45 protein-coding genes and 1 other annotated feature (1 of these 46 only partly in view) are annotated in these 45295 nt (G+C 57.9%); of the genes, 42 read left to right on the forward strand and 3 right to left on the reverse strand.

Annotated features, from left to right (window positions below):
* The 38 genes from DLM86_RS22435 to DLM86_RS22620 form a co-directional block, all read left to right on the forward strand.
* Window positions 1-243, forward strand: partial view of a sensor domain-containing diguanylate cyclase gene (locus DLM86_RS22435; RefSeq protein ID WP_110842301.1) — the final stretch only. Its footprint begins 1347 nt before the window's first position; the window shows 243 of its 1590 coding nt (coding positions 1348-1590); its start codon lies beyond the left edge, outside the window; the stop codon is at window positions 241-243.
* 432 nt (window positions 244-675) lie between these two features.
* On the forward strand, window positions 676-2121 hold the full coding sequence (locus DLM86_RS22440) for a spore germination protein (RefSeq protein WP_425453994.1): 1446 nt from the start codon (window positions 676-678) through the stop codon (window positions 2119-2121).
* 4 nt (window positions 2122-2125) lie between these two features.
* On the forward strand, window positions 2126-3226 hold the full coding sequence (locus DLM86_RS22445; protein WP_110842303.1) for a GerAB/ArcD/ProY family transporter: 1101 nt from the start codon (window positions 2126-2128) through the stop codon (window positions 3224-3226).
* A complete protein-coding gene (locus tag DLM86_RS22450) occupies window positions 3213-3962 on the forward strand; it encodes a Ger(x)C family spore germination protein (RefSeq protein WP_146250272.1) in 750 nt (249 codons plus the stop codon). The genes DLM86_RS22445 and DLM86_RS22450 overlap by 14 nt, the downstream gene beginning before the upstream one ends.
* Before the next feature lie 14 nt (window positions 3963-3976).
* On the forward strand, window positions 3977-4363 hold the full coding sequence (locus DLM86_RS22455) for a Ger(x)C family spore germination C-terminal domain-containing protein (protein WP_158289619.1): 387 nt from the start codon (window positions 3977-3979) through the stop codon (window positions 4361-4363).
* A gap of 146 nt (window positions 4364-4509) precedes the next feature.
* Window positions 4510-5865, forward strand: coding sequence for an ABC transporter substrate-binding protein (locus DLM86_RS22460; protein WP_110842306.1), 1356 nt, complete (start codon window positions 4510-4512; stop codon window positions 5863-5865).
* An 80-nt stretch (window positions 5866-5945) separates the two neighbouring features.
* Window positions 5946-6827: a carbohydrate ABC transporter permease gene (locus tag DLM86_RS22465; RefSeq protein WP_110842307.1), complete on the forward strand. Its 882-nt coding sequence runs from the start codon at window positions 5946-5948 to the stop codon at window positions 6825-6827.
* Window positions 6827-7651 carry a carbohydrate ABC transporter permease gene (locus DLM86_RS22470; protein WP_110842308.1) on the forward strand — a complete coding sequence of 275 codons (825 nt, stop codon included), beginning with the start codon at window positions 6827-6829 and terminating at the stop codon, window positions 7649-7651. The genes DLM86_RS22465 and DLM86_RS22470 overlap by 1 nt, the downstream gene beginning before the upstream one ends.
* Before the next feature lie 71 nt (window positions 7652-7722).
* Window positions 7723-8712, forward strand: a complete 990-nt coding sequence (locus tag DLM86_RS22475; RefSeq protein ID WP_110842309.1) for a LacI family DNA-binding transcriptional regulator — start codon at window positions 7723-7725, stop codon at window positions 8710-8712.
* 62 nt (window positions 8713-8774) lie between these two features.
* Window positions 8775-9707: an alpha/beta hydrolase gene (locus DLM86_RS22480; protein WP_425453992.1), complete on the forward strand. Its 933-nt coding sequence runs from the start codon at window positions 8775-8777 to the stop codon at window positions 9705-9707.
* A 113-nt stretch (window positions 9708-9820) separates the two neighbouring features.
* Window positions 9821-10777, forward strand: coding sequence for a carbohydrate kinase family protein (locus tag DLM86_RS22485; RefSeq protein WP_110842310.1), 957 nt, complete (start codon window positions 9821-9823; stop codon window positions 10775-10777).
* A gap of 19 nt (window positions 10778-10796) precedes the next feature.
* A complete protein-coding gene (gtfA, locus tag DLM86_RS22490; RefSeq protein WP_110842311.1) occupies window positions 10797-12266 on the forward strand; it encodes a sucrose phosphorylase in 1470 nt (489 codons plus the stop codon).
* A 27-nt stretch (window positions 12267-12293) separates the two neighbouring features.
* Window positions 12294-13100, forward strand: coding sequence for an alpha/beta hydrolase (locus DLM86_RS22495; RefSeq protein ID WP_110842312.1), 807 nt, complete (start codon window positions 12294-12296; stop codon window positions 13098-13100).
* 113 nt (window positions 13101-13213) lie between these two features.
* Window positions 13214-14953 (forward strand): sensor histidine kinase, encoded by a 1740-nt coding sequence (locus DLM86_RS22500; protein WP_245954829.1) that lies wholly within the window; start codon window positions 13214-13216, stop codon window positions 14951-14953.
* Window positions 14934-16520, forward strand: coding sequence for a response regulator transcription factor (locus DLM86_RS22505; protein ID WP_110842314.1), 1587 nt, complete (start codon window positions 14934-14936; stop codon window positions 16518-16520). Before DLM86_RS22500 ends, DLM86_RS22505 begins: the two co-directional genes overlap by 20 nt.
* A 190-nt stretch (window positions 16521-16710) precedes the next feature.
* The gene (locus DLM86_RS22510) at window positions 16711-18261 is read left to right on the forward strand and encodes an ABC transporter substrate-binding protein (protein WP_110842315.1); all 1551 of its coding nucleotides are present in this window, start codon (window positions 16711-16713) and stop codon (window positions 18259-18261) included.
* Window positions 18262-18330: 69 nt separating this feature from the next.
* Window positions 18331-19263 carry an ABC transporter permease gene (locus tag DLM86_RS22515; RefSeq protein ID WP_110842316.1) on the forward strand — a complete coding sequence of 311 codons (933 nt, stop codon included), beginning with the start codon at window positions 18331-18333 and terminating at the stop codon, window positions 19261-19263.
* Between the two features lie 11 nt (window positions 19264-19274).
* Complete coding sequence (locus DLM86_RS22520) at window positions 19275-20168, forward strand: carbohydrate ABC transporter permease (RefSeq protein ID WP_110842317.1); 894 nt, start codon at window positions 19275-19277, stop codon at window positions 20166-20168.
* 23 nt (window positions 20169-20191) lie between these two features.
* Window positions 20192-20998 (forward strand): Nif3-like dinuclear metal center hexameric protein, encoded by an 807-nt coding sequence (locus DLM86_RS22525; protein ID WP_110842318.1) that lies wholly within the window; start codon window positions 20192-20194, stop codon window positions 20996-20998.
* 194 nt (window positions 20999-21192) lie between these two features.
* Entirely contained in the window at window positions 21193-21882 is a 690-nt protein-coding gene (gene radC, locus DLM86_RS22530; protein WP_110842319.1) for a RadC family protein, read from the forward strand.
* 76 nt (window positions 21883-21958) lie between these two features.
* Entirely contained in the window at window positions 21959-22993 is a 1035-nt protein-coding gene (locus tag DLM86_RS22535; protein WP_110842320.1) for a rod shape-determining protein, read from the forward strand.
* Between the two features lie 87 nt (window positions 22994-23080).
* The gene (mreC, locus tag DLM86_RS22540) at window positions 23081-23935 is read left to right on the forward strand and encodes a rod shape-determining protein MreC (RefSeq protein WP_281272181.1); all 855 of its coding nucleotides are present in this window, start codon (window positions 23081-23083) and stop codon (window positions 23933-23935) included.
* 8 nt (window positions 23936-23943) lie between these two features.
* Complete coding sequence (mreD, locus tag DLM86_RS22545; protein WP_110842321.1) at window positions 23944-24474, forward strand: rod shape-determining protein MreD; 531 nt, start codon at window positions 23944-23946, stop codon at window positions 24472-24474.
* A gap of 63 nt (window positions 24475-24537) precedes the next feature.
* Complete coding sequence (locus tag DLM86_RS22550; RefSeq protein ID WP_110842322.1) at window positions 24538-25209, forward strand: septum site-determining protein MinC; 672 nt, start codon at window positions 24538-24540, stop codon at window positions 25207-25209.
* Between the two features lie 15 nt (window positions 25210-25224).
* The gene (minD, locus tag DLM86_RS22555; protein WP_110842323.1) at window positions 25225-26019 is read left to right on the forward strand and encodes a septum site-determining protein MinD; all 795 of its coding nucleotides are present in this window, start codon (window positions 25225-25227) and stop codon (window positions 26017-26019) included.
* A 7-nt stretch (window positions 26020-26026) separates the two neighbouring features.
* Complete coding sequence (locus DLM86_RS22560) at window positions 26027-27181, forward strand: FtsW/RodA/SpoVE family cell cycle protein (protein ID WP_110842324.1); 1155 nt, start codon at window positions 26027-26029, stop codon at window positions 27179-27181.
* Window positions 27182-27336: 155 nt separating this feature from the next.
* A complete protein-coding gene (locus DLM86_RS31790; RefSeq protein WP_146250273.1) occupies window positions 27337-28338 on the forward strand; it encodes a M23 family metallopeptidase in 1002 nt (333 codons plus the stop codon).
* Window positions 28331-29212 carry a M50 family metallopeptidase gene (locus DLM86_RS22570; RefSeq protein ID WP_245954831.1) on the forward strand — a complete coding sequence of 294 codons (882 nt, stop codon included), beginning with the start codon at window positions 28331-28333 and terminating at the stop codon, window positions 29210-29212. Before DLM86_RS31790 ends, DLM86_RS22570 begins: the two co-directional genes overlap by 8 nt.
* A 32-nt stretch (window positions 29213-29244) precedes the next feature.
* Window positions 29245-30519 carry an Rne/Rng family ribonuclease gene (locus tag DLM86_RS22575; protein WP_110842326.1) on the forward strand — a complete coding sequence of 425 codons (1275 nt, stop codon included), beginning with the start codon at window positions 29245-29247 and terminating at the stop codon, window positions 30517-30519.
* 70 nt (window positions 30520-30589) lie between these two features.
* Window positions 30590-30695, forward strand: a sequence feature (ribosomal protein L21 leader region).
* A gap of 14 nt (window positions 30696-30709) precedes the next feature.
* Complete coding sequence (gene rplU / locus DLM86_RS22580; RefSeq protein WP_110842327.1) at window positions 30710-31021, forward strand: 50S ribosomal protein L21; 312 nt, start codon at window positions 30710-30712, stop codon at window positions 31019-31021.
* Between the two features lie 13 nt (window positions 31022-31034).
* Window positions 31035-31364, forward strand: coding sequence for a ribosomal-processing cysteine protease Prp (locus DLM86_RS22585; protein ID WP_110842328.1), 330 nt, complete (start codon window positions 31035-31037; stop codon window positions 31362-31364).
* A gap of 26 nt (window positions 31365-31390) precedes the next feature.
* On the forward strand, window positions 31391-31702 hold the full coding sequence (rpmA, locus tag DLM86_RS22590) for a 50S ribosomal protein L27 (RefSeq protein ID WP_110842329.1): 312 nt from the start codon (window positions 31391-31393) through the stop codon (window positions 31700-31702).
* Window positions 31703-31794: 92 nt separating this feature from the next.
* The gene (locus DLM86_RS22595) at window positions 31795-32412 is read left to right on the forward strand and encodes a Spo0B domain-containing protein (RefSeq protein WP_110842330.1); all 618 of its coding nucleotides are present in this window, start codon (window positions 31795-31797) and stop codon (window positions 32410-32412) included.
* Window positions 32413-32427: 15 nt separating this feature from the next.
* Window positions 32428-33735: a GTPase ObgE gene (gene obgE / locus DLM86_RS22600; protein ID WP_110842331.1), complete on the forward strand. Its 1308-nt coding sequence runs from the start codon at window positions 32428-32430 to the stop codon at window positions 33733-33735.
* Between the two features lie 188 nt (window positions 33736-33923).
* Window positions 33924-35612 (forward strand): response regulator, encoded by a 1689-nt coding sequence (locus DLM86_RS22605; RefSeq protein WP_158289620.1) that lies wholly within the window; start codon window positions 33924-33926, stop codon window positions 35610-35612.
* Window positions 35609-36682 carry a HEAT repeat domain-containing protein gene (locus tag DLM86_RS22610; RefSeq protein ID WP_110842333.1) on the forward strand — a complete coding sequence of 358 codons (1074 nt, stop codon included), beginning with the start codon at window positions 35609-35611 and terminating at the stop codon, window positions 36680-36682. The genes DLM86_RS22605 and DLM86_RS22610 overlap by 4 nt, the downstream gene beginning before the upstream one ends.
* Complete coding sequence (locus DLM86_RS22615) at window positions 36672-38147, forward strand: glycosyltransferase family 2 protein (protein ID WP_211326573.1); 1476 nt, start codon at window positions 36672-36674, stop codon at window positions 38145-38147. Before DLM86_RS22610 ends, DLM86_RS22615 begins: the two co-directional genes overlap by 11 nt.
* 67 nt (window positions 38148-38214) lie before the next feature.
* Window positions 38215-39174 carry an alpha/beta fold hydrolase gene (locus DLM86_RS22620; protein ID WP_110842334.1) on the forward strand — a complete coding sequence of 320 codons (960 nt, stop codon included), beginning with the start codon at window positions 38215-38217 and terminating at the stop codon, window positions 39172-39174.
* A gap of 68 nt (window positions 39175-39242) precedes the next feature.
* Here DLM86_RS22620 and DLM86_RS22625 read toward each other — a convergent pair whose 3' ends face one another.
* The 3 genes from DLM86_RS22625 to DLM86_RS32185 form a co-directional block, all read right to left on the reverse strand.
* Window positions 39243-39593, reverse strand: coding sequence for a cupin domain-containing protein (locus DLM86_RS22625; RefSeq protein WP_110842335.1), 351 nt, complete (start codon window positions 39591-39593; stop codon window positions 39243-39245).
* A 30-nt stretch (window positions 39594-39623) separates the two neighbouring features.
* On the reverse strand, window positions 39624-40124 hold the full coding sequence (locus tag DLM86_RS22630) for an NUDIX domain-containing protein (protein ID WP_110842336.1): 501 nt from the start codon (window positions 40122-40124) through the stop codon (window positions 39624-39626).
* A 142-nt stretch (window positions 40125-40266) separates the two neighbouring features.
* The gene (locus DLM86_RS32185; protein ID WP_158289621.1) at window positions 40267-40875 is read right to left on the reverse strand and encodes a hypothetical protein; all 609 of its coding nucleotides are present in this window, start codon (window positions 40873-40875) and stop codon (window positions 40267-40269) included.
* A gap of 164 nt (window positions 40876-41039) precedes the next feature.
* On the opposite strand from DLM86_RS32185, the gene DLM86_RS22640 reads away from it, so the two are divergent.
* The 4 genes from DLM86_RS22640 to thrB all read left to right on the forward strand — a co-directional run bounded on the left by DLM86_RS22640 (window position 41040) and on the right by thrB (window position 45075).
* Window positions 41040-41522 carry an ACT domain-containing protein gene (locus DLM86_RS22640; RefSeq protein ID WP_110842337.1) on the forward strand — a complete coding sequence of 161 codons (483 nt, stop codon included), beginning with the start codon at window positions 41040-41042 and terminating at the stop codon, window positions 41520-41522.
* A gap of 85 nt (window positions 41523-41607) precedes the next feature.
* On the forward strand, window positions 41608-42894 hold the full coding sequence (locus DLM86_RS22645) for a homoserine dehydrogenase (protein ID WP_110842338.1): 1287 nt from the start codon (window positions 41608-41610) through the stop codon (window positions 42892-42894).
* Window positions 42895-43000: 106 nt separating this feature from the next.
* Window positions 43001-44071 (forward strand): threonine synthase, encoded by a 1071-nt coding sequence (gene thrC, locus DLM86_RS22650; protein ID WP_110842339.1) that lies wholly within the window; start codon window positions 43001-43003, stop codon window positions 44069-44071.
* Window positions 44068-45075 (forward strand): homoserine kinase, encoded by a 1008-nt coding sequence (gene thrB, locus DLM86_RS22655; RefSeq protein WP_110842340.1) that lies wholly within the window; start codon window positions 44068-44070, stop codon window positions 45073-45075. Before thrC ends, thrB begins: the two co-directional genes overlap by 4 nt.
* Window positions 45076-45295 lie beyond the last annotated feature (220 nt).

Raw genomic sequence — 45295 nt, forward strand, 5'->3', positions numbered from 1 at the left:
GGGGAAGAATTCGTCGCGCTGCTTCCGCTCGCTACCGTACCGGACGCTTGGAATATGGCGGAACGGGTTCGCACGGCCGTTGAAACTAGAGAAAATCCGCTCGGAATCCCGATCACGGTCTCCTTAGGAATCGCGCACTATCCTACGCATGCCCAATCGGCGGAAACGCTGTTTCAGCGGGCCGATCATGCGCTATATCAGGCGAAGGAATCCGGGAAAAACAAGTCCATCGTGGCCGGTTAGGGAATGTATTCCGCTCCGCGTCCATTAGACATAGGAATCCGATAACCGAGGCGTTGAGAATGTCCGCGTAAATCGCGGATTTTTTTATTCATCGGTACAAGCCCTATCCGGACGTATCTGCTGGAATAAAGCGGAAGCGGCAAGGAGACAATACCCCTGAATCGTGAAAGACGAAAACGTGGGGCGTAGCGAATGATGATACTAGAGGCGATGAGGAATATCCTGAAACCCGAAATATGGGTAGGCGCTGTTGTTTCTTTCGCGTTTCCTTTCGGGATCTCGAGACTATTCCGGAAGCTGCAGGCGGAAGGAGGGGACCGGTTCCGCCCGTCGCGACGGGTCGGACGGAGGAAATCGATCGACAAAGCGCGGGAACCGGCTCGGAAGGCTGCCGTTCCGGTGGCGGAGCGCCTGGAGATTAATATTCGCGCGATGCGGGAAGCGATCGGTCATAGTCCCGATGTCATGTTCCGCGATTTCGCGATCCGCCGAACCGATTCCCGTGCCGTCATTGTTTATATCGACGGTTTAATCGATTCGAACGCACTGGTCGAACAGGTGATGAAGCCGCTGATGCGGGAGGTCGACCGGACGTCGGAGGTTCCCCTCGACCCGGAAGCATGGAAGGACGAGTTAACGAATTCCGTTCTTCCCGCTGCCGACGTGAAAGCCGTTGCCTGCTTGGAGGCGTGCGTGCACGAGGTGTTGTCCGGCAATATCGCCCTATTTGCGGAAGGCATGGCGGAGGCGGTCATCGTCGGCGCTTCCGGCGGAGAAAGCCGCTCGGTCGAAGAGCCTCTTTCGGAGGCGGTCGTACGCGGTCCGAAGGACGGCTTCGTCGAAAGCCTTCGCAGCAATACGACGCTTCTTCGCCGCCGCATCAAGGACCCCGGCTTCACGACGGTCGGCTTTACGCTCGGACGCCGTTCGAGAACGAAGCTGTCCTTGTTCTACATCAAAGGATTGACCAATCCGGATTTGGTCGAAGAAGTGGAGAGCCGCTTGCGTCGGATCGATATCGACGACATCCTGGAGTCGGGGTATGTCGAGCAGCTGATCGAGGACCGGTATCTTTCCCCGTTCCCGCAAGTCCAAAATACGGAACGGCCCGATCGGGTCGCCGGCGCATTGATGGAAGGGCGCGTCGCCCTTCTGATGGAAGGAACGCCGATGGCCCTTCTCGTTCCCGTTACGTTTCCCATGCTGATGACTTCGCCGGAAGATTACTACGAAAGGTGGCTCCCGGCATCGCTGATCCGCATCTTGCGATACGGAGCGGCCTTCTTGGCTTTATTCCTCCCCGCGATCTATATCGCCTTGATTTCCTATAACCACGGTCTGATTCCGACGAAGCTCGTCATCTCGATAGCCGCCGGTAGAGAAGGGGTTCCGTTCCCGTCCATCGTGGAAGCTTTGATTATGGAGGTTACGCTCGAAATTTTGCGAGAAGCCGGGCTTCGTCTGCCGAAGCCGATCGGCCAAGCCGTCGGCATCGTCGGCGGTCTGGTCATCGGTCAAGCGGCCGTGCAGGCGGCGATCGTGAGCCCGATCATGGTCATCGTCGTCGCTTTGACGGCGATTTCTTCCTTCGCTTTCCCGCAGTACGGTGCGGGGATCGCGATACGGATGCTGCGCTTCGCGATGATGCTGGCCGCCGCGGTATTCGGGTTGTTCGGGATCATTATGTTTTTTATCCTGATCCTGGTTCATCTGGTCAGACTGAAAAGCTTCGGGACCGACTATTTGTCTCCGTTTGCGCCCATGCGTCCGGGAGACTGGAGGGACCTTGTGGTCCGATTGCCGCTTCAGGTCTTGACGGGTCGTCCGGAATCGAACGAGACGGAGGACCGCATACGCCAACCGCCGGAAGGGGGGTAATTTTTTGAACAAGGACTATGGGGACCGGATTACGGCAACGCAAGCCGCTTTTATCGTAGCCAAAAGCATGATCGGAACCGGCATTCTCGTCATGTCCCGCGGCATAGCGAGGGACGTCGGAACGCCGGACGGATGGATTTCCGTCATCGTCAGCGGATTTTTGGCCATACTGGCCGGTGTTATCATCGTCCGCTTGAGCCGGAGATTTCCGGGCGAAACGTTTTTCGAGTATAGTCAGTCGATCGTCGGCAAGCCGCTCGGGGTCGTGATCGGCGTTCTGGTCGCATTCGATTTCATCGCCCGATCGGGATACCTGCTGCGCCTCATGGGCGAAGTGGTCCGTGTATACTTGCTGGACAAAACCCCCATGGAAGTCGTGTTGATCTTGTTCCTGAGCTTGGCGGCTTACCTCACGACGGGGGGATTGAATCCGATCGCGCGGTTAATCGAAATCTGCCTTCCCATCGTCGTACTGATGCTAATGGTGCTCATCTTGTTCAGCCTGAGAGATTCGGAGCTGGTCAACATCCGTCCGGTGCTCGGAGAAGGGGTGCTTCCCGTGCTGCGGGGGATCAAGGCCTCCGTTTTTTCCTTTAGCGGCTTTGAAATCATGCTGTTCCTGCTCGCTTTCATGAAGGAGCCGGATAAAGCGATGAAATCGACGCTATGGGGCATTGCGGCGGTTATTCCTTTGTACGCCGCCGTCGTTGGTGTCACGATCGCGATGCTCACGGTGGACGAAGTGAAAACGTTGACCTGGCCGACGATGTCGGTCGCCAAAAATATCGAGCTGCCGGGCGGCTTCTTCGAGCGGTTCGAATCGGTATTCTCCGTTTTGTGGGTGATCTCGATGTATACGGCGTTTGTCCTTTACCAATACGTCGCGTCTCTCGGGTTCAGTCGTCTATTCCGAAAAAATCACGGGGCGATCACGTTCGCCATTCTGCCGATTATTTACATCGTATCGATGCTTCCCCGCGATTTGAACGAGGTATTTCGATTAGGAGATCATCTTGGCGTGTCCGCTCTGATCATCATCGCGGTCATCCCGCCGTTGTTTTGGCTGATCGCGAAGCTAAGGGGGAAAGGCATTGAGAACGCATAAACGGATGGTAACGGCCGCAATTCTACTTTTGTTTTTGCCTTTGACCGGCTGTTGGGATCGTCGGGAAATCGACGACGTCGGGATCGTACTCGGAATCGGCTTCGACGAGTCGAACGGGAAGCAGTCCGTTTCCATGGTCCACCAATTTGCCGTACCGAAACAATTTGCCGCCAAAGAATCGGGGTCGTCCCAAACGAACTATTTGAACCTCGTTAACGAAGGCGTTTCGGTCTTCTCCAACATTCGCGAGCTGTCGACACGGGCCGAGCGATCGCCCAGCTACGAGCATTTGCGGATGATCGTCATCAGCGAGAAGGTGGCGCGCAGCTTCGATTTGAACAACATTATCGATTTTTTGATGCGAAATACGGAAACAAGGCGGACGATCCGCGTGGCGATCACGCAGGGGAAAGCGAGGGACGTGTTCGAAAAGCGCGGAATCATCTCGAATCCGTCTTTGGCGATCCGGGAGCTTTCCGACAACTGGCGTACCACTTTGATGATGGCGCCGGAGCTCAAGCTGGGCGATATGTCGGAACAGCTGACGGGAAAAACGAGTTTTGTCGTACCGCAAATCGAACCTTTCGGCAAAGAAGCCAAATCGGCGGGAGCCGCCGTCGTCGACGGCCGGAAGGGGTCGATGATCGGCTGGCTGAGCGAGAACGAGGTTGCGGGCTTGAATTTGCTGCAAGGGCGCAAAAAAAGCTCGGGCGTTATCGCCGCAAAGATCCGGTAAGCGGGAAAACGGTCGTGTACGAAATCCGGTCGTTGCGAAGCGCAATCAAACCCCGCTTGAACAATGAAACCGTATCGTTCGAAGTCGAAATCGCTACGGAAGGCAAGCTGAGGGAGGATTGGGTTCATTCCGATAACGCGTTCGAATCCGACATGATCCGAAGAGCGGAACAGGCGACGGAGGCGTCCATTCGGGAAATAGTCGAAAAGACGCTCGCGAAAATGCAAAACGAATTGAAAGTGGACGTGGCGGGCTTCGGAAAACGACTGAACATCGCCTTTCCGATGGAGTGGAAAAAACGGAAAAACGAGTGGGACCGGCAATTCAGCGAAATAAAGGTCGAAGTCAAAGTGAACGCGACGATTCAGGAATTCGGAACGAAAGGCATGAAAAACGGATAAGGTGTTACATCGCTTGCGACAAATCCCCGAGCCTCCCTCGGCGATTGTTATGACAACCGGTTGACACAAAATATGCTAACCGGTTATCATAAAATTGCATTCGTCATGAATGCGCATTCATAAATAGTCGTAAGGGGGAAAACAAGATGAAAATGACCAAAGGTACCGCATTAGCCGTTTGCATCATGATGGTGCTCCTCGCATTGGCGGCATGCTCCAAGAGCAACACCCCGAGTGATTCGGCGGGACAATCTCCGGAGGCACAAACCAAACCATCGGCCAAAGACGTAAAGCTTACGTTTTTCAACACCTCCGCCGAAGTTAACGCTGTATTCGAAGAGCTTTTCAAAACGTATCACGCGCTTAATCCGAATGTGACGATCGAATTGATTCCGACTCCGATCGGCGGAGCGCAGCTTGAAAAATTCCAATCCTTATTGGCGTCGGGAAAGCCGGCTACGATTGCAAACCTGGATCCGGGAACCATTCTTCAGTACAAGGATAAGTTTATGGACCTGGAAGCCGAGAAAAACAAGTATGTTCAGCTGGCCAAGCCGGGCGCGATCGACGGCGCATTGCTGGACGGCAAATTTCTGGGCATTCCGTGGACCGCACAAGGTTACGGTCTGCTTTATAATAAACGGGTCGTCGAGGAAGCGATCGGGGGGAGCTTCGATCCGGCTTCGGTTAAAACGCGCAACGACTTGGAAACGTTGTTCAAGAAAATTGAGGCAGCCGGCAAGGCGCCCGTGATGATCCATGGGGCGGATTGGTCCTTGGGCGCTCACTACTTGGGTATGGCATACTCCTTGCAATCGAAAAGCGTGGAAGACAATCGCAAGTTTGTCGAAGACCTGAAGAACGGCAAAGCGACGTTGGCCGGCAACCCGCAATTTACCGGCCTGATGGATACTTTCGATCTGTTGAAGACGTACAATGCCCGAAAAAAAGACCCGCTTGTCGCGGACTACAATAAGGACAGCGCGGATTTTGCGAAGGGCAATGCGGCGTTCTATTTTATGGGAGACTGGACATGGGCCGTCATCGGGACGCTTGAAGGACGCGACAAAGAATTCGGCATCATTCCGGTGCCGATCAGCAACAATCCGGCCGATTACGGCAACGCTCAAGTTGCGTACAGCGAACCGAAGCTGTTCGCCATCGACCAATCGGGGTCTACGCCGGAGCAGCAAGCGGCCGCCAAAGCATTTCTCGAATGGCTCGTTACAAGCGATCAGGGGCAGCATGCAATCGTGACCCAAATGGGGCTTTCCCTGCCCTACAAGCATGTAAATGCGAAAGGTACAAATGTCATTTCCGATGCCATATCCAGCTATGTGGATCGAGGACAAGTGTTGAATATCGGCGTCATCAACTACTTCCCGCAAGATTATTGGTCCAAGACGGGGGCTTCGATGCAAAAATATATGGTGGGCAAGATCGATCGAAACGGGCTTGCCGAGGAAGTCCAAGCTTATTGGAAATCGTATGCGGGCAAGTAAGGCTTGAACGGACGATCCGACAAAGATGAGACTGGGGCCGCGCCTCAGTCCGTCTTGTTTCAAGAAAGGGGGCAAGAGACATGTACAAAAAGACATTTTTAAGGAATACGGGGACGTTTTTGCTTTTCGGAGGACCCTCCACCTTTGCGTTTGCCGCCGTCGTTCTCATGCCGTTCGTCGTCGGCTTGTATTTAACGTTCACGAATTGGGATGTTCGAACGGGCGACCGCACGCTTGTCGGGTTATCCCATTATGCGGCCGTATTCCGCGATACCGTATTCATCGGCCAGTTATGGTTTACGCTGAAATACGTATTGTTCACGGTATCGATTGCCAATGTGCTGGCCTTTTTCGTCGCGCTGGCGCTGACCAGAGGGGTGAAGGGGGAGCAATGGCTTCGGACGGGCTTTTTCACCCCCAACTTGATCGGCGGAATCGTGCTGGGTTATTTATGGCAGACGCTGTTCTCGCAAGTTTTGCCTTACTTGGGGGACAGGTACGGGTGGGCCTTGTTTCAAACGTCATGGCTGACGGATACGGATACCGCATTTTGGGCGCTCGTCTTGGCGACGGCTTGGCAGCTGGTCGGTTATCTGATGATTATTTATATAGCCGGATTCACGGGCGTTCCCCGAGACGTGCTGGAAGCCGCCGGCATCGACGGGGCGAGCGGCTATTCCCTTATTCGCCGAATCATCCTGCCGCTTGCGGTTCCGGCGATCGTCATCTGCATCTTCATTTCGGTTTCCCGTTCCTTTTTGACCTACGATATCAATCTTGCCTTGACCAAGGGAGGGCCCTTTAACTCCACCGAGCTGGCCACCTATCATATCGTGCAAAAAGCGTTTCTCTCCAATCAATACGGGGTCGGCCAGGCCGAAGCCATCGTTTTGTTCGCCGTCGTTGCGATCATTGCGCTTACCCAATCCTACTTGCTCAAGAGATTGGAGGTCGAATCGTGATGGAAGCTCGGCCGTTCCTCTCCCGGATGAAATCGGTGCCGCTGTTTATATCGCTGTTCTTGTTTTTAACGCCTTTTTTGCTCATCGTCATGAATTCCTTCAAAACGACGCAGCAATTTACGGAAAACCCGTTGTCACTGCCGAGAAGCTGGAAGCTTACCAATTACGTCACCGCCTTTACAAACATGGATTTCATGCAAGGATTTCTCAATTCCTTGACCATTACGATCGCTGCCGTGCTGCTCATTGTCTTTTTTTCGTCGATGACCGGATATTTGTTCGTCCGTTATAACTGGAAGCTGAACGCCGGCATTTTCTACATGATGCTGGCCTCCATGGCGCTTCCGTTCCAAGTTCTGATGATTCCTCTGGTTATGCTTTACGGGAATCTGGATCTATTGAATCTGAAGGGGACGCTGCTGTTTTTTTATTTGGGGTTTGGCGTTCCTTTCGGCGTGTTCACCTTCCATGGCTTCATCAAAGGGATTCCGTTCGAATTGGAAGAGTCGGCGTTTCTCGAGGGCAGCTCGAGACTCGGCACGTTTTTCCGGATCGTGCTGCCGCTTCTGAAGCCTGTTTTCGTAACGCTTATCGTTTTGGATGTGCTGTGGATCTGGAACGATTACTTGCTGCCCAGTCTGGTGCTGCTGTCGCCGGATCAGAGAACGCTGCCGCTCTCGACGTACACCTTCTTCTCCTCCTATTCCGTCGATTTTGCGCCCTTGATGGCCGGCTTGATCATGACGATTATCCCGGTGCTGGCGTTATACCTTTTTCTGCAGAAGCAGATCATCAAGGGGATAACGGAAGGGGCCTTAAAATAGGCTCGGGCGATCGTAGCTGAAAAAGTTGCGATATTGGCTTATAATGGTTACAAAAAACAAGGTGATCCAGGATGCCGAAAATCGAGGATGTAGCCGAAAGGGCCGGGGTTTCCGTAACCACCGTGTCCCGCGTGCTCAATAACCGGGGATATATCAGCCAGAAAACGCGGGATAAGGTATATCAGGTGATGAAGGAGCTCAATTACCAGCCGAACGAAATGGCTCGCGCCTTGTTCCGAAGAAAGTCGAATATGATCGGTCTCATTATACCGGCCATATCGCATCCTTTTTTCAGCGAGTTGGCTTATCATCTGGAGTACTACGCCGATCAAAGAGGATATAAATTGCTCTTGTGCAATTCCGATCGCGACGTGGTCAAAGAGCGCGGATATATCGACATGTTAAAGAAGAACCAAGTGGACGCGATTATTATGGGCAGCTCGGTGTTGGACGTTCAGCATTATCTTCATTTGAACCTGCCGATCGTTTCGTTCGACCGCCCCTTGTCGAACAATATTCCGTTCGTAACGTCCGACAACTTCATGGGAGGCAGGCTTGCCGCCCGGTTGTTGATCGAGAAGGGCTGCCGTCAACCGGCATTCGTCTATCGCGGAATCGGCGGACCGCATCATCATGCCTTATTGGCCAGCGGACGTGCGCAAGGATTCGATCGGGAGTGCAAAGAGGCCGGGCTCGAACCGTTACACTTGCAGCTGGAGCCGAACGATACCGATGAAAGCGGAAATAACAAGGAGCTGATTCGCTTCTTTCAAGAACATCCGGAAGTCGACGGGGTATTCGCCAGCAGCGATGTCATTGCCGCCGAGGTCATTCAAGCCTGCCGCGAGGGGAAGAAAGAAATCCCGGCGGATATAAAAATTGTCGGATACGATGACGTGAGAATCGCATCGCTTGTTTCGCCGCGCCTAAGCACGGTAAAGCAGCCGATCCGGCAAATGAGCGAACGCACGATCGAATTGATCGCCAAGCAGATCGAGGGGGAGGACGTTCCCATGACGAACACGTTTCCGGTTACGCTGATCGAACGGGGGACGACCTGATACCTTTTTCTTTTTTTTGACTTTCTGTCAACCGGTTGATATACAAATGGGAGGGACAAGCGTTGAACTTCATGAACAGAGTGGATCCGGAATTAATACAAGGGGCCAAGCTTTTGCCGCCGCTTCATCTGCCCGACGATCTTGCTATGGCGAGACGGCTCGCTTCGCCCCGATCGGAGACGTCCGAGTCGGTTCATATAACGGAACGAATCATTTTCGGCGGGGATTCCAATGAAATGCTGATCAAGATATACGAGCCGGTTCGGAGAGAGGGAGAAAAGCTCCCCGCTCTTCTGTGGATCCATGGCGGGGGATACGTTCTGGGTCATCCGAACGGCGAAGATGCGCTCTGCGAAAGCTTTGTCCAGACGGCGAACTGCGTCGTCCTTTCGCCGGATTATCGTCTAGCTCCCGAGCATCCGTTTCCGGCCGGCATCGAGGATTGCTATGCCGCTTTGGTATGGATGACCCGCGTGGCGGACGTGTGGAATATCGATTTGTCGCGGATTGCCATCGGCGGAGCGAGCGCCGGCGGAGGCTTGACCGCGGCGTTGGCGATGCTGGCCCGCGACCGTGGGGGCCCCGCCGTCTGCTTCCAGATGCCGTTGTACCCGATGATCGACGATCGGAATACGACTCCCTCCAGCTATGAAATAACGGATCCTGCGGTTTGGAACAGAGCCAACAACGAAGCGGCCTGGAAGATGTATCTTGGCGAGCACGCCCGGGGCGACGTTTCCCCCTATGCGGCTCCGAGCCGGGCGAGCAATTTGGCCGGCCTGCCTCCTGCCTATACGTGCGTGGGCCAGCTTGATCCGTTCCGTGACGAGACAATGGACTATGTGGCTCGACTCGCGCAGGCAGGCGTCGATGTTGAATTTCACCTTTACCCCGGATGCTTTCACGGCTTCGAACACGTCGTCCCGGCGGCGGAGATTAGCCGGCGTGCCAAAAACGGTTATGTGTACGCTCTGGCAAGAGCTTTCAACCGTTGATTTCACACGTTTGCCATCGGCCTGCTTTTTGAAAATTTAGCACGGATTTTTTGAAGCGTTCCCATTGCGGTCGCCGTACAATAGGTTTATTCGCGGGCAGAGGGGGTGAACGAGTGTTTGATCTGGACGACGCCATAAGGATGGAAGATAAACCGAACGACCTGCTGACGATCGGCGAATTGCTCGTTGACATGATTTCCGACGATTACGACGATGCTTTCGAATGCGACGGATATACCAAATTTTTTGGAGGCTCTCCCTCCAATATTGCCATCAACGTCAAAAGGCTCGGCATTCGCTCCCATATCGCCGCAGCCGTAGGCGAGGACGGGTTGGGGACCTTTCTGGTGAACCGGCTGCGAATGGCGGGTATGGGTACGGACGGGATACAGCGAATCGACGAACCGACCAGTATGGTCGTTGTAACGAAAAGCAAAGCAACGCCCATTCCCGTCTTTTATCGGGGGGCGGACTACCAGTTGGTTTACAACCAATCGCTGGACCGCGTCTTGAAGAACTCCAAGGCGGTTCACTTTTCGTGCTGGCCGATCTCGAGAGTCCCGTCCCGCCGCGCGGTCGAACGGGCGATCGAAGAAGCGAGGGAACACGGATTGCTGATCGGCTTCGACCCCAATTACCATCGCATGATTTGGCAGCGGGACGAAGATGGCGTTGCGTATGTCAAATCCGTAATCTCGAAGGTCGATATCGTCAAGCCGTCGGAGGACGACGCCGAACGGCTTTTCGGACCGGATTCGCCTATCCTTCAAGTCGAGAAGTTTCTGGAGCTGGGCGCCAAGCTGGTTATTATGACCTTGGGCAAGGATGGGGCCATCGTGTCCAACGGAAGGGAAACCGTTTCGTTCAGCTCGCTGGCAACGGAAATCGAAGATACGACAGGTGCCGGCGATGCGTTCTGGTCCGGCTTCTACGCCGCTCTCGTCAAAGGGTATACCATCAAGGAGGCGTTGCGGCTCGGCTTTGCCGTCAGCGCCTATAAATTGAAATATAGGGGCGCGGTAGTGAATTTGCCCGGCTTGGAGGCAATCCAAGAACAATTCGGCCTGTAAGGGGTCAGGAGGCTTACGAATGACGCTGAAAAATCAAGTGCAGCTGATCACCTACCCCGATTCCATGGGGGGAGATTTAAAAGCGCTGCACCGGGTTCTTCTGGACCATTTCTCGGATATATGTACAGGGGGCGTGCATATCCTTCCTCCGTTTCCGTCTTCCGGAGATCGCGGGTTCGCTCCGCTGACCTACCTGGAGGTCGATCCGGGGTTCGGCTCCTGGGACGATATCCGGGCGATCGGGGAACGTTTCGACATTTTGATCGATTTGATGGTCAATCATATTTCAAGGCAATCGCCCTACTTTGAGGATTTCCTCGCCAAGGGACGGTCGTCCGCTTATGCCGATTTGTTTTTGTCGCTGGATAAAATCTGGGAGGGCGGAGAGCCGGTTCAGGCGGATATCGACAACATGTTTTTGCGCCGTCCGCGGCCGTATTCCACCTATCCGACCGGCGAAGCCGGGGAGGAAATCAAAGTCTGGACGACGTTCGGCAAAACGGACCCTTCCGAGCAAATCGATTTGGATATCCGCTCGCAGCGGACGAAACAGCTGTTAACCGAGTTCTTTACTCATTTTAAAAAACAAAACATTAAGATCGTCAGGCTGGATGCAGTCGGCTATGTCATCAAAAAACGGGGGACAAGCTGCTTCTTCGTGGAGCCGGACATCTACGCGTTTCTCGATTGGGTGAAGGAAATGGCGGATTCTCTGGGGATCGAGCTGCTGCCGGAAGTGCACGCCCATCACAGCACCCAGTTCAAATTAGCGGAGCACGGGTATTGGATTTACGATTTCATCCTGCCGTACCGGGTGCTCGAAGCGCTGCTTCGCCGCTCCAGCCGAGAGCTGTACCGTTACTTGAACGTTCGTCCGCCCAAGCAGTTCACGATGCTGGATTGCCATGACGGCATTCCCGTCAAACCGGACCTGGACGGTCTCATCGACACCCGGGAAGCGAAGGAATTGGTCGATCTGTGCGTGGAAAGGGGCGCGAACCTCAGCTTCATCGTATCGGATAAGCATAAAGCGGAGGACGGTTTCGACGTTCATCAAATTCGCTGCTCTTATTACAGCATGCTTAATGGCGATGATGATGCGTATTTGGCGGCCAGAGCGATTCAATTTTTCGTGCCGGGCATTCCCCAGGTTTACTACGTAGGCTTGCTTGCCGGCGAGAACGACTTCGCGCGCGTAGAGGAGACCGGAGAAGGGCGTGAAATAAACCGCCACAATTACAGCTTGGCGGAAATCGAACAAGCTCTTGAAAAGAAGGTCGTCCAGCGGCTGCTCAAGCTGATTCGCTTTCGGAATACGTACGATGCCTTCAACGGCGAGTTCCGTATGCTTCCATCGGCGGACGACGAGGTGCGGCTCTCCTGGCATAAAGAGAAGACGAGCTGCGATTTGCGGGTAGACTTGAAAACGTATCGAGCGGTCATTCAATACGTTGACGAAAAAAACGGCACAATCGAGTATACGGTTTAATTATTCCTTTCAAAGGGGCATGAGCGCATGGCAACCCTGCAAGCGAGCTTTTTCTCGAAATCGATGAGAAGGGAAGTAACGTTTCACGCGCTGATTCCGGTGGACCGTCCGGAAATTCCGGGAATGCCGCCGGTGGAAGCCCGACCGATGAAGGCGTTGTACCTGCTGAACGGGTATTCGGGAAGCTGCTCGGATTGGATCACGTTCTCGCGTATCCGGGAGCTGTCGGACAGAGGCAACGTCGCCGTCTTCATGCCTTCCGGAGAAAATCATTTTTACGTGGACGATGAGGACAAAGGAGAGCTGCACGGAGAATATGTGGGCAATGAGCTGGTGTCGTTTACACGAAACCTGTTTCCGCTCAGCTCCGACAGAGAGGATACGATGATCGGCGGCTTGTCCATGGGCGGCTATGGCGCGATTCGGAACGGGCTGAAATATGCGCATCACTTCGGCCGGATCTTGGCCTTGTCGTCCGCGCTGCTTCCCTACAGGATCGCGAACGCCCCTCCGGATTATCAGGACGGCGTGGCCGGCTACAATTATTTTAAGAGAGTGTTTGGCGATTTGGACCGCCTCCTCGGGAGCGACAAAGATCCGGAGGCGCTTGTCATGCGCTTGAAGGAAACAAACGCCGACATGCCGCAGATTTATATGGCTTGCGGCACGGAGGACTTCTTGCTCGACGTGAACCGGCGGTTCCATGAATTTCTGAATCGGGAGAATATCGTCCACACGTACAAGGAAAGCGCGGGCGCCCATACCTGGGAGTTCTGGAACGGCTCCATCGGCCCGGCTTTGCAATGGGCTCTGGGAGACCGGGTCTCCGTATAAGCGGCGAAGGTCGCGACCGGCGTTTGCACCTTCCTTTATTTGGTATTATTCATCGGGTTTACTCGGAATTATAATGGAGGAGGACGCGTGATGGAAGGAGAGCGCACGATATCGTGAAGAATAGCATCGTTTACAAGTTTTCGGCTGCGCTGACCGTTATTCTTGGCATTCTGTTTACCGTCCTCCTCCTGAGCAACCTTTATTCGCTGGAGGTCGTTCGGAATCAATCGCTGAGCAATTCCCGGAATACGTTATCGATCTATGTCGGGAACATCCATAGCATGCTGAACATCTACTCCAAAGACTTGATGGAAGTGTTCGAAACGAATATCGATGCCGCAATGGACGATTGGACCGCCGGCGATAGCGGCCGGTATTTCAAATCGGTTCAGCTGAGGAATGCGTTAAAAACCAAAACGTCCGGCAGCTTTTCCAGCGACGGCATGTTTATTAAACTCCCTGATAACAGGGAGTTTATTGTGCAATTCGGAAGCCGCGTTTCTTCCAAAGAAAAATTGCCGCTCAACGATTTTATGATCAAGCACGATTTCAAACCGAAGCCGGACGGAAACACGGATGAATGGACCCATTTCGAAATTCATGGAGCGCATTACTTATTCAAATACATGACGTATTCGGACATCAGCTTCGGAACGTTCGTTAAAGCGGATACCTTGCTGTCCATCGTGAAGGGGGAGGGGGCCGATAACGACCGTTATGTCATAAGCGACAGATCCGGCGCCGTTCTTGCCTCAACGAATGACGACCTGAACAAGGGTACTGACGATTTAACGATGGACGGTTTAATGAAGCGGTACGAGAAGACCCATCTGTTTATCTCGCAGCCGATTGGCGAATTCGGTCAAATGACGAAAATAGTGGCCAAACAAAGCGTATTCTCGGGGCTGAAGCTGATCCAGTGGATCATTATTGCCCTCGGGATTGTTTCCGTCGTCGTCGTTCCACTCGTATTGCGAACACTGGCGAGAGGGATCGTCAGACCGGTTCTCGAGCTGGTGAAAGCGGCCAAAGAAGTCGAGAACGGCCAACGCGAGTTTCCCATTCCCCATGGGCGTTATTCCATGGAATTTACGAAATTATTTCATTCGTTTCACTCCATGGTACGCGAAATTACCGATTTGAAGATCCATACCTATGAAGAGAAAATCGAAAGAAGCCGCGCGGAATTGAAATATTTGCAAATGCAGATCCGGCCTCATTTTTTTCTGAACGCGATTTCGACCATCTCCAGCTTGACGTATCAGAACAAAAACGAGGAAATCCGGCAGCTCATTCTTCATTTGTCCGAGCATCTGAGATACAGGTTCAAAGGCGGATTGATCCTGGTCCCGATCCATGAGGAAATCAAGCATGTGGAGCATTATATTCGGATGCAGGAGATCCGTTATCCCGACCAAATCTTTTACATGACCGACATCGATTCCGACGCGGGGCAAGTCCCCATACCGCAATTTTTGCTCCAGACGTTCGTCGAAAACATTTTCAAGCATGCGATGATCTACGGGAAGATGCTTTCGATCTTTATAAGGGCGAGCAAGGACACGATGGAGGACAAGCCATGCGTCAAAATCGTCATTGAAGACAACGGGGAGGGCTTCCCGCCGCATGTCTGGAAGACCGCCGAAGCACCGGCACACGATCCGATCGAGAGAGGCGATCGGGTGGGGATCGCGAACATACGCAAAACGCTTCAACTGCTTTATAAAAGGGACGACCTGCTGACGTTATCGAACGCGGAGCCGTCCGGCGCCAAGATCGAACTTCGGGTGCCGGTCCCGGAAACGCGCGAACTCGCACCGAAGGGGGAGCGACATGCGCTGCATGTTGATTGACGACGATATACCGACCGTCGAGGTTCTTCGCGATATGCTGGACTGGCACAAACTCGGTATCGTGCAAGTCGTGACGGCCCACAATATCCAAGATGCGAAATCGGGGTTCGAATCGGGTGTGCCCGACCTGATCATTTGCGACATCGAAATGCCCCGTGGCTCCGGTTTGGAGATGATCCAGTGGGTCCGGGACAATCGATACGACTGCGCTTTCATTTTCTTCACCTGCCACGAAAGCTTCGAATTCGCTTCGACAGCCATTTCCTACAACGCCGATTCGTATGTGGTGAAGCCGTTCGACCAACAAAAGCTGGAGGCCGTATTGCTCAAAGCGGTCGAGACGATCAAGCAAAAGAGGCTGCTCGGCGAATACAGCAGGCTTGGCGAGGCCTGGCTGAAAAATAAAGATTTGGTGGAGAAGAGCTTCTGGAGAGACGTATTGTTCGCGATTATTCCGCCTAGGCCGGATTTGATTCAAGTGGAGATCCGCAAGAGGGAATTGTCGCTCGCCGCGGACGGCCGGTACGTATTATTTCTTGTCAGCGTCACGAAGACCGAAATCGAGACGGAATGGGAGGACAGCACGTTTCAGTACGCACTGAGCAATTTGAGCTCGGAAGCCTTGTTCAAGCGTCCGAATCATGACCGGGTGATGGCTTATCAAACGGACGATCATTATTATCATGCCGTTATTCTGGACGGAGACGCCGATCCCGACAGCTTGAAAGCCGATGGAGAGCGGCTTATCCGGCTGTGCAGGCAATATTTGAAATGCGTTGCTACCTGCTATATCAGCGAGGAAATGGCGATCTCCAAGCTGGCGAACGCCAAAACGGAATTGGAGCGGTTGGACGAATCGAATCTCATTTTCAGAGGGACCCTTCATTTCCGCAAGGACGCGTTCCGGTACGATACGAACGATCCCTATATGCTCGATATCGATCTGTTTACGACGTTATTTGTCCAGAAGGAGAACGTACAAATCGTAAACCGGTTGAAAAAGGAGCTGGAGGCGCTTGCGAACCAAAACAAACTGGACCCGCAAACCCTTTACTCGATTCGTCAAGATTTTCACCAGGTGGTGTACGCGCTTCTCGCCAGAAACAATATCCAGGCGCACCGGCTTTTCGAAGAGGAGGTCGCCAAGCGCCTCTTTCAAAAATCCGATAACAGCGTCTTCGACTTCATGAAGTGGGCGCATTTCATAACGGAGAAAACCATTGCCACCATCGACGAAACGAGGCAATCCGAAGGAGTCGTCGAACGAGTCAAACGGTTTATCCACGAGAACTACAATCGGGACCTGAACCGCGATGATGTTGCGGCTACCGTATTTTTGACGCCGGATTATTTGGCCAAGACGTTCAAGTCGGAAACGGGCCGCACCATCAAGGAATACTTGAACGAATATCGGATTAAGGTCGCCAAGCGGATGCTGGTCGAAAGTACGGCGAGCATCGGATATATCGCGATGGACACCGGTTTCGACTCGATCTCTTACTTCTCGACGGTGTTCAAGAAGGTGACGGGAGAAACGCCGAACGCCTACCGTGAAAAGCATAGCTGATTACGCCCTGTACGGCAGATCGCGAATGAAAACTCTACTTCCCGAACGGAGGTGGAGTTTTCGAGCGTTATCACGAAAACGAACGGGACGACCGCTTGTTTTTGAAAAATCATTTCGTTTTTTTAAAAGTCATGCCGGCTTTGAATAGGTAAACTGAAAGCGTATCAACAGACGAACAGGGGGCTTGAATATGGCAAGCAAAAAGAGGCTGATACCGCTTCTGTTATCGACGGTCGTATGCACCGCGATGTTGGCGGCTTGCGGCGACGATTCCGCGAAATCGCCGGGCCAATCGCAGGACGCTCCTGCCGGCACGAACGCCAAGGTCGAAACCATCGTATTCGCCATGCCGTCGTTTAACCGAATTCCGAACGATTGGAGCAAGGTAACGAGCGCCATCAATACACTTACAACGGAAAAAATCGGCGTGAAGGTGGATTTCAAAATGTACGGGCCGGCGGAATACGCACAGAAGGTCAACTTGGCGCTGCAGACCGGCGAGCAGATGGATTTGTTCACGACGCTCGGGCAATTTACGAATTACGTATCGAAAAATCAGCTGTATCCGTTGGACGAGCTGCTCCCCCAATACGGGAAGGAATTGATGGCGGTACTGGATAAGGATTTCGGTCCGGGGCTGCTGAAATCGACCACGATGAACGGACATATTTACGGGGTCCCCGTGAACAAAGGGATGTCTCTTCCGGTCAATTTCGTGTATAACGCGGACATGTTGAAAGAGGCGGGCTACAGCGCCGACAGCATTAAATCGATAGAGGATCTTCCCGCTGTCTTCGAAGCCGTCAAGAAGAAATATCCGGATGTCGTTCCTTTCGGTCCTCTCAATGTAAACCCGAGCGATACGATGCTGATGCTCCTGTTAAGAGGAGCGAATCAAGTCGATTTCTTGTCGGACACGACCGGGGTCGGGGCCGTGATCGGCAATGACGGCAAGGTCGTAAACTTCTACGAAACGGACATCTTCAAGAACGGCGTCAAAATCATGAGGGATTGGTTTGTCAAAGGATATTTGCAGAAGGATGCCGCGTCGTCCTCCATCGCTTTCCCGGAAATGATCGCTTCCGGACGCGGTTTCTCCTTTTTGGGAGGATACAGCGGCATGGAAGCGGGGAAAGCGCTCAGCGCCCAAACCGGGAAGCGCTTGGAGATGAAACGGATCGCCCCCTATTATTTCGAAACCGGCTCCGCCAATCTTGTCAGCTGGATGGTTTCAAGCAAAACGAAAGCGCCCGAGGCGACCGTCAAGTTTCTCAATATGCTGTACACCGATGCCGAGCTGATCAATACCATTCTTTACGGGATCGAAGGGGAAGATTACATCAAGGTGGACGAGCATCATGTCAAATTGCCGGACGGGAAAGATGCTTCCACCGTTCCTTACACGGCCATGCTGAGTACGGGGATCGTCGGCTCCGAATCGTTGCAGTATCAGCTTGAAGGCGTGAACTGGTCGGACGTCGAGCTGAAGCTGAAGGAAAATAAGAGCACCCGAAAATCTCCGTATTTCGGCTTTATTTTCGACCAGAGCAAGGTGAAATCGCAAATGAGCGCCGTGAGCAACGTAGTGAACCAATATTTGCCGGGACTCGTGTGCGGCGTACTGGATCCGGATACGACCATCCCCAAATTCGTGCAGGCGCTGAACGATGCGGGCGCCCAAACGATTATTCAGAACAAGCAGATGCAGCTGGACGAGTGGGTCGCTTCGCAGAACAAATAACATCGATTGATATCGTCTTGCCGAGGGTCTGCACCGGGCCCTCATGGCAGGATGGAGGTGATTGCAGCCATGACTGCCGAAAGGAAAAAATCGAAATCGACCGGTCTGAAGAAGACGCTGCCGCTCTTCCTGCTGGCCGCCCCGGGGTTGCTCTATTTTCTAGTAAACAACTACATTCCGATGTTCGGCCTATTCATTGCTTTTAAGGATGTGGACTACGCCAAAGGAATATTCCGGAGCGACTGGGTCGGTTTCGACAATTTTCATTTTCTGTTTCAAACGAGCGATGCTTGGATCATGACCCGAAACACGCTGCTTTATAATGCGGCCTTCATCGTATTCGGGACGCTTCTCTCGCTTCTAATCGCCATCCTCATGTCGGAGCTGCTGAACAAAGTCTACTCGAAGCTGTACCAGTCGGGCTTGGTGCTTCCGAACTTGATATCGATGGTCGTGCTGTCGTATCTTGTGTTCGCGTTTCTCAATGCGGACAGCGGATTCATCAATCGCTCCGTGCTTCGCCCCTTGGGCATTCCGGAGATCAATTGGTATTCGGAGGCGGCCTATTGGCCCTATCTGCTTGTGCTCATCCACCTGTGGAAAACGGCAGGCTACGGGTCCATCGTATACTTTGCGTTTATCGCCGGGATCGACAAGAGTATTTACGAAGCGGCGAAAATAGACGGCGCCGGCAAGCTCAAGCAAATTCGGATGATCACCCTGCCGCTTCTGAAGCCCACGATCGTCATCCTGGGCTTGATGTCGGTCGGCCGAATATTCAACTCGGACTTCGGCCTGTTCTATCAGGTTCCGATGAATGCGGGAGCCTTGTACAGCACGACGCAGACGATCGATACCTACGTGTACCGCGCGCTTATGCAGGTGAACGATATCGGAATGTCCGCCGCCGCGGGACTGTACCAGTCGGTGGTCGGTTTCATGCTTGTGATCCTTGCGAACGCCATTGTCAAAAAGGTGAACAAGGACAACGCCTTGTTCTAGGAGGACATGGAATGATACAAACCAGAGGGGAACGCGCATTTACCATTTTCTCTGCGGTCGTCATGGGCGTGTTGACCGTTGCAGCTTTTCTGCCTTTCATCTTAGTCCTGGCCGCTTCCTTTACCGACGAATCCGCTTTGATACGAGAAGGATACCGCTTTTTTCCGAGTGAGCCGAGTCTGGATGCCTATGTCTACATGGCGTCGTCATCGTCCACCTTCCTTCGGGCTTATGGCGTCTCCTTCTTGGTCACGATCTTGGGGACGGGGATCGGTTTGCTGATCACCAGCATGCTCGCCTACCCGATGTCCAGAAAAGACTTCAAATACCATAACGTACTTGCGTTTGCCGTCTTCTTTACCATGCTGTTCAGCGGAGGCGTCGTTCCCTCCTACATTCTTTGGACCAAATATTTGCATGTGAAGGATACGCTCGCCGCCTTGATCGTGCCCAATTTGTTGACCAACGGCTTCCATGTTCTATTGATCAGGAATTATTACAAAAACAATGTGCCTGTCGATCTCATTGAATCCGCCCAAATCGACGGGGCGTCGGAACTGCGGACGTTTTTCCGGATCATGCTGCCCTTGTCCGTGCCCGTCATGGCGACCGTCGGATTGTTTATGGGGCTGGCCTACTGGAACGATTGGATCAACGCGCTTTATTTCGTCACGAAGCCCCAGTATTATGGCATCCAAAACTTGCTGATCCGATTGATGAACAATATCCAATTTTTGAAATCCAGCCAGGCCAGCGGCATTCTCGGAGCAAACGCGACCGAGCTTCCGAGCACGGCCATTCGAATGGCTATGGCGGTCATCGGGATTGTACCCGTCTTGGTCGTCATGCCGTTCCTTCAGAAATATTTAATGAAAGGCGTCGTAATCGGGGCCGTTAAAGGATAAGCGAATGGAAAGGAGATTGCAGGATGAACGTTCAAGAAGTAATCGACCGGGTGCTGTTGGACTCCTGCGGCGGGCGAAAGCTGGAGAAAACTTGCGATGTGCTGATCAGCGGCGAACCGGACATGGAAGTAAAGGGGATCGTCACGAGCTTCATGGCGACCGTCGACGTGATCCGGGAAGCGATTGCGGTCGGAGCGAACATGATTATTACGCACGAACCTACTTACTACACGGGGTTTGACGAGTTGGAATGGCTGCGGAAGGATCCCGTCTACTTGGCCAAACAGAAGCTGATCGAAGATCACGGAATCGCCATTTGGAGATATCACGACCATATGCACCTCGCGAATACCGATCGGATCTATGATGGCCTGATTAAGGAACTCGGCTGGGAGAGCAATCGGATCGACCAAAGCTCGCCCTGGTGTTACGAAATCGAGAAGACGACGTTGGTGGATCTGGCATCTTTTTTCCTGCAGAAGCTGTCCATGAACGTGTTGAGGATCGTCGGCAATCCCGATATGACGTGTTCCCGAATCGGGATTCTGGTCGGCGGCGGCAGCTTGGGTCTGGGCAGGGAGCAAATGCCGATGGAACTTATGAGGGACAAGGAGCTGGACGTCATGATCTGCGGCGAAATTACGGAATGGACGTTATGTGCCTATATCAATGATGCCGCTATGCTCGGATTCCATAAAGGCATGCTGATCGTCGGTCATGAGCGCACCGAAGAATGGGGAATGAAGCATATGGCGGAGTGGCTGCGGAAGCTTGTAGACGGTATTCCGGTCACCTTCGTCGATGCGAAAGAGCCATTCCGCTACCTATAATCGTGAACTTCCCTTTCGATTGCCCCGTCTTATAGCCGGGGTCTTTTTTGCGTTCGGTGTCGACCTTATTTTGGAAAGGAGATCGGCGGACCTACCCCGATATTTTTTTTCGAACGTTTTCGTATAGAATAGAAGAAGATGATATAATGGATGGATAACGAATCGATCCATTTTTTGTCGAAAGAGGGGAAATGATGGAAGCATCCGTCTATACGCTTCGCGACGTTCCCGCGGAGGAGCGTCCCCGCGAACGCATGCTGCAAGTGGGGGCGCAAGCGCTCAGCAACGCCGAGCTTCTGGCGATACTGCTGCGAACCGGAACGATCAACGAATCGGCGGTCTCGCTCGCCCAGCGCCTGCTGGTCGAATCGGGCGGCCTGCGCCGGCTCGTCGAGATGAGCACGGAGCAACTGACCGCGCTGAAAGGCATCGGCGCCGTCAAGGCGCTGCAAATTCAGGCCGGCATCGAGCTCGGCCGAAGGCTCGCCCGCACGACCCGGCCCGAAACCGTTACGATCCGCTCCCCCCAGGATGTGTCACTCCTCTTGACGGAAGAACTCCGCTATTTGCAAAAAGAGCATTTCGTCTGTCTGTTCCTGAACACGAAAAACCATGTCATCGGACAAGAAACGTTGTCGATCGGCAGTCTGAACGCGTCGATCGTCCATCCGCGCGAGGTGTTTCTCGCGGCGATCAAGCGAAGCAGCGCCTCGATCATATGCGCGCACAATCATCCGAGCGGTGATCCGACGCCGAGCCCGGAGGATATCGACATTACGCGCCGACTCGTGGAGGCCGGCTCCGTCATCGGCATCGACGTGCTCGATCACATCATTATCGGCGACCGAACCAATGTCAGTTTGAAGGAACTAGGGTTGATGTAATATAATGAAATGACGGACTATATGCGTCGAAGTACATATGGGTCCGTCCCGGTGGACGAAAGGAGACAAGCATCTAATGTTCGGTAGCTTCTCGAAAGATTTGGGTATCGATTTGGGCACGGCGAATACGCTCGTGTATGTCAAAGGAAAAGGAATTGTGGTCAGAGAGCCATCCGTGGTCGCTCTGCGTACCGATACAAAAACGATCGAAGCGGTAGGCGAAGCCGCGAAGAAGATGATCGGCCGCACGCCGGGCAACATCCGTGCGGTCCGTCCGATGAAGGACGGCGTCATCGCCGACTTCGAGACGACGTCGACGATGATCAACTACTTTTTGCGCCAGGCGCAAAAGCAGCGCGTCTTGTTCCCGCGCCGTCCGAACGTGATGGTATGCGTGCCTTCCGGCATTACGGCCGTGGAGAAGCGGGCGGTCGAGGACGCGACGAAGCAGGCGGGCGCCCGCGAGGCGTACACGATCGAGGAGCCGTTCGCGGCGGCGATCGGCGCGGATTTGCCGGTGTGGGAGCCGACGGGCAGCATGGTCGTCGATATCGGCGGCGGCACGACGGAGATCGCCGTCATCTCGCTCGGCGGCATCGTCACGTTCAAGTCGATCCGGGTCGCCGGCGACGAGATGGACGAGGCGATTACGCAATATATTAAGAAGATGTACAACCTGATGATCGGCGAGCGGACCTCCGAGCAGCTGAAGATGGAGATCGGTTCGGCGCTCATGATGGAGAAGCCGGAAACGATCGAGATTCGCGGCCGCGACCTCGTCACCGGTTTGCCGAAGACGATGGCCGTCACGTCCGACGAAATTACGGAGGCGCTGGCCGACACGGTCAACAATATCGTCGACGGCGTCAAGGCGACGCTCGAGAAGTGTCCGCCGGAGCTGTCCGCGGACATTATGGACCGCGGCATCGTCCTGACCGGCGGCGGCGCGCTGCTGCGCAATTTGGACAAGCTGCTCGCCCGCGAAACCGGCATGCCGGTGCTCGTCGCGGAAAATCCGCTCGACTGCGTAGCGATCGGAACCGGCCGTGCGCTCGAAAACATTCATCTGTTCCGGACGAGACCGGGATCTACCGCCAAATCCAGACGCTAATCGTTACGACAGCGCCGGAAGCGTCGCGCCGACGGGAGAGCGGCGCGCGAGTCGAGCTTCCGTACAGACCGTTGGAAGGTGTTCGCTTTGTTTAAATGGATGGGGAATAAAAGGCTCCTCGTGCTCATGTCCGGCGTCATCGTGTTCGTCGCCCTGATGGGCTTCACGTTCGGCGGCAGGGGAACGATGTCGTGGCCGGAAGGTTTTTTGAAAGATACCGTCACTTGGGTTCAAGGATGGCTGAACAAGCCCGCTCGCTCCGTAGCGGGCTTCTTTGAAGATGTGCGCCGGCTGTCCGTCCTGTACGAGGAGAACCGCCAGCTGAAGCTGACGCTGACGCAATATGCGAAGGATACGGCCAGGCTCAACGACCTGGAGGCGCAAAACAAGCGGCTGAAGGAGGCGCTCGGCTTCACCGAACGCCAGCAGCAGTCCAACCAGTACAAATACCGGATCGCCGAAGTGTACGCGTCGAGCCCGGACCCGTTCAACAATACGATCGTCATCAATTTGGGCGAGAAGGACGGCATTCAGGCGAATATGGCGGTCATGTCCGTGGAAGGGCTGATCGGGCGGGTCGTGAAGGTGTCCCCGTTCTATTCGAACGTCCAGCTGCTGACCGAGCTCGACTCGAGCGCGGCCAAGGCGATCGCCGTGACGGTGAAGGGGCGGGAGAACGAGTCGTTCGGCATTTTGGAAGGCTACGACCGGGAAACCGGGATGCTCATCATGAACAAAATTCCGAAGGCGGACCAGCTGACGAAAGGCGACATCGTCGTGACGTCCGGCGTCGGGCAGCTGTTCCCGCGCGGCATCGAGATCGGCGAGGTCGTCTCCCGCGACGAGGGCGATTTCGGCATAACCCATACGGCGCTCGTGAAACCGTTCGCTTCGTTCAATCATTTGCGCGAAGTGTTCGTCATCGAAGTGCCGGGGCTGTGAGGTGAGTCGTGCGCCGCTACGGGATAACGATCGTATTGTTCGTCTTGTTTTTGCTGGAAGGAACGATCCTCGAATGGATCATTCCGCCGGTGTGGCAATCGACCGTCCTGGTCGTGCCGCATGTCGTCTTCGTCGGCGTCCTGCTCGTCGGCCTGTTCAAAAACCGGTACCAAGCGCTCGGCTACGGCCTGGCGTTCGGGATGCTGCAGGACTTCATCTATTACGGGCACGCGCTCGGCGTCCACTCGTTCAGCATGGGGCTCGTCGGCTACGTGGCGGGGCTTGCCTTCCGCGCCGCTTCCCGCGGCGTCGTCATCAGCCTGATCGCCGCCGCGCTCGGATCGTTCGCCTACGACTCGCTCGTGTACGGCATTTACCGGTTTTTTCTAGGCGTCGTCCGGCTCGACTACCAATGGACGTTTTTGCACCAAATACTGCCAAGCATGCTGTTCAACGCGCTGATCGCGCTTCTTCTGTATATGCCCGCGCGCAAATGGTTCGAGGACGACGAGGCGAGCCGGGAGCCGGAAGAAAAATGACAACGGGGCTTTACGCGGGAGACGGATCGGCTCGAAGCGAAATGCCGGGTGGGGGTGAGGCGGATGTCGGCGCCGGAAACGAAGCATCGCGTTACGATTAAAGGAGTCAAGGAAGGCCTCGTCTTCGTGATCGACGATTCGTGCCCGTTCGAGGAAGCGATACAGGAGCTGACGCACAAGCTCGACAAAACGCACAGCACGATATTGACCGGTCCGGCCGTTCACGTACAGGTCAGGCTGGGGAAGCGAACGGCGACCGAAAGCGAGAAGGAAACGATCAAGGACATTATCGGCCGGAAAAGCAATTTGCTCGTGCAGAGCATCGAATCGGACGAGCCCGGATCCGATAAACGGGAGCAGCAGCTGAACCGGATTTCGGTCCTGAAAGGCATCGTCCGGTCGGGGCAGACGATTCGCCACGAAGGGCATCTGCTCTATCTCGGGGACATCAACCCCGGCGGCACGCTGCTGTGCACCGGGGATATATTCGTGCTCGGCGCGCTGCGGGGAATGGCGCATGCCGGCATCGACGGCAACGACCGAGCGGTCATCGCGGCGTCCTACATGCGCCCGACCCAGCTGCGCATCGCCGACGTCATCAGCCGTCCTCCGGACGAATGGGGAATCGAAGACGCCACGATGGAGTTCGCTTACATCCACGAGGGCAAGATGGAAATCGACAAAATCAACCAACTTCACCGGTTGCGGCCGGACCATCCGTTCGGCGGCACGTAAAGGAGATGATTCCGCATGGGAGAGGCAATCGTCATTACTTCCGGCAAGGGCGGCGTCGGCAAGACGACGACGTCCGCCAATTTGGGCACGGCCCTGGCGCTGCTCGGCAAAAAAGTTTGCATGGTCGACACCGATATCGGCCTGCGTAACCTGGACGTCGTGATGGGACTCGAAAACCGGATCATTTACGACCTGGTCGACGTGGCGGAAGGCCGCTGCCGGCTGCAGCAGGCGCTGATCAAGGACAAACGGTTCGACGAGCTGTACATGCTGCCGGCGGCGCAGACGAAGGACAAGCACGCCGTCTCGCCGGAAGCGGTGCGCGACATGGTGCTCGAGCTCAAAAAAGAGTTCGAGTACGTCATCATCGATTGCCCGGCCGGCATCGAGCAAGGCTTCAAAAATGCGGTGGCCGGCGCGGACAAGGCGATCGTCGTGACGACGCCGGAGCTGGCCGCCGTGCGCGACGCGGACCGGATCATCGGGCTGCTCGAGCAGGAGAAGGTGCACGGTCCGAAGCTGATCATCAACCGCGTCAAGGCGACGATGATGAAAAAGGGCGAGATGCTCGACATCGACGAAATTTGCTCGGTGCTCGCGATCGATCTGCTCGGCATCGTCCCGGACGACGAAGCGGTCATCAAATCGGCGAACAGCGGGGAGCCGACGGTCATGAATCCGAAGTCCCGCGCCGCCATCGCTTACCGCAACATCGCGCGCCGCATTCTCGGCGACACGGTGCCGCTCATGCCGCTCGAGGAGAAGGACGGCGTCCTGCGGAGAGTGAAGAAGTTTCTCGGAATGGGATGAGACGACGTTGCTCGACAAACTGAAGAAAACGGACTGGTTCATCGTCATTTTGCTTGCGCTGTTCATGGCGATCAGCACGCTCGTCGTGCACAGCGCGACGGCGAACGATCCCTCCTTTCAAGGGACCGACGTCAAAAACGTCATCAACTACGGGATCGGGTTCGTCGTCTTTTTTTGCGTCATGCTGTTCGATTACCGGCTGCTCGTCAAGATCGCCTACTATTTGTACGGCTTCGGGATTGTGCTGCTCATCGCCGTCTATTTGTTCGGGGCGGAAAAAAACTCGGCGAAAAGCTGGTTTTTGCTTCCGTTCGGCTTCAACTTCCAGCCGGCCGAGCTCGTCAAGCTGCTGACGATCATCGCCGTTGCCGCCTTTCTCGCGCGGCGTAACGGAGAGCCGCTCCGGTTCTGGAAGGAAGTCGTCCCGATCGGGCTCATGGTGGCGCTGCCGGTCGGGCTTATCGTCATTCAGCCGGACCTCGGCAACGCGATCATTTTCATCGTCTTCCTGCTCGTCCTGTATTGGATCGGCAACATCAAATATACGCACGTGCTGATCGGCACCGTCCTCATAGGCGGCTCCATCGCCCTGTTCTTTTACTTGTTCCAGCTGTACTACGACCCGGTCGTTCAGTATTTGAAGGATAACGATATGGGCGAATGGGTGCACCGGATCAACCGGATCCATACGTTCGTCGATCCCGAGGCGGCGTCGGCCGACGCGAAGTACCAGGTGCACAACTCGATGCGCGCGATCGGCTCCGGCGGGCTGACGGGCGAATCGTACATGAACGGCGATTCGATCCAAAAAGGGTTCATCCCGCTGCCGTATTCCGACTCGATCTTCGTCGTCATCGGCGAGGAATTCGGCTTCGTCGGCTCGTCCGTGCTGCTGCTGCTGTACTTCCTGCTCATTTATCGGATGATCTACATCTCGATTCAAAGCCAGAACCGGACCGGAGCCTACATCATCGTCGGCATCGTCTCGATGTACGTGTTCCAGGTGTTCGAGAACATCGGGATGATGATCGGCATCATGCCGCTGACGGGCATTACGCTGCCGTTCGTCAGCTACGGGGGCACGTCGCTCCTCATCAACATGATGGCCGTCGGCATCGTCGTCAGCATTCACGTGCACCAGGAGCAAAAGTCGCTGTATTGAAAAACGTCCCTTGCCGGGGCGTTTTTTGACGTTTAGCGGAGGAGCGGGAATCGGGAGGCGGGACTGTCATAGCCCTTGTCCGCCCCTCATAGGATGTAGGGAGAAGCCTGTCTGCATCCCCCGCGTGGGACGCGGAGAATGAGGGGGAACGCCGCATGGAAATCAAATCGAACGTCCGTCAGCGACGGTTGGACCGTATGAAGCAAATCGTCGCCTCCGATCACGGGGGGCGGCTTGACGCCGGAGAACCGGCGGGAACCGCCGGCGGAAATCCTCGTCCGCCGGCCGGCGCAGGACGGTACGGGAGCGGGATGGCGCCGGACCGGCGCATCCGGAAGGGCGCGGCGGAATCGGAAGGATCGCCGGGCTATCGCGCGGACGGGCCGCTCCCGGCCGGGGAGCGGCTCGACGATCGGTTCGGCGGTCGGTTCGACGACCCGGAGTACGTCTGGAAACGGCAGGAGCGCGATCGGTGGTCGTCGTGGGAGAGCCCGAGCGTGGGCGGTCGGGGCGGCACGTTCGACGACGGAGGACTAAAGCCGCCGTCCGTCAGGCAAATATGGGTCAAGCTCGGCATTAGCGCCGTCCTGTTCGGTGCGGTATGGGGATTGTTCCGGATCGACCATCCGCTCGCCGACCGGGGGCAGCAGTGGGTGCGCGCCGCCTTGACGGAGGACTACGATTTCTCGTCCGTCGCCGTCTGGTACGAGCGGACGTTCGGCGGTCTGCCCGCCTTCCTGCCGGCGTTCCGGGACAAGTCCGGGCCGGAGGCGCAGAAGGCGAGCTCCACGGAGCTGCACAAGCTGTACGCGCCCGTCCACGGCAAAATCGTCGCGAAGGCGTCCGCCGGCGACCTCGGCATCACGCTTCGCACCGAGCCGGAGGCGCCGGTCGTGGCGCTCGACACCGGACGGGTGATCGCCGTCAGCACCGGCACCGACAAAGGGACCGTCGTCGTCGTCCAGCATACGGGCGGCCTGCAGTCGACGTACGGCTGGCTGGACCGGACGACGCTGAAAAAGCACGATTGGGTCAAAGGAGGGGAGCCGATCGGAAGCGTAACGACCGACCCTGCCGGCGGGGCGGGCAAGCTGTATGTCGCCGTCAAGAAGGACGACCAATACGTCAGTCCGACAGAAGTGGTCTCCTTTGATTAAATGGCGCGGCATCGCGATTCGCTTCCATCCGCTGTTCTCCCTGCTGATGCTCGCCGCGGTGGCGACCGGCTACTTCGTCGAGCTGCTCACTTTGTTCGCCATCGTGCTCGTCCACGAGCTGGGCCACGTCGTCGCGGCGAAAAGCTTCGGCTGGAACGTCATCCGCATCGAGCTGCTGCCGTTCGGCGGCGTGGCCGAGACGGACGACCGCGGCGGCTCGAGCGCGTTCCAGGAGGCGGCGGTCGCGCTGGCCGGACCGCTGCAAAACGTCTGGATGGCGCTGTTCGCCGTATTGATGGGCCGGCTCGGCTTATGGGACGCCGATTGGCGCGACTATTTCATCCAGGCGAACGTGATGATCGGGCTGTTCAACCTGCTGCCCATCCTGCCGCTCGACGGGGGAAAGGTGATGCAGGCGCTCGTCAGCCGGTGGCTGCCGTATTACCGGTCGCTCGTCCTGTGCAGCCTCGTCAGTCTGGTGCTGGCGGCGACACTCGGCTTGGCCGCTCTGCTCGGCGCGCGCTCCGGCGGCGTCCATCTCAATTTGCTCGTCATCGCCTTGTTCCTCTGCTACACGAATTGGCACGGTTACCGGAACGCGTCGTTCCGGTTCATCCGCTTCCTGATGAACCGCGAGCCCGTCATGGAACGTCTAATCGATAAGGGGACGCTGGCGCAGCCGATCGTCATTTACCGTCATCGCCAAGTCGGCGACATCGTGCGATTGTTCATGAGGGACAAGTACCATCTCGTCTACATCTTGAACGAAAAGGGCCGTATCCAGGCCGTCTTGCCGGAGCAGAAGCTGCTTTACGCCTTTTTTCAGCTGAACGCGCCCGGCAGTGCCGTTTCGGACGTTTTCGTGTTAGAATAGAAAAGCTATGACGTGAGGTGGTGAAGCTTCGTTTGAAACAAATCATCGTGCATTGCCGCGACGGCGTGACGCAGGTGGCGCTGCTCGAAGACCGGGTGCTGACCGAATTTTATTCGGAGCGTCCGGCGGAGAAACAGCTCGTGGGCGGCGTTTACAAGGGCAAAGTGGTCAACGTGCTGCCCGGCATGCAGGCCGCTTTCGTCGACATCGGGCTGGAGAAAAACGCGTTTTTATATATCGACGATTTGCTTCCGGCCCATTTGGACAAAATTCCGTCCGTCAAGCCTTCCATATCCGATCTCGTCAAACCGGGGCAGGAGCTGCTCGTGCAGGTGGCGAAGGAGCCGTTCGGTACGAAAGGGGCGCGGATCACGACCCATTATTCGATGCCGGGCCGATGGATCGTCTATATGCCGAACGCCGATTACGTCGGCGTCTCCCGCAAAATCGAATCCGAACAGGAACGCGCGCGGCTGAAGGAAGTCGCCGAACGGATGCGCGAATCCGGGGAAGGGATCATCATCCGGACCGTAGCCGAGGGCGAGTCGCTGGAAGCGCTCGAGCGCGATTTGAACGTTATGCGCAGCGAATGGAACAGCATCGTGGCGCGATTCGGCACCGCTCCGACTCCGGCCGTGCTGTTCCGGGAGCCCGGCGTGCTGGAGCGGGTCGTCCGCGACGCGTTCACCGACCAGGTGGACGAGCTCGTCATCGACGATCCGCTTCAGGGCGAGACGCTCGTCCGCCGCGTACGGGCGATGTCCGAGGAGCTGGCGGGCCGCATCCGCATCTATAAAGGATCGGAGCCGGTCCAGGTGGCGTACCGCGTGCGGGAGCAGCTCGACAAGGCGATGAAGCGGAAAGTATGGCTCAAAAACGGCGGGTATCTGGTCGTCGACCGGACCGAGGCGCTCACCGTCATCGACGTCAACACCGGGAAGTATACGGGGACCGACGATCCGGAGGCGACGGTGTTCACGACGAACGCCGAAGCGGCGGACGAAATCGCCCGCCTGCTCCGGCTGCGCGACATCGGCGGCATCGTGCTCGTCGATTTCATCGACATGACGTCGGACAAGCATCGCGCCGAGGTGGCGGCCCGGCTCGAGGAGGCGTTCAAGCGGGACCGGACGAAGGCGTTCGCCGTCGGCTGGACGAAGCTCGGCCTGATGGAAATTACGCGCAAGAAAGCCCGGGAAAGCTTGGACGATTCGATGCTCGCCGTATGCACCGTATGCGGCGGCTCGGGTAAAGTGCCGGTCGAGCGGGCGGCGTTTCACCGGCGCAAGCAAAACGAGCGCCGATAGTCGGCGTTTCGAAAACAGGTTGATTCGTGGGCCGGACTATGCTATACTACTTGGGTATGTGCGCTATCCGCACATGCTGTAACCGCTCGAATCGGGTAGCGAAGCGCGGAACGGGTCGACGGAACGAAGGTTCCGAAGACGGCCGCCACCTGGACTAGGCGAGTCTGAGACATGAGGAGGTGCGCAAGCAATGTATGCAATCATCGAGACAGGCGGCAAGCAGTACAAGGTGAAAGCCGGAGACGCGATCTACGTGGAGAAGCTGGAAGCGAACGAGGGCGACGTCGTCACGTTCGACCGCGTATTGGTCGTATCGAAGGAAGACGGCTTGGTAGCCGGCACTCCGCTCGTATCCGGAGCATCCGTTTCCGGTAAAGTGGAGAAGCACGGCAAAGGCGAGAAGATCATCGTGTTCAAGTACAAAGCGAAGAAAAACTATCGCCGCAAGCAAGGTCACCGTCAGCCGTACACCAAAGTGGTCATCGACAGCATCCAAGCGTAAGGGATGATGCCGCATGATCCGGGTGACGATTGAACGCAACCGCGACAGCGGGACGATTGAAGCTTTCTCGGTTACCGGACACGCGTTTTACGGGAAGAAAGGGCACGACATCGTCTGTGCCGGAGTATCCGCCGTAACGGTCGGCACGGTGAACGCCGTCGAGCGATTGACGGGCGTGGAGCTGCCGAACGAAATGCGCGACGGGCTGCTCAAGGTCCGCATCCCGGAAGGGACGGACGAAGGCCGAATCGGACAAATTCAGCTGCTTCTCGAATCGATGGTCGTCATGCTCCAATCGATCGAGGAAGCGTACGGGAAATATATCGTGTTGCAGCAAGCTTGATCAACGAACGAAGGAGGTAGACTACGATGTTGAAACTGAATCTGCAGTTGTTCGCCTCGAAAAAAGGCGTAGGCTCGACGAAGAACGGACGCGACAGCGTCGCGAAGCGTCTCGGCGCGAAGCGTGCGGACGGTCAAGCGGTAACGGCGGGAAGCATTCTCGTCCGTCAGCGCGGAACGAAGATCCATCCGGGCGCCAACGTGGGCCGCGGTTCGGACGACACGCTTTTCGCGAAAGTGGAAGGCGTCGTGAAGTTCGAGCGTTGGGGTCGCGACCGCAAAAAAGTGAGCGTCTACCCTGTGGAAACCGCTCCGGTTGCAGCCGCATCCGAAATGTAATACATCGCCTCCGGTCGATCGGGACCGGGGGTTTTTATTTTATACCCGTCATGCTATACTGTGTAAGAAGTTGACGCAAACGGGGAATTTCAATGAAACCAAACGCGAGACGATACGAATCGGATCGGAATGAAGAGCGAGACGCGGAGCGGGACGAGCTGTTCGTCCAGACGTTGAACCATATCCGCCACGATTGGCTGAACGACATTCAAGTGCTGTACGGCTACTTGAAATTGAAAAAATATGATAAACTGCACGATTATGTGGACACAATAAAAGAAAAGATGATCCGGGAAAGCGCCATATCGAAACTCGGCGTTCCCTCGCTGATCGTCTACTTGCAATCGTTTCGGGTCCGAAGCCGGTCGGTCCGGCTCGACGTCGAGCTGGAGCCGGCGTTTCAGCTGACCTCGCTTCCGGTCGACGCCGAGGCGGTGTCGGATACGATCATCGCCGTCATCGAGACGCTACTGCGTCATGTCGCGGTTCCGGCCGACGGCGACGTCAATCGGCTGAGGCTGGCGATGTCCGCCGAGGAGGACCGGGTCGTCATCGGGTTCGACTATGCCGGCGGCTATGACGATGCCGGCTTGCGGCGCGACCTCGGCGAGACGATGCGCGCTTCCGTCGCGGGACATCGGATCGCGAACGGAGCTACATACAACGAAGGCGGAGCGGCATTCTACATTTACGTGCCGCTGGGCGGTTAGGACGGGTGTTCAAGCATGTTTTTGGATAAAGCGAAAATTTACGTAAAAGCCGGGGACGGCGGCGACGGCATCGTTTCGTTCCGGCGCGAGCTGTACGTGCCGGAAGGAGGCCCGGCCGGCGGCGACGGCGGCAAAGGCGCCGACATTATTTTCCGGGTCGACGAAGGCTTGCGGACGCTGATCGATTTCCGGTATCAGAAGCATTTCAAGGCTCCCCGCGGGGAGAAGGGCAAGACGAAAGGGATGCACGGCGCCGGCGCGGAGGATATGGTCGTACGCGTCCCCCCGGGTACCGTGATCTATGACGACGACACGCACGAGCTGATCGCCGACCTGACCCGTCACGGCCAGGAAGTGGTCGTGGCGAAGGGCGGGCGAGGCGGACGCGGCAATATCCGGTTCGCGACGGCCCGCAATCCGGCCCCCCACCTGGCGGAGAAAGGCGAGGAGGGGCAGGAGCGCTGGATCGTGCTCGAGCTGAAGGTGATGGCCGACGTCGGTCTCGTCGGCTTCCCGAGCGTCGGCAAGTCGACGCTGCTGTCGGTCGTCTCGGCGGCCGAGCCGAAGATCGGCGCGTATCATTTTACGACGATTACGCCGAACTTGGGCGTCGTCGACGTCGGCGAGGGACGAAGCTTCGTCATGGCGGACTTGCCGGGGCTGATCGAGGGCGCGCACGAAGGCGTCGGACTCGGCCACGAGTTTTTGCGCCACGTGGAGCGAACGCGGCTCATCGTTCACGTCGTCGACATCGCGGCGACGGAAGAGCGCGATCCGTACGACGATTGGTTGAAGATTAACGAGGAGCTGCGTCTGTACAACGAGAAGCTCGCCCAGCGGCCGCAGATCGTCGCCGCCAACAAGATGGATATGCCGGGGGCGGACGAGCAGCTGCGGGAATTCAAGGCGAAGCTCGAGCGCGACGGGCACGGCGACGTCGAGGTGTTTCCGATATCGGCGATGGCGCGCAAGGGCGTGCAGGAGCTGCTGTACCGCGCCGCCGTTTTGCTGGAGCAAATTCCGGAGACGCCGCTCGTCGAGGAAGTCGTCGATACGAGCGAACGCAAGGTGTACCGGTACGAGAAGGAAGACGACGACACTTCGTTTACGATCCGCCGGGAAAACGATACGTTCATCGTGGAAAGCGTGGCGATCGAGCGGATGCTCAAGCGGATGAACACGGACTCGTACGACGCGTTCCAACGGTTCAGCTACACGATGCGCAAGTCGGGCATCGAGGCGGCGCTTCGCAAGAAGGGCGCGAAGGACGGTCATTTGGTGCGCATCGGCGATTACGAGTTCGAATTCGTCGAGCAGGAGTGAGAAGGGATGGACCGAGGTCCGGGGCCGAGAAGGCTCCGGGCTTTTTTTGGCGTGTTCCGGCGGCTCCGAATTAGGCGATATCCGCGAGAAGAGTGGCCCGCTTCTCCGTCGGTTTTGCTATACTGGAACTAGGCATGATGATGATGCACGGTCGATGGTGCTGTGCAGCAAAGGGTGATGGGTTGGGGATGAACAAATACCAGATCGTATTCCGGGAACGATTGCGGGAAACGCGGGAGCGGTGGGCGAACGATCCCGACGGCGCGCCGAACGCCGACGTCTATCGGCTCGTTCATTCGATCAAAGGAACGGCCGCGATGATCGGCTTGGACGACTGGTCGGAGACGGCCGCGCGGTTGTTGACGGAATTGGACGAGGAGGCGGAGAAGCGATGGACGGCGGTCGAGCTGGACGAGCTGCTCGCGCCGTTCCGGATCGGCGAGGGGGAGCCCGATGCCGCGCGGCATCTTGCGGCCGCGGAGACGGCGGTCGCCGTTTCCGCCGAAGCGGCGGATGCGGTCGCCGTCCGGCCCGAACGCTACGCCGGCGACGGCAAGCCGCACGAGCCGCTCGTGCTGCTCGTCGACGACGACGTCAGCCTGCTCGCCCTGCTCAAGGATAAGCTGCAGCAGGCCGGCATGCACGTATTGGCGACGCCTCATGCGGCGCAGGCGATCCGGCTTCTGTACGAGTCGAAGCCGGACTGTCTCGTGCTGGACGTCCGGCTCGAGGAGACGGACGGGTTCGAGGTGCTGGCCGACGTTCGACGCCAGCCGGCGTTCGCCCTCGTGCCGACCGTCATGATGAGCGCGAGCGACACGAAGGAGACGCGCATCCGCTGCTACGCGTCCGGCGCCGACGATTTCGCGGCGAAGCCGGTCGATCCGGAGGAGCTGGTCGCGCGGATCGGCCGCCAGCTGCAGCGGAGCGCGCTCGTCCGGCGGCTCGTCCGGGTCGACGAGCTGACCGGAGCGTACAAGGACGACATGTGGCGGCCGGCGTTCCGGCGCGAAGCGGAGGCGAGCAAGCGCTATGGCGTGCCGTTCTCGCTCGTCTGCCTCGATATCGACCGATTCCGCGGCATCAACGAGACGTACGGCCATTTGGACGGCGACGCGCTGCTCGTTGCGTTTCACGACGCGATCTGCGCTTCCTTTCCCGGGAACGCGACGCTGGCGCGCGTCGGGACCGACCGTTTCTTCGCGGTCGTGCCGAACGCGGGGGCGGACGAAGCGCTTGCGGCCGCCGAACGGGCGCTCCGGTCGTTTGCGGAGACGGAGCGCAAGGCGAGATCCGGGGAGACGTACCGGGCGACGGGCTCCGCCGGCATCGTCGAAGCGGGCGCGGCGAGCGCGATCGGAGCGGACGTAGACGAATGCGCGGATGCGGCGGTCCGGATGCTGCTCGCGGCGAAAGGCGAGGGAGGCGGCCGGTGCGCGGTCGCCCGATCCGTCGCCGGGGAGCGCGTGCCGGCGAGGACGGAGCGCATCGCCGTCGTCGACGACGACCCGCTCCTGTGCGGCATGCTCGAGCTGCAGCTGCGAGGCGTATGCGGGGACGAAACCGATCCGGACATCCGCGTCTTCCCGGACGGCGAAGCGTTCCTGACCGATCCGTGGCATGACGATCCCGGCGGCTGCGTCGTCGTGCTCGACCGGATGATGCCGCGGATGAACGGCACGGAGGTGCTGCGCAGGCTTCGCGCCAAGCCGAATCCGGGCCGGTATTACATCATGATGCTGACGGGCGACGACGACGAACGGCATATCGCCGAAGCGATCGGGAGCGGCGCGGACGACTACATGACGAAGCCGTTCCGGCTCGAGGAGCTGAAGTCGCGCATCCGGCGGCGGCTGAGACGGGCGGACGGACCATGAGCGGGCCCGATCTCGCCGTGCTCGGACGGGCAAGCGCGGCGCTGCTGCTCGCGGTGTTGGGGCTGTACGTCTACCTGTACGTCCGGAAGCGGCTCGACCTCCGGTACGAGAGCGTCATCGCCGCGAAGCTGGAGCGGCTGTCCGAGGCGGGCTCCGCCATGGAAACGTATTTGCGGACGGGGGAGGAGTCGAGAGCGATACGGCCGCGCCGCCGGATCGATTACGAGGCGCTGGAGCTTTATTTGTCGCACCGGGCCAAGTCCGTCCAGAACGCGGAGGAGCGCGAGCGGATCGCGGCTTTCGCCGACGCCCATTTCACGGACCGATTCCGCTCCCGACTGCGGGGGCGCGACTGGAGCGCTCGGATCAATACGCTTCATTATATGGAGCTGTTCCATACCGTTCATTTGCTGCCCGAAGCGAAGGAATTGATCGAAAAGCGGACGCCGGACGAAGAGGAGCGCGTCTGCGTCTACCGGCTGATGGCGGCGTTTCAGGACGAGGCGATTCTCGACTTGCTGCGGCGCGAGGAGGAGCGGCTGCCCGACTTCGCGTACCGGCAGCTGCTTCATCCGCTCCGTCCGGCGCTGCTCGACCGGATTGCCGAGCGGTTCGACGAGTACCCCGCGCGCGTCCGCTACAATTTCGTCGATATCGCCAGAATCCGCAACATCCGGACGGCCCCGCTGCTTCGTCTGCTGGAAAGCCGGCTGGCGGGTGACGATACGGAGCTGAACGTCCGCGTGCTGAAGGCGCTGGCCAACTTCGGCTACTTGACGGCGGACGGGGTGTCGGCGCTGCGGAACCGGGTCCGGACGCCCCCCGCCTCTCCGATCGAGCGGCTGATGCTGGCGCGGCTCATGGGAGCCGTCAGCGAGGATTCGCTGCTGCCGGTGCTGCAGCAATGGATCGGGGACGAGTCGTATTTGGTGCGGGCGGAATCGGCGCGCGCGCTGATTCGGTACCGTCACGGCAAGGAAAGATTGCGCGCGGTCGCCTACGACCATCCCGACCGCTATGCGCGGGAAATGGCGATGCAGGTGCTGGAGGAGCAGACGAATGGAGCTTAATGCGACGGAATGGCTGGCTGCCGTTTACCGTTGGTTCAATGCCGGCATGCTCGCGTATATCGCGGCGGTCCTGCTGTTTTATACCGCGCTGTTCGCCGTATCGTTCCGCAAGCTGCGGCGCGAGCGGGGGCTGAAGCCGATTCGCTACGGGGACGTGCTGCAATCGGCGTTCGCGCCTCCCCTTACGATTATCGTCCCGGCTTACAACGAGGAGACCGGAATCGTCTCCAGCGTCCGGTCGCTGCTCGGCATCAATTACCGGGAATTCGAGCTCGTCGTCGTCAACGACGGCTCCCGCGATTCGACGCTCGAGACGATGATCGCCGCCTTCGACATGCGGGAAGTCCGCCATAAAATCAACTGGACCCGGCTCGGCCGGCCGACCATGCCGATTCGGGCCGTCTACTATTCGCTCCGGCATCCGAACCTGTTCCTGATCGACAAGGAGAACGGCGGCAAGGCGGATGCGCTGAACGCGGGCATCCAGCTGTCCCGGTATCCGTACTTCGTCTCGCTCGACGGGGATACGGTGCTCGATCCGGATGCGTTTTTGAAGGTGATGAAGCCGATTGTCGAAGCGAAGCCCGGCGAGGACATCATCGCGAGCGGCGGCAGCGTCGGCATCGCCAACGGCAGCGACATCGCGAGCGGCTATTTGCGCGAAGACGGCGTCCGGCTGTCGCGCAACCCGTTCGTCGTCATGCAGGTAATCGAATATTTCCGCGCCTTCCTGATGGGACGCATCGGCATGAGCCGGTTGAACCTGCTGTTGATCGTCTCGGGAGCGTTCGGGGTGTTTCGCAAAGATTGGGTGATCGAGGCGGGTGGATACGAGACGAACACGGTCGGGGAGGACATGGAGCTGATCGTCCGTCTCCACCGGCTGGTGAAGGAGCGGAAGAGCAAAGCGCGCATCGTCTACGTGCCCGACCCGGTATGCTGGACCGAAGCGCCAGAGACGGCGAACGTGCTGTACCGGCAGCGGACGCGCTGGCATCGGGGACTGTACGAGTGCTTGCGCGCCCATCGCGCCATGCTGTTCAACCCGCGGTACGGCGGTATCGGCTTCGTAGCGATGCCGTATTACGTCTTCGTGGAGCTTCTCGGCCCGTTGATCGAGCTGCTCGGGTACGTCCTGGTCGCCTGGGGGCTTTGGCTCGGCGACGTCAACGTTCGCTACGCCGCGCTGCTGGCCGCGTGCATGGCGCTGTACGGCTCGCTATTGTCGATGGGCGCCGTCCTGCTGGAGGAGTGGGGCTTCCGCAAGTACAAGCGCCCGGCCGATTTGAACCGGCTGTTCGTCTTCGCGATGACCGAATCGTTCTGGTACCGTCCGCTCATGACGGTATGGCGCTTTTGGGGACTCGTCCAGGCGCTCGGCCGCAAAAAGCACGGCTGGGGCGACATGACCCGGAGCGCCTCGGTGCTGAACCGCCCCGGCTCCGGCAACGATTTCCCGGGCTGACGCCCGCCCGTTCCTATGTTACACTGTTGCATAGTTCCAATACTTTCCTCGGAAAAGGATGATGAACATGCCGCAGTTGGATATGCCGCTGCACCAGCTTCAGCAATACGAGGGGCGCACGCCGCGCCCGCACGATTTCGACGATTATTGGGAGAGGGCGCTGGAGGAAATGAGAGGGACCGATCCGAACGTCGAGCTCGTACCCGCTCCGTTCTCGGTGCCGTTCGCGGAATGCTACGATCTGTACTTCACCGGCGTGCGGGGAGCGCGCATCCACGCCAAGTACGTCAAGCCGAAAGGGCTGCAGCAGCCCGGACCGGCCGTGCTGCAATTCCACGGCTACGCCGGCAGCTCGGGCGATTGGCACGACAAGCTGGCTTACGCCGCGCTCGGCTTCACGTTCGTGTCGATGGACTGCCGCGGGCAAGGCGGCCGCTCGGAAGATACGGGCGGCGTCAAAGGGAATACGCTGAGGGGGCACTTCATCCGCGGGCTGGCGGATTCGCCGGATCAGCTGCTGTTCCGCCATATTTTTCTCGACACGGCGCAGCTCGCCTCGATCGTCATGAGCTTCCCCGACGTCGACGAGAACCGGGTCGGCGCGACGGGCTGGTCGCAGGGCGGAGCTTTGACGGTCGCCTGCGCGGCGCTCGAGCCCCGCATCAAGAAGGCGGCGCCGGTCTATCCGTTCTTGAGCGACTACAGGCGGGTATGGGAGATGGATTTGGCGAAGGACGCCTACGAGGAGCTGCGCACGTATTTCCGCCAGTTCGATCCGCAGCATCTGCACGAGGAGGAGACGTTCACCCGGCTCGGCTATATCGACATCCAAAACTTGGCGCCGCGCATCCGGGCGGAGACGCTGTTCGGCGTCGGCTTGATGGACCCGATCTGTCCGCCGTCGACGCAGTTCGCCGCCATCAACAAGGTGCGGGCTCCGAAGCGGCTCGAAATTTATCCGGATTTCGGCCACGAAAATTTGCCGGGGCTGCACGACAAAATCATGCAATTTTTCATGGACTTATAAGCCGAAAAATCCCGTCCGCCGTAAGGATCACGGCGGACGGGATTTTTCGCGTTAAAGGTGCGGCTCGCTTAGGCGCGCTCGACGGCGAGCCGGTCGCCCGCCGTCGGCGGCTGCGAGATGACGAGGAACTCGGCCGGCTCGTCCGATTCGTTATGGATTTGATGCGGCACGCCGGGAGCGATCTCGATCCCCTGCCCGGGCGTCACCGTATGCCGTCTTCCGTCCGCCTCCATCACGACCGAACCGGACAGGACGAAGAAAAATTGGCGGGCTTTCGCATGAACGTGCCGCGATTCGCGGGTTCCCGGCGGCATCCGCTCGTGAATGACGCTCAGTCCCTCCGCCCGGACGAGATGCCACCCGTCGCACGAATCGCCCCATACGTAATGCTCCGCATTCCGTTTATCCACTACATGCATGGCGATCCCTCCGTATGTACGATGTAACGCTCAAGTAAGCGGATCGGTCAGCGGTACCCAATCGACGCCCGCTTCCCCCGTCTGCGGATTCGCGCGGGCGATGCCGACCCAGGCGAAATCGGTATCGCCGACGCGGAAATAATGCTCGAGCGTGGCGCGAAAAATATAAGGAATGTCGCGGTCCAGCACGTCCGCGCGCGGAATCCAATGAAGCTCGCCTTCGTCCGTGTCGATTACGTCCTTGCGCTTCGCCCTGCCGCTGTAGATGAACTGCTGGCGCAGCTCGCCCTTGTTGTTGCGTAAGAGGACGTATCGCAGCGTCAGCGCTTCGATATCGTGCTCGAGGAGACCGGTCTCCTCGGCGATTTCGCGCAGGCAGGCGTCGCGGGGCCGGCCCAGCTCGTCCGGCTCGAGATGGCCGCCGACGGCGGCCCACATGCCCGGGTTCAGCGTACGCTTCGCGGAGCGCTTCATCATCAGCAGCTCGTCGCCGTGAAACAGCATGGCGGCGGCCATCACTCGGCATTGCATGCTCGTTCACCCGTCTTCCGTATGTCGTGTTCTTCATCTTAGCACGGCGGGAGGACGGCTGCAACCGAACGGCCGGAAGGCGCGAAAAAGACGGCCCGGACGAATCCCGGGCCGCCTGAATCGAAACTTGGCCGACGGCGCCTTACCGGTAGCCGATGCTGCCGCCGCGGCTGCGGCTCGACTGCCCCCCGGAGTGGCTGCCGCCGGAGTGGCCGCCGCCGGAGTGGCTGCCGCCGGAATGGCTGCCGCCGGAGTGGCCGCCGCCGGAGTGGCTGCCGCCGGAATGGCTGCCGCCGGAATGGCTGCCGCCGGAGTGGCTGCCGCCGGAGTGGCCGCCGCCGGAGTGGCCGCCGCCGGAGTGGCTGCCGCTGGAGTGCTTGCCGCCGGAATGGCCGCCGCTGGAGTGCTTGCCGCCGGAATGGCTGCCGCCGGAGTGGCTGCCGCCGGAGCGCTTGCAATGCTTTTCTTTCCGTTTGCCCTTGCCTTTGCCCGTACCGGCTTTTTTGCAAAGAAAGCGGTGGGCGTCTAGGATGGCGCTGAGCGGAATGCGTACCGTGACGAAGCGGCAGCCCGTCCCGCTGTACACGCGCACGAACAAGTACTTGTCGCCGACGCGGCGCACGCAGCCGACCACATGACCCGCGGCCGTACGGATCACCGCAATGCGGCCGACCAAGCGGCGCAGCTTGTCGTGAAGCCCGCCCTTCGACGATACGGCAGCGGCGGGACCCGTGTTCGAAACAATCGCCATGCTGGGACCTCCTTTCGATCGTACAATCCAGTATATGAAGGGCATGGCCGCGCGTACGGGCTGTCGGGAAAGTTTTTTGCCGAGCCTATTGCCGCGATCCGGCGTTTTCGGTATAATGTCCACTATATACAAACACCAGTCTTTATAGAGAGGACGATTCGCCCGTGGAACACGACGCAACCGCGAACGGCTCCGGCGAGGACGGCACCGAACGGTATTATTTGGTCCGCGAAGACATTTTGCCGGAAGCGGTCGTCAAGACGATCCAGGCGAAAGAGCTGCTGGCCAAAGGAATCGCGAAAACCGTTCACGAGGCGGCGGAGCAGGTCGGCATCAGCCGAAGCGCATTTTACAAATACAAAGACGGCATTCATCCGTTAACGAAGCTGGAGCGGGAGCGGATCGTCACGCTGTCGATGGATTTGGAGCACCGTTCGGGCATTTTGTCCAAAGTGCTGGCGGTCATCGCGGGACTTGACGGCAACGTGCTGACGATTCACCAGACGATTCCGCTGCAAGGCATGGCGAACGTCGTGCTGTCCGTCGACACGTCGCAGATGACCGGCGCGAACGCCGGCCGCCTGCTCGACGTCATCCGCCGACAGGACGGCGTCCGCAAGGCGGCCATTATCGGTCAAGGCTCGTAATTCGGCCGGCCGGACGAACAGAACGGGAATCATTCGCCATGCGGGAAGGCTGGCGTTTCCGACAGATCGGGAGGAGAGGAATACGATGGAAACAATCAATGTGGGACTGCTCGGGATGGGTACGGTCGGCACCGGCGTATTGCGTATCGTCGAAGCGTTTCAGGACGATTTGCAAAAGCAGGTCGGCTCCCCGATCCATATCGGGAAAGTTCTTGTCCAAGATAAATCGAAGGCGCGCCGCTACGCGGTAGGCGCGGAGCGGCTCACCGAGGACGCATGGGAAATCGTGAACGACCCGTCGATCGACGTCGTCGTGGAAGTGATGGGCGGCATCGAGCCGGCCAAATCGTACATTCTCGCGGCGCTCGACCAAGGGAAGCATATCGTGACCGCCAACAAAGACTTGATGGCGCTGCACGGCTCGGAAATTCTCGCGAAGGCGGCGGAGAGAAGCTGCGACGTCTTCTATGAAGCGAGCGTGGCCGGCGGCATTCCGATCATCCGTACGCTGATCGAAGGGTTCTCGTCCGACCGGATTACGAAAATTATGGGCATCGTCAACGGCACGACGAACTACATTTTGACCAAAATGAGCCAGGAGGGCGCCTCCTACGAGGACGTGCTGAAGGAAGCGCAGGAGCTCGGCTACGCCGAGTCCGATCCGACGTCCGACGTGGAAGGGCTCGACGCCGCACGCAAAATGGCGATCCTCGGCACGCTCGGCTTCCATACGAGCCTGGAGCTGGCCGATGTCCAGGTGAAGGGCATTTCGCAAGTGTCGAAGGAAGATATCCAGTACGGCAAAAGCTTAGGTTATGAAATCAAGCTGCTCGGCATCGCCGAAAGCCAGGACGGCATGATCAGCGTAGGCGTCCAGCCGACGATGGTCAAGAAGACGCATCCGCTCGCTTCCGTAGGCGGCGTGTTCAACGCGGTGTACGTCTACGGCGAAGCGGTGGGCGAGACGATGTTTTACGGTCCGGGGGCGGGCGAGATGCCGACCGCCACGTCGGTCGTGGCAGACCTCGTCGCCGTCGTCAAAAACTTGAAGCTCGGCGTCAACGGCCGCAAAATGTTCGTTCCTTATAAAGAAAAGAAGCTGAAGACGGCGGATCAGATCGCCTCGAAATATTTCGTCCGGCTCCATGTGGACGACAAGGCGGGCGTACTGGCGAAAATTACGCAGGTGTTCGCCGAATGCGACGTCAGCCTGGAGTCGGTCGTCCAGCAGCCGAACAAGGCGATCGCCGACGCGGAAATCGTCATCGTGACGCACGATGCGAGCCTCGCCAGCATGAACCGCGTGCTCGCCGCGTTCGAATCGCTGGACGTCATCCAGACGATCAAGAGCGTCTACCGCGTCGAAGGCTGACCGGCCGCACCGACGCCGGACGCGCACAGCCCGGCTATCGCCGTACCCGACGACGACATCGAATCCGATCCGAATCCGATCGAAATCAAAGGAGCCGTAAACGAACATGAGATATATGGGATTGCTGCATACGTACAAAGACTATTTGCCGGTTACCGACAAAACCCCGATGCTGACGCTGCAGGAGGGGAACACGCCGCTCGTGCGCGCGGAGAAGCTCTCGGACGAGCTGAACCTCGACATTTATTTCAAATATGAAGGGCTGAACCCGACGGGTTCGTTTAAAGACCGCGGCATGGTCATGGCGGTCGCCAAAGCGATGGAGGAGGGCAGCCGGACGATCATGTGCGCGTCGACGGGCAACACGTCGGCGGCGGCGGCCGCGTACGCGGCGCGGGGCGATTTGAACTGCATCGTGCTGATCCCGAACAACAACATCGCGCTCGGCAAGCTGGCGCAGGCGATCATTTACGGTGCGAAGGTCATCGCGATCGAGGGCAACTTCGACCGTGCGCTCGAAATCGTGCGCGAAATTACGGCGAAGCATCCGATCACGCTCGTCAACTCCGTCAACCCGTACCGGCTGGAGGGACAGAAGACGGCGGCGTTCGAGGTGTGCGACCAGCTCGGCCAAGCGCCCGACTACTTGGCGATTCCGGTCGGCAACGCGGGCAACATTTCGGCTTATTGGAAAGGGTTCAAGGAATACAAGGAGCGCGGCAAATCGGCTTCGCTGCCCCGCATGATCGGCTTTGAAGCGGAGGGCGCGATGGCGATCGTCAAGGGCGAGCCGATCCCGAATCCGGAGACGGTCGCGACGGCGATCCGCATTGGCAACCCGGCGAGCTGGGAGCTGGCGGTGAACGCGTCGAAGGAGTCGGGCGGCCAGATCAACTTCGTCACCGACGACGAAATTTTGCGGGCTTACCGGACGATCGCCGCGAAGGAAGGCATCTTCGCCGAGCCGGCGTCGGCCGCTTCGATCGCGGGCGTCATGAAGCTGCATAAGGAAGGGTACTTCAAGGGCGGGGAGAAAGTCGTCTGCGTATTGACCGGCCACGGGCTGAAGGATCCGAACATCGCGATCAAGACGGTGAACGGCGATCCGCTCGTCGTGAACGATTCCGAAGAAGCGGTCATGGACGCGATCCGCAAGCTGGAGGGCGCTGGGGCATGAATCGGCCGGCAAACGGTAGCGGGCCGTCTGCGGGAGACGGCGGCCCGAAAGTGTACGTGAAGGTGCCGGCGAGCACGGCGAACCTGGGGCCGGGCTTCGACGCCCTCGGCATGGCGCTGAACTTGTACGCCTGGATCGAGATGGGCGTAGCCGAACGGACGGAAATCCGGCTGTACGGCAGCCAGATGGCCGGCGTGCCGACGGACAAGTCGAATCTCGTCTATCAGGTGGCGCAGCAGGTGTTCGAGAAGGCGGGCGTCAGCCACCCCGAGCTCGACATCGCCATGTACAGCGACATACCGCTGACGCGCGGCCTCGGCAGCAGCGCCTCGGCGATCGTCGGCGCGCTCGTCGCGGCCAACGCGCTGATCGGCGGCAAGCTGTCGGCGTACGAGCTGTTCCAGATGGCGTCCGCGCTCGAGAAGCATCCCGACAACGTCGGCGCCTCGCTGTTCGGCGGCTTGACGGTCGCGTTTTGGGACGGCGAGCGCGCCGAGCATATCCGCGTCGAACCGGACGACCGGCTCGAGGTGCTCGTGGCGATTCCGCGCTTCCAGCTGTCGACCGAGAAGGCGCGCCACGTGCTGCCCGGCGAAGTGCCGATGAAGGACGCCGTGTTCAATATCGGCCACGCCTCGCTGCTCGTCGCCGCGTTCTGCACCGGCCGCTACGACATGATCCGGCACGCGATGAAGGACGCGCTGCATCAGCCGTACCGCGCTCCGCTCGTGCCGGGAATGAGCGATATTTTGGACCGCGCGGAGCATCACGGCGCGCTCGGCGTCGCTTTGAGCGGAGCCGGCCCGACGCTGCTCGCCTTGGCGGACGCGAGGAGCGGCAGCAAGGATGAGCTCGAGCGGTTTCTTCTCGACACGCTCGCCGGGCACGGCATCGAGGCCGACACGATGTGGCTGAAGCCTTGCACCGACGGGGCGACCGTCGTGACGCATTTCGACCCGAACGCGACGCTGCTCGAGAACGTCAAGAGCGAAGCGAGTGTATAGAGGCAAGAGGGTAAGAAAAGCTAGGGCAAGAAGGCAAGAAAGGCAAGAAAGGCAAGAAAGGCAAGAATAGAAAGAAAGGCTAGAAGCAGAAAGTGATATGCTCCCCTTAAAGTAGTCAGGTGAAATAATAAAACCTGCTGCTATAAGGGGAGTTTTTTTCATGCGCCAAAAATGGAGTGCACAACAGAAGCTAGCGGTGATACAAGAAGCCGACGAGATG

It is taken from the genome of Paenibacillus flagellatus, from assembly GCF_003217775.1.
Classification (GTDB): domain Bacteria; phylum Bacillota; class Bacilli; order Paenibacillales; family NBRC-103111; genus Paenibacillus_AB; species Paenibacillus_AB flagellatus.

Excerpts from the sequence above, each read along its gene's own strand:
- DLM86_RS22440 (WP_425453994.1), top strand. The coding sequence starts at position 676 with ATGCGGGAAGCGATCGGTCATAGTCCCGATGTCATGTTCCGCGATTTC.
- DLM86_RS22460 (WP_110842306.1), top strand. The coding sequence starts at position 4,510 with ATGAAAATGACCAAAGGTACCGCATTAGCCGTTTGCATCATGATGGTG.
- DLM86_RS22465 (WP_110842307.1), top strand. The coding sequence starts at position 5,946 with ATGTACAAAAAGACATTTTTAAGGAATACGGGGACGTTTTTGCTTTTC.
- DLM86_RS22470 (WP_110842308.1), top strand. The coding sequence starts at position 6,827 with ATGGAAGCTCGGCCGTTCCTCTCCCGGATGAAATCGGTGCCGCTGTTT.
- DLM86_RS22475 (WP_110842309.1), top strand. The coding sequence starts at position 7,723 with ATGCCGAAAATCGAGGATGTAGCCGAAAGGGCCGGGGTTTCCGTAACC.
- gtfA (WP_110842311.1), top strand. The coding sequence starts at position 10,797 with ATGACGCTGAAAAATCAAGTGCAGCTGATCACCTACCCCGATTCCATG.
- DLM86_RS22495 (WP_110842312.1), top strand. The coding sequence starts at position 12,294 with ATGGCAACCCTGCAAGCGAGCTTTTTCTCGAAATCGATGAGAAGGGAA.
- DLM86_RS22505 (WP_110842314.1), top strand. The coding sequence starts at position 14,934 with ATGCGCTGCATGTTGATTGACGACGATATACCGACCGTCGAGGTTCTT.
- DLM86_RS22510 (WP_110842315.1), top strand. The coding sequence starts at position 16,711 with ATGGCAAGCAAAAAGAGGCTGATACCGCTTCTGTTATCGACGGTCGTA.
- DLM86_RS22515 (WP_110842316.1), top strand. The coding sequence starts at position 18,331 with ATGACTGCCGAAAGGAAAAAATCGAAATCGACCGGTCTGAAGAAGACG.
- DLM86_RS22520 (WP_110842317.1), top strand. The coding sequence starts at position 19,275 with ATGATACAAACCAGAGGGGAACGCGCATTTACCATTTTCTCTGCGGTC.
- DLM86_RS22525 (WP_110842318.1), top strand. The coding sequence starts at position 20,192 with ATGAACGTTCAAGAAGTAATCGACCGGGTGCTGTTGGACTCCTGCGGC.
- radC (WP_110842319.1), top strand. The coding sequence starts at position 21,193 with ATGGAAGCATCCGTCTATACGCTTCGCGACGTTCCCGCGGAGGAGCGT.
- DLM86_RS22535 (WP_110842320.1), top strand. The coding sequence starts at position 21,959 with ATGTTCGGTAGCTTCTCGAAAGATTTGGGTATCGATTTGGGCACGGCG.
- DLM86_RS22550 (WP_110842322.1), top strand. The coding sequence starts at position 24,538 with ATGTCGGCGCCGGAAACGAAGCATCGCGTTACGATTAAAGGAGTCAAG.
- minD (WP_110842323.1), top strand. The coding sequence starts at position 25,225 with ATGGGAGAGGCAATCGTCATTACTTCCGGCAAGGGCGGCGTCGGCAAG.
- DLM86_RS31790 (WP_146250273.1), top strand. The coding sequence starts at position 27,337 with ATGGAAATCAAATCGAACGTCCGTCAGCGACGGTTGGACCGTATGAAG.
- rplU (WP_110842327.1), top strand. The coding sequence starts at position 30,710 with ATGTATGCAATCATCGAGACAGGCGGCAAGCAGTACAAGGTGAAAGCC.
- DLM86_RS22585 (WP_110842328.1), top strand. The coding sequence starts at position 31,035 with ATGATCCGGGTGACGATTGAACGCAACCGCGACAGCGGGACGATTGAA.
- rpmA (WP_110842329.1), top strand. The coding sequence starts at position 31,391 with ATGTTGAAACTGAATCTGCAGTTGTTCGCCTCGAAAAAAGGCGTAGGC.
- DLM86_RS22595 (WP_110842330.1), top strand. The coding sequence starts at position 31,795 with ATGAAACCAAACGCGAGACGATACGAATCGGATCGGAATGAAGAGCGA.
- obgE (WP_110842331.1), top strand. The coding sequence starts at position 32,428 with ATGTTTTTGGATAAAGCGAAAATTTACGTAAAAGCCGGGGACGGCGGC.
- DLM86_RS22605 (WP_158289620.1), top strand. The coding sequence starts at position 33,924 with ATGAACAAATACCAGATCGTATTCCGGGAACGATTGCGGGAAACGCGG.
- DLM86_RS22610 (WP_110842333.1), top strand. The coding sequence starts at position 35,609 with ATGAGCGGGCCCGATCTCGCCGTGCTCGGACGGGCAAGCGCGGCGCTG.
- DLM86_RS22615 (WP_211326573.1), top strand. The coding sequence starts at position 36,672 with ATGGAGCTTAATGCGACGGAATGGCTGGCTGCCGTTTACCGTTGGTTC.
- DLM86_RS22620 (WP_110842334.1), top strand. The coding sequence starts at position 38,215 with ATGCCGCAGTTGGATATGCCGCTGCACCAGCTTCAGCAATACGAGGGG.
- DLM86_RS22625 (WP_110842335.1), bottom strand. The coding sequence starts at position 39,593 with ATGCATGTAGTGGATAAACGGAATGCGGAGCATTACGTATGGGGCGAT.
- DLM86_RS22630 (WP_110842336.1), bottom strand. The coding sequence starts at position 40,124 with ATGCAATGCCGAGTGATGGCCGCCGCCATGCTGTTTCACGGCGACGAG.
- DLM86_RS32185 (WP_158289621.1), bottom strand. The coding sequence starts at position 40,875 with ATGGCGATTGTTTCGAACACGGGTCCCGCCGCTGCCGTATCGTCGAAG.
- DLM86_RS22645 (WP_110842338.1), top strand. The coding sequence starts at position 41,608 with ATGGAAACAATCAATGTGGGACTGCTCGGGATGGGTACGGTCGGCACC.
- thrC (WP_110842339.1), top strand. The coding sequence starts at position 43,001 with ATGAGATATATGGGATTGCTGCATACGTACAAAGACTATTTGCCGGTT.
- thrB (WP_110842340.1), top strand. The coding sequence starts at position 44,068 with ATGAATCGGCCGGCAAACGGTAGCGGGCCGTCTGCGGGAGACGGCGGC.